The sequence below is a fragment of the Streptomyces sp. CA-249302 genome (genome assembly GCF_050936785.1).
Lineage (GTDB): Bacteria > Actinomycetota > Actinomycetes > Streptomycetales > Streptomycetaceae > Streptomyces.
Genome location: NZ_JBNJMG010000001.1, coordinates 10582222 through 10639749, shown reverse-complemented (window position 1 = coordinate 10639749; position 57528 = coordinate 10582222). Strand labels below are relative to the sequence as shown.

General features: G+C 71.1%; 43 protein-coding genes and 4 pseudogenes (2 of these 47 cut by a window edge). 25 read left to right on the top strand and 22 right to left on the bottom strand.

Going from position 1 to position 57528, the window contains the following annotated elements:
* Window positions 1-210, top strand: the 3' portion of a protein-coding gene (locus ACQEWB_RS48130) for an MFS transporter (RefSeq protein WP_432844387.1). The gene continues 1461 nt to the left of window position 1, outside the view; 210 of the gene's 1671 nt are visible here — the last part of the coding sequence; the start codon falls outside the window, past its left edge; the stop codon is at window positions 208-210.
* Here ACQEWB_RS48130 and ACQEWB_RS48125 read toward each other — a convergent pair.
* Window positions 171-716 (bottom strand): HAD domain-containing protein, encoded by a 546-nt coding sequence (locus ACQEWB_RS48125; protein WP_432843021.1) that lies wholly within the window; start codon window positions 714-716, stop codon window positions 171-173. The genes ACQEWB_RS48130 and ACQEWB_RS48125 overlap by 40 nt on opposite strands.
* A gap of 139 nt (window positions 717-855) precedes the next feature.
* Here ACQEWB_RS48125 and ACQEWB_RS48120 point away from each other — a divergent pair, with 139 nt between their 5' ends.
* On the top strand, window positions 856-1611 hold the full coding sequence (locus ACQEWB_RS48120; protein ID WP_432843019.1) for a hypothetical protein: 756 nt from the start codon (window positions 856-858) through the stop codon (window positions 1609-1611).
* 7 nt (window positions 1612-1618) lie between these two features.
* On the opposite strand, the gene ACQEWB_RS48115 is transcribed toward ACQEWB_RS48120, so the two are convergent.
* The 3 genes and pseudogenes from ACQEWB_RS48115 to tnpA form a co-directional block, all read right to left on the bottom strand.
* Window positions 1619-2008, bottom strand: a complete 390-nt coding sequence (locus tag ACQEWB_RS48115) for a VOC family protein (protein WP_432843017.1) — start codon at window positions 2006-2008, stop codon at window positions 1619-1621.
* Window positions 2009-2219: 211 nt separating this feature from the next.
* Window positions 2220-3428, bottom strand: coding sequence for an RNA-guided endonuclease InsQ/TnpB family protein (locus ACQEWB_RS48110; RefSeq protein ID WP_432843015.1), 1209 nt, complete (start codon window positions 3426-3428; stop codon window positions 2220-2222).
* Window positions 3425-3853, bottom strand: a pseudogene (gene tnpA, locus ACQEWB_RS48105) (IS200/IS605 family transposase). The gene ACQEWB_RS48110 and the pseudogene tnpA overlap by 4 nt, the downstream one beginning before the upstream one ends.
* A gap of 149 nt (window positions 3854-4002) precedes the next feature.
* On the opposite strand from tnpA, the gene pepN reads away from it, so the two are divergent.
* The 3 genes and pseudogenes from pepN to ACQEWB_RS48090 all read left to right on the top strand — a co-directional run bounded on the left by pepN (window position 4003) and on the right by ACQEWB_RS48090 (window position 9013).
* Window positions 4003-6435, top strand: a complete 2433-nt coding sequence (pepN, locus tag ACQEWB_RS48100) for an aminopeptidase N (RefSeq protein ID WP_432843013.1) — start codon at window positions 4003-4005, stop codon at window positions 6433-6435.
* Window positions 6436-6561: 126 nt separating this feature from the next.
* Window positions 6562-8462, top strand: a pseudogene (gene nhaA / locus ACQEWB_RS48095) (Na+/H+ antiporter NhaA).
* Window positions 8463-8530: 68 nt separating this feature from the next.
* Entirely contained in the window at window positions 8531-9013 is a 483-nt protein-coding gene (locus tag ACQEWB_RS48090; protein WP_432843011.1) for a MarR family winged helix-turn-helix transcriptional regulator, read from the top strand.
* Window positions 9014-9070: 57 nt separating this feature from the next.
* On the opposite strand, the pseudogene ACQEWB_RS48085 reads toward ACQEWB_RS48090, so the two are convergent.
* A pseudogene (locus ACQEWB_RS48085) lies at window positions 9071-9720 on the bottom strand (FMN-dependent NADH-azoreductase).
* A gap of 124 nt (window positions 9721-9844) precedes the next feature.
* Here ACQEWB_RS48085 and ACQEWB_RS48080 point away from each other — a divergent pair.
* On the top strand, window positions 9845-10513 hold the full coding sequence (locus tag ACQEWB_RS48080) for a nitroreductase (RefSeq protein WP_432843009.1): 669 nt from the start codon (window positions 9845-9847) through the stop codon (window positions 10511-10513).
* 41 nt (window positions 10514-10554) lie between these two features.
* On the opposite strand, the gene ACQEWB_RS48075 is transcribed toward ACQEWB_RS48080, so the two are convergent.
* Complete coding sequence (locus tag ACQEWB_RS48075) at window positions 10555-11700, bottom strand: RNA polymerase sigma factor (RefSeq protein WP_432844385.1); 1146 nt, start codon at window positions 11698-11700, stop codon at window positions 10555-10557.
* Between the two features lie 5 nt (window positions 11701-11705).
* Window positions 11706-12125: a YciI family protein gene (locus ACQEWB_RS48070; protein WP_432843007.1), complete on the bottom strand. Its 420-nt coding sequence runs from the start codon at window positions 12123-12125 to the stop codon at window positions 11706-11708.
* A 198-nt stretch (window positions 12126-12323) separates the two neighbouring features.
* Here ACQEWB_RS48070 and ACQEWB_RS48065 point away from each other — a divergent pair, with 198 nt between their 5' ends.
* The 3 genes from ACQEWB_RS48065 (at window position 12324) to ACQEWB_RS48055 (ending at window position 18064) form a co-directional block, all read left to right on the top strand.
* Complete coding sequence (locus ACQEWB_RS48065) at window positions 12324-14507, top strand: RICIN domain-containing protein (protein WP_432843005.1); 2184 nt, start codon at window positions 12324-12326, stop codon at window positions 14505-14507.
* 235 nt (window positions 14508-14742) lie between these two features.
* Window positions 14743-15729: a phosphotransferase family protein gene (locus ACQEWB_RS48060; protein ID WP_432843003.1), complete on the top strand. Its 987-nt coding sequence runs from the start codon at window positions 14743-14745 to the stop codon at window positions 15727-15729.
* Between the two features lie 163 nt (window positions 15730-15892).
* Complete coding sequence (locus tag ACQEWB_RS48055) at window positions 15893-18064, top strand: MMPL family transporter (RefSeq protein ID WP_432843001.1); 2172 nt, start codon at window positions 15893-15895, stop codon at window positions 18062-18064.
* A 29-nt stretch (window positions 18065-18093) separates the two neighbouring features.
* Here ACQEWB_RS48055 and ACQEWB_RS48050 read toward each other — a convergent pair.
* Window positions 18094-18366: pseudogene (locus tag ACQEWB_RS48050) on the bottom strand (transposase); the annotation flags it as partial.
* A 76-nt stretch (window positions 18367-18442) separates the two neighbouring features.
* On the opposite strand from ACQEWB_RS48050, the gene ACQEWB_RS48045 reads away from it, so the two are divergent.
* On the top strand, window positions 18443-19798 hold the full coding sequence (locus ACQEWB_RS48045) for a cytochrome P450 (RefSeq protein WP_432842999.1): 1356 nt from the start codon (window positions 18443-18445) through the stop codon (window positions 19796-19798).
* Between the two features lie 98 nt (window positions 19799-19896).
* Here the strand turns inward: ACQEWB_RS48045 and ACQEWB_RS48040 are convergent, their stop codons facing one another.
* Entirely contained in the window at window positions 19897-22368 is a 2472-nt protein-coding gene (locus ACQEWB_RS48040; RefSeq protein WP_432842997.1) for a SpoIIE family protein phosphatase, read from the bottom strand.
* A 190-nt stretch (window positions 22369-22558) separates the two neighbouring features.
* On the opposite strand from ACQEWB_RS48040, the gene ACQEWB_RS48035 reads away from it, so the two are divergent.
* The gene (locus ACQEWB_RS48035; protein ID WP_432842995.1) at window positions 22559-24628 is read left to right on the top strand and encodes a SpoIIE family protein phosphatase; all 2070 of its coding nucleotides are present in this window, start codon (window positions 22559-22561) and stop codon (window positions 24626-24628) included.
* Between the two features lie 53 nt (window positions 24629-24681).
* Window positions 24682-24936 carry an EF-hand domain-containing protein gene (locus tag ACQEWB_RS48030; RefSeq protein WP_432842993.1) on the top strand — a complete coding sequence of 85 codons (255 nt, stop codon included), beginning with the start codon at window positions 24682-24684 and terminating at the stop codon, window positions 24934-24936.
* A gap of 14 nt (window positions 24937-24950) precedes the next feature.
* Here ACQEWB_RS48030 and ACQEWB_RS48025 read toward each other — a convergent pair whose 3' ends face one another.
* The 6 genes from ACQEWB_RS48025 to ACQEWB_RS48000 form a co-directional block, all read right to left on the bottom strand.
* Window positions 24951-25091 carry a hypothetical protein gene (locus tag ACQEWB_RS48025; RefSeq protein ID WP_432842991.1) on the bottom strand — a complete coding sequence of 47 codons (141 nt, stop codon included), beginning with the start codon at window positions 25089-25091 and terminating at the stop codon, window positions 24951-24953.
* A 130-nt stretch (window positions 25092-25221) separates the two neighbouring features.
* Entirely contained in the window at window positions 25222-27993 is a 2772-nt protein-coding gene (locus ACQEWB_RS48020; RefSeq protein WP_432842990.1) for a helix-turn-helix transcriptional regulator, read from the bottom strand.
* 134 nt (window positions 27994-28127) lie between these two features.
* On the bottom strand, window positions 28128-30932 hold the full coding sequence (locus ACQEWB_RS48015; RefSeq protein WP_432842989.1) for an ATP-binding protein: 2805 nt from the start codon (window positions 30930-30932) through the stop codon (window positions 28128-28130).
* Between the two features lie 65 nt (window positions 30933-30997).
* Entirely contained in the window at window positions 30998-31285 is a 288-nt protein-coding gene (locus ACQEWB_RS48010; RefSeq protein ID WP_432842988.1) for a WhiB family transcriptional regulator, read from the bottom strand.
* Complete coding sequence (locus ACQEWB_RS48005) at window positions 31282-32715, bottom strand: sugar porter family MFS transporter (RefSeq protein ID WP_432842986.1); 1434 nt, start codon at window positions 32713-32715, stop codon at window positions 31282-31284. The genes ACQEWB_RS48010 and ACQEWB_RS48005 overlap by 4 nt, the downstream gene beginning before the upstream one ends.
* Window positions 32716-32820: 105 nt before the next feature.
* Window positions 32821-33828 carry an ROK family glucokinase gene (locus ACQEWB_RS48000; protein ID WP_432842984.1) on the bottom strand — a complete coding sequence of 336 codons (1008 nt, stop codon included), beginning with the start codon at window positions 33826-33828 and terminating at the stop codon, window positions 32821-32823.
* Window positions 33829-34042: 214 nt separating this feature from the next.
* Here ACQEWB_RS48000 and ACQEWB_RS47995 point away from each other — a divergent pair, with 214 nt between their 5' ends.
* Complete coding sequence (locus ACQEWB_RS47995) at window positions 34043-34465, top strand: cupin domain-containing protein (protein ID WP_432842982.1); 423 nt, start codon at window positions 34043-34045, stop codon at window positions 34463-34465.
* 53 nt (window positions 34466-34518) lie between these two features.
* Entirely contained in the window at window positions 34519-37320 is a 2802-nt protein-coding gene (locus ACQEWB_RS47990; RefSeq protein WP_432842980.1) for an AAA family ATPase, read from the top strand.
* Here ACQEWB_RS47990 and ACQEWB_RS47985 read toward each other — a convergent pair.
* Entirely contained in the window at window positions 37268-39919 is a 2652-nt protein-coding gene (locus tag ACQEWB_RS47985) for an AAA family ATPase (RefSeq protein ID WP_432842978.1), read from the bottom strand. The two genes, ACQEWB_RS47990 and ACQEWB_RS47985, sit on opposite strands and share 53 nt — an antisense overlap.
* A gap of 256 nt (window positions 39920-40175) precedes the next feature.
* Here ACQEWB_RS47985 and ACQEWB_RS47980 point away from each other — a divergent pair, with 256 nt between their 5' ends.
* The 3 genes from ACQEWB_RS47980 to ACQEWB_RS47970 all read left to right on the top strand — a co-directional run bounded on the left by ACQEWB_RS47980 (window position 40176) and on the right by ACQEWB_RS47970 (window position 42428).
* On the top strand, window positions 40176-40625 hold the full coding sequence (locus ACQEWB_RS47980) for an SsgA family sporulation/cell division regulator (protein ID WP_432842976.1): 450 nt from the start codon (window positions 40176-40178) through the stop codon (window positions 40623-40625).
* A gap of 70 nt (window positions 40626-40695) precedes the next feature.
* Window positions 40696-42051: an NAD(P)/FAD-dependent oxidoreductase gene (locus tag ACQEWB_RS47975; protein ID WP_432842974.1), complete on the top strand. Its 1356-nt coding sequence runs from the start codon at window positions 40696-40698 to the stop codon at window positions 42049-42051.
* Window positions 42048-42428, top strand: coding sequence for a hypothetical protein (locus ACQEWB_RS47970; protein ID WP_432842972.1), 381 nt, complete (start codon window positions 42048-42050; stop codon window positions 42426-42428). Before ACQEWB_RS47975 ends, ACQEWB_RS47970 begins: the two co-directional genes overlap by 4 nt.
* Before the next feature lie 11 nt (window positions 42429-42439).
* On the opposite strand, the gene ACQEWB_RS47965 is transcribed toward ACQEWB_RS47970, so the two are convergent.
* Window positions 42440-42901 (bottom strand): hypothetical protein, encoded by a 462-nt coding sequence (locus tag ACQEWB_RS47965; RefSeq protein ID WP_432842970.1) that lies wholly within the window; start codon window positions 42899-42901, stop codon window positions 42440-42442.
* Window positions 42902-43086: 185 nt separating this feature from the next.
* On the opposite strand from ACQEWB_RS47965, the gene ACQEWB_RS47960 reads away from it, so the two are divergent.
* A complete protein-coding gene (locus ACQEWB_RS47960; RefSeq protein WP_432842968.1) occupies window positions 43087-44010 on the top strand; it encodes a sigma-70 family RNA polymerase sigma factor in 924 nt (307 codons plus the stop codon).
* Here ACQEWB_RS47960 and ACQEWB_RS47955 read toward each other — a convergent pair.
* Complete coding sequence (locus ACQEWB_RS47955; protein WP_432842966.1) at window positions 44003-44782, bottom strand: sigma factor; 780 nt, start codon at window positions 44780-44782, stop codon at window positions 44003-44005. The genes ACQEWB_RS47960 and ACQEWB_RS47955 overlap by 8 nt on opposite strands.
* Window positions 44783-44968: 186 nt before the next feature.
* On the opposite strand from ACQEWB_RS47955, the gene ACQEWB_RS47950 reads away from it, so the two are divergent.
* Entirely contained in the window at window positions 44969-45214 is a 246-nt protein-coding gene (locus ACQEWB_RS47950) for a WhiB family transcriptional regulator (RefSeq protein WP_432842964.1), read from the top strand.
* A complete protein-coding gene (gene qcrB, locus ACQEWB_RS47945; protein WP_432842962.1) occupies window positions 45211-46776 on the top strand; it encodes a cytochrome bc1 complex cytochrome b subunit in 1566 nt (521 codons plus the stop codon). The genes ACQEWB_RS47950 and qcrB overlap by 4 nt, the downstream gene beginning before the upstream one ends.
* A 259-nt stretch (window positions 46777-47035) precedes the next feature.
* On the opposite strand, the gene ACQEWB_RS47940 is transcribed toward qcrB, so the two are convergent.
* Window positions 47036-49807: a helix-turn-helix transcriptional regulator gene (locus tag ACQEWB_RS47940; RefSeq protein ID WP_432842960.1), complete on the bottom strand. Its 2772-nt coding sequence runs from the start codon at window positions 49805-49807 to the stop codon at window positions 47036-47038.
* A gap of 317 nt (window positions 49808-50124) precedes the next feature.
* Between ACQEWB_RS47940 and ACQEWB_RS47935 the strand changes: the two genes are divergently transcribed.
* Window positions 50125-50793: a sigma-70 family RNA polymerase sigma factor gene (locus tag ACQEWB_RS47935; RefSeq protein ID WP_432842958.1), complete on the top strand. Its 669-nt coding sequence runs from the start codon at window positions 50125-50127 to the stop codon at window positions 50791-50793.
* 20 nt (window positions 50794-50813) lie between these two features.
* Here the strand turns inward: ACQEWB_RS47935 and ACQEWB_RS47930 are convergent, their stop codons facing one another.
* The 3 genes from ACQEWB_RS47930 to aceE form a co-directional block, all read right to left on the bottom strand.
* A complete protein-coding gene (locus ACQEWB_RS47930; RefSeq protein WP_432842956.1) occupies window positions 50814-50993 on the bottom strand; it encodes a hypothetical protein in 180 nt (59 codons plus the stop codon).
* A gap of 205 nt (window positions 50994-51198) precedes the next feature.
* A complete protein-coding gene (locus ACQEWB_RS47925) occupies window positions 51199-52116 on the bottom strand; it encodes a methyltransferase (RefSeq protein ID WP_432842954.1) in 918 nt (305 codons plus the stop codon).
* Window positions 52113-54767 (bottom strand): pyruvate dehydrogenase (acetyl-transferring), homodimeric type, encoded by a 2655-nt coding sequence (gene aceE / locus ACQEWB_RS47920; RefSeq protein WP_432842952.1) that lies wholly within the window; start codon window positions 54765-54767, stop codon window positions 52113-52115. The genes ACQEWB_RS47925 and aceE overlap by 4 nt, the downstream gene beginning before the upstream one ends.
* Window positions 54768-54967: 200 nt before the next feature.
* On the opposite strand from aceE, the gene ACQEWB_RS47915 reads away from it, so the two are divergent.
* The 4 genes from ACQEWB_RS47915 to ACQEWB_RS47900 all read left to right on the top strand — a co-directional run.
* Window positions 54968-55411, top strand: coding sequence for a cupin domain-containing protein (locus ACQEWB_RS47915; RefSeq protein ID WP_432842950.1), 444 nt, complete (start codon window positions 54968-54970; stop codon window positions 55409-55411).
* A 49-nt stretch (window positions 55412-55460) separates the two neighbouring features.
* Entirely contained in the window at window positions 55461-55994 is a 534-nt protein-coding gene (locus tag ACQEWB_RS47910; protein ID WP_432842948.1) for a DUF5134 domain-containing protein, read from the top strand.
* Between the two features lie 114 nt (window positions 55995-56108).
* On the top strand, window positions 56109-57335 hold the full coding sequence (locus ACQEWB_RS47905) for a macrolide family glycosyltransferase (protein WP_432842946.1): 1227 nt from the start codon (window positions 56109-56111) through the stop codon (window positions 57333-57335).
* Window positions 57335-57528: the 5' end (the start) of a hypothetical protein gene (locus tag ACQEWB_RS47900; RefSeq protein ID WP_432842944.1), read on the top strand. 295 nt of this gene lie beyond the right edge of the window; the window shows 194 of its 489 coding nt (coding positions 1-194); the start codon lies at window positions 57335-57337; its stop codon lies beyond the right edge, outside the window. Before ACQEWB_RS47905 ends, ACQEWB_RS47900 begins: the two co-directional genes overlap by 1 nt.

The following is a 57528-nucleotide window of genomic DNA, read 5'->3' as shown; positions in this document are numbered from 1 at the left end:
ACCTTCTTCCCGCAACTGGTCTCCGGCCCGTTCCACCACGGCCTGACCATCGTCTTCAGCGTGGCCGCGGGCATGGCCGTGGTCTCCGCCGTCGCCTCCGCACTGCGTGGCGGCCATCGAGCGGCCCACGACAACGCCGGTCCCCAGCGCCCCTCCGCGGCCACCGAAGATCACGACACGTCGGAGTCCTCGCACAACACGCCGTCGTAGTCCCCGACTTGGCGCAGCCAGCCGGCCACGACCGCGAGATCGGAGCCGGTGAGACCGGTCCCGGAATCCACGGCCAGGAGGAGCGCCTGCCCCGGATGGTGCGCCGCCACCCAGGCGCGGTCGACGTCGGCGATCGCATCGTCGACCCACACGAACGTGCGTCCCGCCGCGGCCCGGACGAGCGCCCGGGTCTTCCAGTTCAGCTCCCCCACCGCGTCCACCATCGGCGCCTCGGGCAGATCCGCGACCGGAAGCACGGGCAGTCCGAGCAGCGGACCGATCACCTCGTTGGCCTGGTGCATCCACGCGGTCGCCCACACCAGCGCACAGGGCAGCGCAAGCAACCGCGGACCGTGCCCGGGATCGATCTTCGCCAGCTGGGGATTCGACGCCAACTGCCAGTCGTCCCACCCTTCGAGGGTGGTGGGGAGCCGCGCCCCGGCATACGGCAGCAGCGTTCCGTCGACGTCCAGGAAGAGCAGCGGGAGTTCGGCCGGATCGGTCATGGCCGCACGCTATCGGCCCGCCCCGGGTCGAACCTCCGCAACCGCCCAACACCCCTTGATCGTCCCCGACTTCGGGAACCGCGACGGAAGGGGATCACATGGGGCCGGTCCGGTTCACGGACGAGCGCGCACGGAGGCCATGAGCATGCTGGCCTTCTTCGGCCTGCCTCTGATCAGTGTCATGGCGTGCGGCCTCGGAGTCGTTCCGTACCTGATGTGGCGGGCGCGCTGCCGTCCGACGAGGGCGGCCCGCTGGGCAGCGACCGGCGCGTTCCTGACCGTCGTCGGATACGCGGGAACCGTCCTGTACGGCCTGGCCTTCACCGCTCCCGCCGACGTGTGCGGACAGCAGACGCTCGACGACGACTTCCCCCTCGTCCATGTGACGGTGGACGCCTTCCCGCCCGACGTCGCCTGCTACTGGACCAATTCGGGGACCTACGGCCCGACCCACCCCACCGCCCTGGGAAGCTGGATCTTCTGGGCGGGCGCCGGAGTTCTGACCATCTCCCTCTCCTACCTCCTGATCACACGCGAGTCGCGGACCTCACGGTGGGTGCGAGCCGGTGTGATCGGGGCCCTGACGGTGGCCGCCGCGATCTGGGTGACCGGCATCGACCCCGCACTCGACCTCTCCCCCACCGACCTCAACGACCAGTGCCTGTACCGGAAGACGGTCCCCCCGGACACCAAGCTCACGAGAATCGAGATCCTCGACATCAGGAGGACCGCCTTTCCGCCGTCCATCACCTGCACCTACCCCGACGGCGAGGCCGACCTGGTCGCGGACCAGTGGACTGCCGTGCTGGTGTGCCTCACCGTGTCCGGTGCGCTGACGGCCGTCGCCCTCACCGAGGTGGTACGGGCGAGACGCCATACCGGACTTGCGGGGTGATGTTCCGTCAGCTCTTGCGCTGGCGCAGTGCGATCCGGTTGCCGTCCGGGTCCACCGCCTCGATGCGGATCCCGTACCCGTAGTCCTCCGGCTCGGGCTGGTCGAAGGTGACGCCCCGGCCGCGGAGCAGCTCGAAGTCCTTCCTCAGGTCCTCCGATTCCAGGAAGACCGGACCGGGCGCGAGACCCGACTCCGCCTCGGCCGGCAGCCCCGCCGACGGAGCGTGGGACCACAGGAGCAGTTCGACCGGACTACCGGGAACGCCCACCGTGAGAAAACGCTGCTCGAGGCCGGGGGCGTCCACGCGCTTCTCCAGGCCCAGTTGCTCGGTGTAGAACCTCAGCGCGCGGTCCTGGTCGGTGACGTAAACCGTGACGTACATGATGTTGCTCAGCATCGGGTGGTCCTTTCGGTTTCGGTCCGATGCCTCGCTGACGGATGCCGACGCGCGTTTGTGACGGCGGCCGCAAACGGGCCTGTGCGCGGCCCGGTTGAAATTCCCTGTGATCTCAGGCGACCCCCGTCGTACGCTGACGCCCGCTGGATCTGCCGAGGGAGGACACGTGACTCCGCCCACGCGCAAACGCGCGGGCTTCCTGTGTCGGTGGCTAGGCCACGTCGCAGAGGGCCAGCCCGGCCCTGTTGAGGACGTTCGTCGCGCCGACGTGGTCGGCGTTCGCCGTGAACCTGCAGGCCGTGCACTGGAACTTCGCTTGGGTGAGGCGGTTTTCCTTCGCGATGTGCCCGCATTCGGGGCACGTGCGGGAGGTGTTGCGCGCGTCCACCGGGATCGTAAGGCGACCAGCACTCTCAGCCTTGTTCGCCAGGATTCCGAGGAACTGCGCCCAACCCGCGTCGAGGACACTGCGGTTGAGCCCGGCCTTCGCGGCAGCGCCGTTCGGCAGGAATTTACCGGGGGCGTCCGGGTCGGCCTTGGGTGCAGGGCTCTTGGTCAAGTCCGCCGTGTTCAGTTGCTCGTGCGCGATCACGTCGTACTCTGCGACGAGCGCGCGCGCTGTCTTGTGGTGGAAATCGGTTCGCTGCCGCCGGATTTTGGCGTACAGCTTGGCTACCTTCCGGGCGGCGGCGCGATGGCGCTTGGTGCGCTGCCCGGTCCGCTTGGGGAATGTCGCGAGGTGCCGCTGCGCTTGTGCGAGTTCGTCGGCCATCGTCTGGTGGAAGCGCGGGTTGGCGATGTGTTCGCCGTCCGAGGTGGTCAGGAAGTGGGCGACGCCCATGTCCACACCGATGATGGCCCCAGTGGGCGGCAGTTGCTCGACGGGAACCTCGTCGCAGGAGAGGACGACGTACCAGCGGTGGCCTTCGCGTTTCACCGGGACCGTCTTGACGCGGCCCCGGACGGGGCGGTGCTGGTGCACGCGGACATGTCCAACGCCTTGGAGGCGTACGCGGGTTGCACGGTCGTGGGAGATGGCGTCCCAGCGGCAGCCGTCGCCGTCTTTCGGGAAGGTGACGGTGTCGAAGTGCCCGACGCCTTTGAAGCGCGGGTAGCCCGGCGTCTGCCCGGCCTTGAGACGGTGGAAAAACGCGGCGAACGCCTTGTCCAGGCGCCGCAAGGTGACTTGCTGGGAGGAGAACGACCAGCGGCCCTGACGGTCTGGGTCGAACCTGCGGATCTCTTTGAGCTGGGCGGATTGGTCGCCGTAACGGACGGTGGTCTTCGAGACGTGCCGGTATGCGTCCCGCCGTTCCTGCAACGCACCGTTATAGAGGGAGCAGTGGTCCCGCAGCATCTCACCCAGCGCGGCCGCCTGACGGGCTGTTGGGCGAAGGAGGAATTTGTACCCGCGGATCACGAGCCGTCCCCCTTCTTCCCGGGGCGTTCCCACTGGGTGTTGATGTACTTCTCGATCGTCGCCGCCGACACGGCACCGACCGATGCCGCGCGGTACGACGATGACCGCAAGGTGGGCATTCGCGGCTTCAAGTGGCAGAACTCCTCGCGCAGGACGCAGGAGGTGAAGCCCTTGAGCTGGTTGGCCACGTACAAGGCGGACGGGTTCGGGGCGCGCTTCACGAAGAGGTGGACGTGGTCGGGCGTCGCCTCAAGGGCAATGACCTCCCAGCCACGTTCGTCAGCCTTCTGCCGGATCAGTTCCTCCAGTCGTTACCCGCCTCCGCCTCCGAGGACCGGGCGGCGGTACTGCGGGCACCACACGATGTGGATTCCCAGGTCAGGCACGCCGCCAAAGAATCGGCGAACTGTCCTGGTCACGGCCACGCGACCAATTTACAAGCGCCGCAGTTCTCATGCGGCAGAAAGGCGGCACAGGTGAACAGTGCAGATCCATGCACCCGCTTCAAGCCCGAGCAGCCCAAAACAGCCAATCTCCTCCCCGCTGAAGCGGGGCGCTCCCTGGGTAGGTCCTGATGGGGATCCGCAGCCTGACCCGTACCGAAGCCGAGCGCAGGGCTTCGTTGTTGAGCGTCGAGCGGTACGACGTCGACATCGACCTCACCGCGCTGCCCGACGGCCCGGAGGTCCGGTGCGTGTCCACCGTGACGTTCAGCTGCCGCGAACCCGGCGCGGAGAGCTTCGTGGACTGTGCGGCGGAGGTACGCAGCGCCACGCTGAACGGCACCGCGCTCTCCCCCGCCGCCGACGGCCGTATCCCGCTCCCCGCCCTGGCCGGGCACAACGTGCTGCGGGTGGAGAGCGTCCAGGCCGACACGGCCACCGGGGAGGGCGTGCACAGGTCGGTCGATCCCGCGGACGGCGAGGTCTACGTGTGGATGTCCTTCGAGCCGGACGAGGCCCGGTACGTCTGGGCCTGCTTCGACCAGCCCGACCTCAAGGCGCCGCACGCCTTCACCGTCACGGCCCCGGCCGGGTGGACCGTCACGAGCAACTCCGGTGACGCACGCGTCGAGGACGTGGGTACGGCGCGCCGCTGGAGCTTCCCGGACACTCCGCCGCTGTCCACGTACAACACCGTCGTCAACGCGGGTCCCTTCCACGAGATCCGCCGCGAGTCCGACGGGCACGACCTGGGCCTGTACGCCCGCCGCTCGCTGGCCGAGGTCCTGGAACGCGACGCCGACGAGATGTTCACCCTCACCCGCCAGGGCCTCGCCTTCTACGCCGAGGTCTTCGCGATGCCGTTCCCGCAGCGGAAGTACGACCAGGTGTTCGTGCCCGAGTTCGGCGGCGCGATGGAGAACTACGGGTGTGTGACCTGGTCCGACGCTTTCCTGCGGCGGGCCGTGCCGACGCCCGCGGAGAGCGAGTTGCTGGCCAAGGTGCTGCTGCACGAGATGGCGCACATGTGGTTCGGCAACATCGTCACCATGCGCTGGTGGGACGACCTCTGGCTGAACGAGGCCTTCGCCGAGTTCGCCTGCCACTGGGCCGCCGAGCGCGCCACCCGCTTCACCGACGCCTGGGCCGGCCATCTCGCGGACGACAAGCTGAGGGCGTACCTGTCCGACCAGGGCCCGGCCTCGCACCCGATCCACCAGCCCATCCACGATGTCGCCCAGGCCGCGTCGATCTTCGACAGCATCACCTACCCCAAGGGCGCGTCCGTCCTCCAGCAGCTGATGACGTACGTCGGTGAGGAGCGCTTCCGGGCCGGTATGGCGGCCTACTTCGCGCGTCACGCCTGGGGGAACACCACGCTGCAGGATCTGATCGACGCGCTCTCCGAGGCGAGCGGGCGGGATCTGGCCGGCTGGCGCAAGGCCTGGCTGGAGACGGCGGGCACGGACCGCTTCTCACTGGAGCGTGACGGCGAGTCGGTCACGCTGGTGGCCGCCGACACCGCGCGCCCGCAGGTGCTGGCGGTGGGCGCGTACGCCAGGAACGGGGAGGCGTACGAACGTACCGGGCTGGTGCGGGTCGAGGTGACGGAGCCGCGCACCGCTGTCGCCGGTCTCCCGCCCGCCGTCGACGTGCTGCTGGTCAACGACGAGGACCTGACCTTCGCCACGACCCGCCCGGACCCTGTCACCCGGGACCTCCTCTTCGGTACGGCGGCGCAGCTGCCCACCGCCATCTCGCGGGGCGTCGCCGTCGGCACGGTGTGGGACATGCTGACGACCGGCGAGGCGACGGCGGTCGAGGCCGGACGGTGCATCACGGCCGTGCTGGCGGCGGAGACCTCGGACGCGGTGATCGAGCCGTATCTCGCGCTCGCGACGAACATCGCCGAACTGTGGGCGCCGCCCTCCGTACGCGCCGAGTTGACGCAGGCCGTGGCCGCGACGTGCCGGAGCCTCGCGGCGGACGCGGGACGCCGGCAGGTCGCGCTGCGCGGGCTGGCCCGCACCGCGACCGACGCGGACGACCTGGCCTGGGTGCGCGAACAGGCGGGCGACGACGTGGACTTGCAGTGGCACGTGCTGGTCCGCCGGGCGGAACTCGGCGGGGACGTGGCGTCCGAGGCCGAGCGGCTGCTCGGACGCGACCCGGACCCCGACGGCTGGGTGCGTGCGCTCACCGTGCGCGCCGCGCAGCCCGACGCGGAGGCGAAGGCGGAGGTCTGGCAGCGGCTGGCCGTCGACCGGAAGGTGCCGGTCAGTTCGGTCCGGGAGGTGGCGACGGTCTTCTGGCGGCCCGGGCAGGACGTCCTGCTGGCCCCCTACGCCCAGCGCTATCTGGACGCGATCCCCCAGCTGCACCAGGGCGGGATGATCCCGGCGATGGGCTTCACGAGGAATCTCTTCCCGCCGCACGCGATCGACGAGGCGTACATCGACACGGCTCGACGGGCGTCGGCGGAGGCTGCACCGGTGGTCCGCAAGACGCTGCTGGAACGCTCGGACGCGATCGGCCGGATGCTGCGGTCCCGTACGGAAGCCTGACGGGGCCGGGTCCCGGTTGCCCGGCGTCCCCGAAGTCCGCGGAGCCCCAGTGGACGTCGCTCACTACACTGGCGTACGCACGGCCGTCGACTGATGGGGACGCGGGTGCACGACGAGTCGCCGAGGATGGCAGAGTCCGCCGCCAACGGGGCCATGACGGGGCAGACGGACTGCGGCAGGCAGGCGCACAGTCCGTTGCGGGCGTTTCTGCGGACCGAGACGGGCAGCGCCGCGGTCCTGCTGGGTGCCGTGGTGGTCGCGCTCGTCTGGGCCAATGTGTCGCCCGGGACGTACGAGTCGTGGTGGCGGACGGTGATGTCGTTCCGCGTGGGCTCGGTGGGTGTGTCGCTGGAGCTGCGGGAGTGGGTCAACAGCGGGCTGATGGCGCTGTTCTTCTTCATCGTCGGGCTGGAGGCGCGGCGCGAGTTCGACATGGGTGAGCTGCGCGAGCGGCGTCGGCTCGCGCTCTCGGTGGTCGCCGGGGTCAGCGGGATGGTCGTTCCGGTGGCGATCTACCTGGGGATCAACGCGGGGCACGACTCGCTGCACGGCTGGGGCGCGGCCATGTCGACCGACACGGCCTTCGCGCTCGGCATGCTCGCCGTGTTCGGGGCGCGGCTGCCGGGCGGGCTGCGGGTCTTCCTGCTCACGGTGGCGGTCACCGACGACCTGCTGGCGCTGGCCGTCATCGCTTTCGCCTACAGCGGTGCGGTCTATCTGCCCGCGCTGCTCGCGGCGTTCGGCATCTTCGCCGTACTCCTGGTGCTGCGCGCGGCCGGGGTGCCGATCTCGGGTGTGCACGCGGTGATCGGCGTCGCGTTGTGGGGTGCGCTGCTGCGGTCGGGGTGGATCCCGTGGTGAGTGGGCTGGCCATGGGTCTGCTCACGTACGCGCATCCGGCGGAGCGGCATGCCCTGGAGCGGGTCAGCCGGCTGTTCCGGGGCTTCCGGGAGCAGCCGACGCCGGAACTCGAACGTGACCTGCGCCGCGGCCTGGCCTCCGCGCTCTCGCCCAACGAGCGGCTCCAGCGGATGATCCACCCGTGGACGAGCTATGTCATCGTGCCGCTGTTCGCGCTGGCCAACGCGGGGCTCACCATCGATGCCGACGGGCTGGCGGCGGCCTTCACCTCGCCGATCACGCTGGGCATCCTGTTCGGGTACGTCGTCGGCAAACCGGTGGGCATCGTGGGCTCCACCTGGGCGGCGATCCGCTTCAGCCGGGGCCGGCTGCGGCCGCCGATCGGCTGGGGTGCCGTCACGGCGGGTGGGAGCCTGGCCGGGGTCGGCTTCACGGTGTCGCTGCTGATCGCCACGCTCGCCTTCGAGGGGCCGCGGCTGGAGCAGGCGAAGATCGGGATTCTGGCGGCGGTGCTGGCCTCCTTCGCGATCACCTGGGTGGTGACGCTGATCATCGGCCGGCTGCCGGCGCAGGCACGCACCCGAGCGCTGCTCGGCGAGGGGCACACCATCGTCGACCTCAGCGAGCCCGTCGACGTCGAGCGTGACCATGTGCGCGGTCCGCTCGCCGCGCCGGTGACCCTGGTCGAGTACGGGGACTACGAATGCCCGTACTGCGGCCTGGCGGAGCCGGTCGTCCGTGAGCTGCTCGCCGACTTCGGTGACGACCTGCGCTACGTGTGGCGCCATCTGCCCCTGCCGGACGTGCATCCCAACGCCCAGCTCGCCGCCGAGGCCGCGGAGGTGGCGGCGTCGCAGGGCCGCTACTGGCAGATGCACGACGTCCTGATCAGCCACCAGGGAGACCTGCGGCTCAAGGACCTCCTGCGCTACGCCGAGCAGGTCGGCCTCGACCTCGACGGCTTCCGCCGGGATCTGCGGGCGCGCGCCGGGGCGCAGCGGGTGGCGGAGGACGTCGAGTCGGCGGACCTGAGCAGTGTTTCGGGCACACCGACGTTCTTCGTCAACGGCCGCCGGCACTTCGGCGCGTACGACGTGGCGTCGCTGTCGGCGGCCGTGCGGGCGGCGCGGGACCGGGCGGCGCTGGCGCAGGCGGATGCGCGGTGACGGCGGTCCCCTCGACTTGGTTTCACATGAGACGGTATCGAACGAATGAAGAGCTGTACCGTGGCTCCATGACCGCCGACGCCCCTCGCACCGCGCCCTCCCGAGTGACCGACCGGCCCGGCGACGCGTCGCCGTTCGCGCTCGGCCTCCTGCTGCGGCGGGCGCACTGGCGCGCGGCCGCGGTGATGGAGGGGGCGCTTCGGCCCCTCGGTATCGAGTTGCGGCACTTCGCCGTGCTGATCACGCTGGTCGACCGCGGGCCCACGGTGCAGAAAGATCTGGTCGCGGCGACGGGGTCGGACAAGGCGGGCATCATGCGGGTCGTGGACGACCTGGAGTGCAAGGGGCTGGCCGTACGCAGGAGCGTTCCCGGGGACCGGCGGGCGCGGGCGGTGGAGATCACCCCTGCGGGCGTCGCGCTCTTCGACGCGGCCCATGTGGCGGCGGAGCCGCTGTCCGAGCGCCTGGTCGCCGAACTGGGGCCCGGCGAAGCGGAGCAACTGACGGATCTGCTGACCCGGCTCGCCCACCCCGCGGGCGACGAGGGGTGAGCGAGGACGCCGTGTGATGCCCGGGGGCGGCGTCACACGGCGTCCGCAGCCCGGGAGTCAGGAGGCGAGGCGTTCCGCGAGCGCCTTGGCCTTGATCGCCGCATCCTCGAAGGCGCGCTTGCGGGAGGCCTCGTAGAGGGGCACCAGTTCGCACATGGCCGGGTTGCGGGGGCCAGGGTGAGTTCCGGGACGATGAAGTCGAGGTCCAGGCCGAGCGTGCGCCCGAGTACCGCCTCCAGGTAGTTCTGTACGAACTCGAAGCCCTCGCGCGGGGTGCCCGGCGCGTAGGAGCCGCCGCGACTGGCGACGACCGTGACCGGGGTGCCCTGGGCCGAAGGGCTCTCACCCGCGGTACGACCCAGCAGAAGCACGTTGTCCAGCCACGCCTTGAGCGTCGACGGGATCGAGAAGTTGTGCATGGGGGCGCCGATCAGCACGGCGTCCGCCTGCTCCAGTTCCTCGATGAGCTTCTCGCGCGCCTCGAACGCGGCGGACTGCTCCGGTGTGCGCTCGGCCGGGGCGACGGAACCGGCGGACCAGGCGTCGGCGGTGATGTGCGGAACGGGGTCGGCGGCGAGATCGCGGTAGATGACCACGCCCTCCGGATGCTGCTCCTCCCAGGCCTTGCGGAAGGCGGTCGCGACCGACCGGGATGCGGACGCCTCGCCGGGCAGTACGGACGAGTCGATGTGCAGCAGCGTGGCCATGGGCTTTCTCCAAAGGGGCGGTGGATTCGCGTTCAGCGATAGTCAAACACGAGATGGTATTGATTGATACTATCGCGAGTGAAACGAACATACGTCACGTGGAACAGACGGGAGTCAGGCGATCTTGGACGTCTATGAAGCGGTCACGAGCCGACGGGCCGTACGCGGATTCACCGACCGGCAGGTCCCGAGGGAGATGCTGGAGCGCGTGATGTCCTACGCGGCCTGGACGCCGTCCGGCTCGAACATCCAGCCCTGGCACGCGTACGTGGTGGCCGGCGGACCGCTGGCAGAACTCAAGAAGCGCGCGGGCGAACGCCTGGCCGCGGGCGAGACCTGGGACGAGCCCGAGTACGAGCAGTACCCGACCTCACTCAAACACCCGTACCACGCGCGCCGATCGGCTTTCGGCGAGCAGCGTTACGGCGCACTCGGCATCCCGCGTGAGGATCTGGAGGCCCGCCAGCGCGCCGCGTCCGCGAACTGGGACTGCTTCGGCGCGCCCGCCGCCCTGTTCTGCTACATCGACCGCGACCTGGGCCGGCCCCAGTGGTCCGACGTCGGTATGTACCTGCAGACCGTCATGCTGCTGCTGCGAGCCGAAGGGCTGCACAGCTGCCCGCAGATGGCTTGGGCGAAGTTCCACAGGACCGTCGCGGAGGTCCTGTCACCCCCGGACGACCTCATCCTCTTCTGCGGTATGTCGATCGGCTTCGAGGACGACACGGTGGATCACCCACGGACCGGCCGGGCACCACGCGACGAGACGGTCACCTTCGTCGACGGCCACTGACACCGACCACCGACCCACGGCTGTCCTCGCGAGACGGCCCGTCAGTGCCTGCGGCGGGTGTTGAGCCGGGCGGCCTGGCGGGTCAGGTGGTCGCGTTCGGCGAAGTTGGGGGCCTGGTGGGCGGCCTCGGCGTACAGGCGTGCCGCGGTGGTCAGGTCGCCGTCGCGTTCGTGCAGGTAGGCCGCGACCGCGGTGCGGCGGGGTACGGAGTCGTCGATCGCGGCGAGGGCGGCGAGGCCCGCGCGCGGTCCGTCGGCCTCGCCCACGGCGACGGCCCGGTTGAGGCGGACGACGGGGCTGTCGGTCAGGCGGGCGAGTTCGTCGTACCACTCGACGATCTGCACCCAGTCGGTCTCCTCTGCGGTGGGCGCGTCCGCGTGCAGGGCGGCGATGGCGGCCTGGGCCTGGAACTCGCCCAACCGGTCGCGGGCGAGGGCCTTCTGGAGGATCGCCACGCCTTCGGCGATCGCGGTCGTGTCCCAGCGGGCGCGGTCCTGTTCCGCCAGCGGCACCAGGCCGCCGTCGGGTGCCGTACGGGAGGCGCGGCGGGCGTGGTGGAGGAGCATGAGGGCGAGCAGGCCCGCGACTTCGGGGTGGTCGATGGTGGTGGCGAGCTGTCGGGTGAGGCGGATCGCCTCGGCGGCGAGGTCCACGTCGCCGGAGTAGCCCTCGTTGAAGACCAGGTAGAGGACGCGCAGGACGGTGGCGACATCGCCGGGCTGGTCGAAGCGGACGCCGGAGACCGTGCGTTTGGCGCGGCTGATGCGCTGCGCCATCGTCGCTTCCGGCACCAGGTAGGCCTGGGCGATCTGGCGGGTGGTCAGGCCGCCGACCGCGCGCAGGGTGAGGGCCACGGCGGACGACGGCGTCAGGGACGGGTGGGCGCAGAGGAAGTAGAGCCGGAGCGTGTCGTCGACGGCGGGGGTGGGGCCGGGCGGCGGCTGTTCCTCGACGACGTCCTCACGGCGGCGGCGAGCCGTGTCCGCGCGGGTCGCGTCGAGGAACTTGCGCCAGGCCGCGGTGACGAGCCAGCCCTTCGCGTCCCGCGGCGGGTCGTCCGGCCAGACGCGGATCGCCTCGACGAGTGCGTCCTGTACGGCGTCCTCGGCCGCCGCGAAGTCTGCTCCGCGGCGGACGAGGATTCCGAGGACGCCCGGGGTGAGGCTTCTGAGCAGGGCCTCGTCGATCCGGGTCACTTGAAGGTGCACTCCGTGGTGGTGGAGTGCGCGCCCAGGAACGGGCGCAGCTCCAGCCACTCGTGGATCGGCTTCCCGCCTGCGCCGGGGGCGGCCGACAGTTCCCCGGCCAGCTCGACGGCGCGCTCGTAGCTGTCCACGTCGATCACCATCCAGCCGGCGATGACGTCCTTGGTCTCGGCGAACGGGCCGTCGGTGACCGGCGGGCGCCCCTCGCCGTCAAAGCGGACGAAGGTCCCCTCGGGGGACAGCGCCTGGCTGTCGACGAACTCGCCGGTCTTCTCGAGCCGGGCCGCGAAGTCGTTCATGTACTGCACGTGCGCCGAGATCTCCTCGGGCGTCCACTGGTCCATCGGCACGTCGTTGAAGGCAGCCGGGGCGCCGCGGTAGTGCTTCAGCAGCAGGTACTTGGCCATGGTGATACTCCTCGGTGCTGGTGCGACCCATTGTGGTCGCGTTCACCCCGGGAACGGAGCCGGGCACGGGTTCTCGACATCCCTGTCGGAAGTTTTTTCCGGGACCCTTCCCTCAACTCTTACTTCACACCTTGACGTAAGTGGTCCGTACCTTTAGCTTCACCGGGCAACGCCACCCCACGAAAGGCCACTCAACCCATGGCCAGACCCGGGCCTCGCTCCGCATCCGCCGTCCTCGCGGTCACTGCCCTCACCCTTTCCACCGGCCTGCTCACCGGCTCCCCGGCGCAGGCCGCGACCACCGCCCTGCCGAGCGGCTTCGCCACCGTCATGAACGCGGCAAGCGGCCGCTGCCTCGACGCCAAGTCGGCCGCGACGGCCAACGGCACCGTCGTGCAGCAGTACTCCTGCAACGGCACGACCGCCCAGCGCTGGAGCTTCACCGCCACCAGCGACGGGTACGTCCGGATCAACAACGCAGGCGACACGAACCAGGTCGTGGACGTCGCCGACGTCTCCACCGCCGACAACGCCCAGGTGCACCTGTGGAGTTACGGCGGCGGCGCCAACCAGCAGTGGCTGCCGGTGGACGACGGAGGCGGTGCCTACCACTTCGTCAACCGCAACAGCGGCAAGTGCCTGGACGATCCCGGCGCTTCGACCGCCGACAGCGTGCAGTTCGTGCAGTACACCTGCAACGGGACCGCCGCGCAGCGCTTCCAGGTGGTGCCCGTGAGCCAGTCGGCCACCGATCCCGACCTCGGCTCGAACGTCGTCGTCTTCGATCCCTCGATGTCCTCCTCGACGATCCAGAGCAGGCTCGACTCCGTCTTCCGGCAGCAGGAGACCAACCAGTTCGGCTCCCAGCGCTACGCCGTGCTGTTCAAGCCGGGCGCCTACAGCGCGGACGTCAACGTCGGCTTCTACACACAGGTGTCGGGCCTCGGTCTGTCGCCGGACGCGGTGACGATCAACGGCGCCGTGCACGCCGAGGCGGACTGGTTCCAGGGCAACGCCACGCAGAACTTCTGGCGCGGCGCGGAGAATCTCTCCGTCAACCCGGCTTCCGGCAGCGACCGTTGGGCGGTCTCGCAGGCGGCGCCGTACCGCCGTATGCATCTGCGCGGCAACCTAGCGCTGGACGACGGCGGTTGGTCCAGCGGCGGTCTCCTCGCCGACAGCAGGATCGACGGGCAGGTCAACTCGGGCAGCCAGCAGCAGTGGCTGACCCGCAACTCACAGCTGGGCAGTTGGACCGGGTCCAACTGGAACATGGTCTTCACCGGCAGCACGGGCGTCCCCGCGACCAGTTTCCCCAACCCGCCGTACACGACGGTCGCGCAGAGTCCGGTCAGTCGGGAGAAGCCGTTCCTGTACGTCGACGGAGCGGGCGCCTACCAGGTGTTCGTGCCGTCCGTGCGCTCCAACTCCTCCGGCACCAGCTGGGCGGGCGGCGCCTCGGGCAGCTCGCTCTCCCTGGACAGCTTCTACGTCGTGAAGCCGGGCGCCACCGCGACGCAGATCAACTCCGCGCTCGCCGCGGGCAAGAACCTGCTGGTCACTCCGGGTGTCTACCACCTCGACCAGACCCTCCAGATCAACCGTGCGGACACGGTCGTCCTCGGCCTCGGCCTGGCCACCTTCGTCCCCGACAACGGCGTCACCGCGATGAAGGTCGCCGACGTCGACGGCGTGAAGATAGCGGGCCTGCTGTTCGACGCGGGCACGACCAACTCGCCCTCCCTGCTGGAGGTCGGGCCGGCCGGCTCCACCGCCTCCCACGCGGCCGACCCGACCTCCCTGCACGACGTCTACTTCCGCGTCGGCGGCGCGGGCGTCGGCAAGGCGACCACGAGTCTGGTCGTCAACAGCGACAACGTCATCGGCGACCACATGTGGATCTGGCGCGCGGACCACGGCAGCGGCGTCGGCTGGACCAGCAACACCGCGGACACCGGCCTGATCGTCAACGGCGACAACGTCACCATGTACGGCCTGTTCGTGGAGCACTTCCAGAAGTACCAGACCGTCTGGAACGGCAACGGCGGCCGCACGTACTTCTTCCAGAACGAGATGCCGTACGACCCGCCGAACCAGGGCGCCTGGATGAACGGCTCCACACAGGGCTACGCGGCCTACAAGGTCGCCGACTCGGTCACCAGCCACCAGGCGTACGGCCTCGGCAGCTACTGCTACTTCAACGTCAACCCCGGCGTCGTCGCCGCGCGGGCCATCGAGGCGCCGAACACCCCGGGCGTCCGCTTCACCAGCATGGTGACGGTCTCCCTCGGCGGCACCGGCACGATCAGCCATGTCGTCAACAACACGGGAGGCCCGTCCAACTCCGGTACGAACGTGGCCAACCTGAGCAACTATCCCTGACGTCCTGTCCCCTGCGGGGTTTCCGCCTACCGCGCCGTTGAAGGCCACGGTGTCGGGTGGTCCCTGCTGCGCGGTGCGTCCTGTGCGCGCGGTCCTGCCAGGCCCGCGCGCACGTCGGCGGCGCAAACGGTGCCCTACTACGACCGCGCGGCTTCGCACTAGGCTGTGCAGCGCCGGAAAAGGGCAGGTCGGGGGCGGTCTCGTTGCCGGGATGCCGTGATCGAAGGAGCCTTGCGTGGAAGCCGTGACGGAGAGCATCACGAAGAACCGGCAGTCGGCGCGCACGCTACGCGCGATGGTCGAGCGCGCCTACGGCAGCGGGCAGGTGCCCCAGGTCGACGGCTTCGCCGAGGAGATCACCCACGGCTGGTTCAACGTCGCCTACCGGATCCGGCTGCGCGACGGGCGGCAGGTGGTACTGAAGATCGCTCCCCCTGCGGATGTCGCGGTGCTGACCCGCGAGCGGGGAATGATGCGCACGGAGCTGGCCGCGATGGCGCTGGTGAGCGAGCGCACGACGGTCCCGGTGCCGCGGGTCGACCACGCCGATCTGTCCGGGGAACTGGTCGCGGCCGACTACTTCTTCATGGAGTACGTGGACGCGGACAACTTCGGCATCGCCGTCGAGGAAGGGCGGCTGCCGGCCGACGTGGTCACCGCGGGCGGGCGGCAGCTGGGCGCGCTCAACCGGGAGCTCAACTCGATCACCGGCCCGCACTTCGGACCGCTGGTGGGCACGGGCTCGGCGACCTGGCGCGAGGCGTTCACCCGGCTGTTCGAGGACACCCTCGCCGACGGGCGGCGGGCGGGCGTCGACATCGGCCGGGACTACGACGAGATCCGCGCGGTCCTGGCGGAGAACGCGAGTGCTCTGGACGAGGTGGGCGAGCCACGGTTCATCGAGGTCGACCTGTGGACGAAGAACTCGATGATCAGGAACGGCCGGATCGTCTCGATCCTCGACCACGAACGCGCGATGTGGGGCGACCCGCTGATGGAGGCGGGTTTCACCGGCATCGACCTCCCCGCGTTCGGCGACCCCGCCGACTTCATGGGCGGATACGGCCTGGGCGGGCTGACCCCCTCGCAGCGCAAGCGCCGTCACCTGTACTCGCTGCATCTGGCCGTCATCATGATCGTCGAAACCGTGTTCCGGGGCCACACGGATCCGACCACCTACGACTTCGCCCGCACCCAACTCGATCTGCTCATGGCCCGCTGAACCCGCAACGAAAAACCCGGCGGCCCCACCCCCTCTGATCACTACGATGGGAGCCGAAGACAACCATTCGACCGGCCCGACGGTGGATGCCGGTCGAGGTCGCCGGTGCCAGGGAACCGCTCCCCGGGCTGCGGTGATCTTCCTACCCAGGAGGACACCCCGCATGTTCCGACGTATTGGCAACACGGTCGTCCGACATCCCGTCTGGACGATCGTGGCCTGGCTGATCGCCGCGGTGGCGATCGTCGCCACGGCTCCGAGCCTGCCCTCCAACAGTGACGAGAGCAGCTTCCTCCCCAAGAGTTACGAGTCCATCAAAGCCGCGGATCTCCAGGAGAAGGCGTTCCCCAGCGCCTTCACCCCGTCCGCCATCGCCCTCTACCAGCGCACCGACGGCGGCAAGTTGACCGCCGCCGACAAGCAGGACGTCGCCCGAATCACCTCCGAGCTCGCCGACAAGCACATCGACCAGGTGCAGAAGGTCGTCCCCGGCCGGCCGTCCCAGGACGGCAGGTACACCATGACCCTGGTGCAGATGGACAGCAAGAACGCCGGCCAGCCCAAACAGGCCGACGCGGCCAAGATCCTGCGCGACGACGTCAAGCAGCTCGCCAAGGGCACGGACCTCCGGGTCAAGCTCGGCGGCTCGGCCGCCCAGGCGCTGGACCAACAGGATTCGTCCAAGCGCGGTCAGGCGCTGATCGGCATCGGCACATTCGTGATCATCCTGGTGACCCTGCTGATCATCTTCCGGGCGCCAATTCTGGCCGTACTGCCCCTGTTCCTGATCGGTATCGTCGCGGCCATCGCCAACGGGCTCATCGCGTACGCCACCAAGCTCTTCGGCCTGCAGGCCAACAGCTCGATCTCGTCGATCCTGATCGTCGTGCTGTTCGGCGTGGGGACGGACTACTTCCTGTTCCTGATGTTCCGTTACCGAGAACGTCTGCGGGCCGGCGACGAACCCAAGCAGGCCATGGTCAACGCGGTCGGCCGGGTCGGCGAGGCCATCGCCTCCGCCGCCGGAGCGGTCATCATCGCCTTCCTCGCGCTGGCGTTGTCCACGCTCGGCTTCCTCAAACAGATGGGCCCGGCGCTGGCCATCGCGGTCACCGTCACCCTCATCGCGGGCCTGACCCTGATCCCGGCGGTCGTCTCGCTCATCGGCCCGAAGGTCTTCTGGCCCTCCAAGTCCTGGCGGACGGAGCCGGAGAACGCCCGGTTCGCCGCCCTGGGCCGAGGGGTGCAGCGCCGCCCGGCGCTCACCGCCGCGCTGTCCGGCCTGGTCCTGGTCGCGCTGTCGCTCGGGATCCTCGGCTACCACGCCACGTTCGACCTGGCCTCGGGCTCCATGCCCAGGACCAAGGAGTCCATGGTCGTCCAGGACGAGATGCAGAAGGCGTACTCGGCGGGCGCCGCCGCCCCCACCGACGTCTACCTGTCCAGCACCGACGGCAAGCCGCTGGACCAGGCCGGCTTCGACGCGTACGCGCAGAAGCTCGGAGCCGTGGACGGGGTGGCGAGCGCCCGGATGGCCCAGGTGAACAAGGCGGGCACCACCGCGGACTTCACCGTCACGCTCAAGTACGAGGCGTCGACGGACAAGGCGATCGACGCGGTCGGCAGGGTGCGCGACGTGGCGCACGCCGACGCCCCCGACGGCACCGAAGCCCTGGTCGGCGGCATGTCGTCGATCTACAAGGACATCGACGCCGCGGTCAACCACGACTACCGGACGGTGTTCCCCGTCGCCGCCGCGCTGATCATGCTGATCCTGGGTCTGCTGCTGCGCAGCGTGGTCGCACCCTGGTACCTGATCGCCTCGGTGGGTCTGGGCTTCGGCGCGACCCTCGGCGCCACGGTGTGGATCTTCCAGGAGGCACAGGGCAAACCGGGTCTGATGTTCATGCTCCCGGTGATCATGTATCTCTTCGTGGTCGCCATCGGCACGGACTACAACATCCTCATGATCGCCCGGCTCCGCGAGGAGGCCCGCGAGGGCCGTGAGCCCCGCGAGGCGGCCGGCATGGCGCTGCGGCACGCGGGGCCGACCGTGGCCGCGGCGGGCTTCATCCTGGCGGCGACCTTCGCCACGATGATGCTGGCGGGCAACTCCCTCCTCACGGAGATGGGTTTCGCGGTCTCCTTCGGTATCGCCGTCGCGGCCTTCGTGATGGCGATGTTCTTCACGCCGAGCCTCACGGCGCTGATCGGCCACGCTGCCTGGTGGCCGGGCCATGCCGACCGGGCGGAGGAACCGGCGGGTACCGAGGGCATCGGGTCCCCGGCGGACGACCGGGACGCCGTGCACGATCCGGCGGGGCGCCGGGGCTAGGTTCTGTCCGTCGGCTCGGGGATGATCGGTCCGCCCCGGAACCGTCCAAGTCCCTCGTCGGGGCGATGGTTTCGGGGCGTCGTCCTCTTCTCCGTCTTCCAGCTACCGAAACGCTCGGGCAGGTCGCGCCATGGTGTGCCGGTGCGAACCCGGAACAGGATCCCGTTGATCCCGCCCCACACCGAGGACACTGTCCGGCGGGCCGGTGAGGAGTGTGGAACCGGAGCAGTTCGCCGGGGTGGCCGCACTGATACCCGGCGCCGCAGGTGGCCAACCGGTCTGTCCCACGTGGCGCAGGACACGTTCATGACAGGATTGCACTGGGGAAGGTCCAGGGCAGTCATAGGGGCGCCCATGACTGCCGTGAAGGGATGACCCGTGACGTCCACTGCGCCTCCCCCCATACCCCGAGCCGCAGGATCGTTTCCGCTCATCGGCCACGCGCTGAAGATGCGCGACAACCTCGGCTTCATCGACTCGCTGCGCGACACACGGGAACCACTCGTCGAGATCGTCCTGCAACCCGGGACGCGCACGATCGTGGTCCAGGACCCGGCCCTCATCAACCAGATGCTCAAGTCCCTGGGATCCAGCCTCGACAAGGGCCGGCTCTACGAGAAGCTGGGCCAGCTGCTGGGCGACAGCGTCGTCACCGCCACCGGCCGCGACCACGTACGCAGACGCCGCCAGCTGCAACCCGCGTTCGCCCACACCGAGATCAGCCGCTACGTCGACCTCATGCGCGCCGAGGTGACCTCCACCGTCGCCGCCTGGGAGCGCGGGCGGCCCCTCGACGTACACGACGCGATGGTCGGGCTCAGCCTCGACATGCTGGCCAAGACGGTGCTCGCCGGCAGCCTCGACGACGCCGTCTTCCGCCAGCTGCGCAACGACGTGGGCGTGGTGATGAGCGGCGTCGGTCTGCACATGATGCTGCCCGACTGGGCCGAGCGCCTTCCGCTGCCCTTCAACCGCCGCTTCGACCAGGCCCGGGCCAGGGTGCGCGCCACCATCAGCACCGCCGTCGACGAACTGCATGCGTCCGGGCACGACACCGGAGACATGCTCTCCATGCTGCTGCGCGCCATCGACGAGGAGACCGGCGAGCCGCTGACCGGGTATCAGATCTGCTCCGAGATCTTCCTCCTGGCCGTGGCGGGCACCGAGACGACCGCGTCCCTGCTGTCCTGGACCCTGTACGAACTCGCCCGCAACCCCGACATCGAGGCCCGGGTCCTCGCCGAGCTGGACGAGGTCCTCGGCGAACGGCCGGTCACCTTCGACGACGTGATGCGGCTGCCGTACCTGAACCGGGTGATCACCGAGACCCTGCGGCTGCACCACCCCGGCTGGCTGGTCACCCGCCGCACCACAGAGGAGACCCGGCTCGGCGAGTGGACGCTGCCCGCCGGCACCGAGCTGGCGTACTGCCAACACGCCCTGCACCGCGACCCCGAGCGCTTCCCCGACCCGCTCACCTTCGACCCGGACCGGTGGACCGACGCCGCTCAGGAGCCTCCGCCGGGCGCGTTCGTGCCCTTCGGGGACGGCAAGCACAAGTGCATGGGGGACCGTTTCTCCCTCACCGAGATGGTCACGGCGCTCGCGACGATGCTGCGTTCGGTACGGCTGGAACTCCCCGAGGGCCAGGTCATCCGCCAGGTCGCCCGGCTCACCGTACGGCCGCGCAACCTGCGGATGACCGTCCGCCCCCGAGCCGGGGCCGACCTCTAGCGCGTGTCTCTTGCGGCACCTGACGCAAGCACCCGTCTGCCGGGTCGTGCAGCCCGGCAGACCCGCGTTGTGGCCCAAGGCCACCTGCCGGACGATGGTCACGGTATCTCCTGCTCCGCCCAGATGATCTTCCCGTCCGCCGTGTACCTCGCCCCCCAGCGGTCCGTCAGCTGGGCCACCAGGAAGAGTCCGCGGCCTCCCTCGTCCATGCTGCGGGCGTGCCTCAGGCGCGGCGCCGTGCTGCTGGCGTCGGCGACCTCGCAGGTCAGGCTGGCGTCGCGGAGCAGTCGTAGTCGGATGGGTGGTTCGGCGTAGCGGATGGCGTTGGTGACCAGTTCGCTCACCACCAGTTCCGTCGTCATGGCCAGGTCGGCGAGGCCCCAGGCCTCCACCTGGCGGGTGGCGCGGGCGCGGAGGTCGGCGACGGCGGACGGGTCCACGGGGACGTCCCAGGAGACGACCTGGTCGGCGCCGAGGGTGTGGGTGCGGGCCAGCAGGAGGGCGATGTCGTCGGGCTGCGGTACGGGGACCAGCTGCCGTACGGCCGAGGTGCACAGGGCGGAGAGGTCGGTGTCGGAGCGGGCCAGGATCTCGCCGAGCCGGTTCATGCCCCGTTCCATGTCGCCGTCGGCGCCCTCGATGAGACCGTCGGTGTAGAGGCCGAGCACGCTGTTCTCGGCGAGTTCGATCTCGCGGGCCTCGAAGGCCATCGCGCCCAGCCCGAGCGGCGGGCCGGCCGGGGGTTCGGGGAAGGACACCTGGCCGTCGGGGGCGATGAGGACGGGCGGCGGGTGTCCGGCCCGGGCCATCGTGCAGCGGCCGGTGACGGGGTCGTAGACGGCGTAGAGGCAGGTCGCGCCGAGGAAGGCGGAGTCGCCCCGCTGGGTGTCATCGTCGTCGGACTTCTCGGCGCTCAGCCGCAGCACGAGGTCGTCGAGGTGGGCGAGGAGCTCGTCCGGCGGCAGCTCCATGTCGGCGAGGGTCTGCACCGCGGTGCGCAGCCGGCCCATGGCCGCCGCGGCGGTGATGCCGTGGCCGACCACGTCGCCGACGACGAGCCCGACGCGCGCCCCGGAGAGCGGGATGACGTCGAACCAGTCGCCGCCCACCCCGTCCGTCGGGTCGGCCGGCAGGTAGGCGGAGGCCACTTCCAGCGCGGTCCCGCCGGTCAGGGCCTGCGGCAGCAGGCTGCGCTGGAGGGTGATCGCGGCGGTGTGCTCACGGGTGTAGCGGCGGGCGTTGTCGACGCAGAGCGCCGCCCGCGCGACCAGCTCGCGGGCGAGGAGGACGTCGTCGGGCTGGAAGGAGACGGGGTTGAGGGACCGTACGAACGTGGTCAGACCCAGGACCGTGTTGCGGGCCCGCATGGGGACGGAGATCAGGGAGTGCATGCCGAACTCCCGGATCCGCTCGGCCCGTTCGGGCTGTTCGGCGACCCAGCGCTCGTCGGTGGGGTCGAGGACGGGGATGAGGATCGGCTCGCCGTCGATGAGCAGGTTCACGTCGTGCGAGGGAGGCAGGAAGCCGGCTCGGTCCCCGACGCGTGCCACGGCCTCCGGGCAGCCTTCGCGCACCGAGCTCATGCCGGCGCGGCGCATCACCGGACCGACGGACGCGGGCCCGGCGTCCGTGAGCCAGGCGCCGTGTCCTTCGGTGCTCAGGACGGGTTCCAGAAGGTCCACGACGACGAAGTCCGCGAAGCGCGGCACGGCGAAGTCGGCGAGTTCCTGGGCCGTGCGCAGCACGTCCAGGGTGGTGCCGACGCAGGCCCCCGCCTCGTTGACCAGCGTGATCAGGCGGCGGGCGTTCCACCGCTCGGTGACGTCCTGGACCATGTAGCAGACCCCGGTGGCGGAGTCGTCGGCGTCCACCAGCGGGAAGAAGGACGTGGAGTAGGCGTGCTGGCGGTGCGGGTCGGCCCAGCTCCAGCCCAGGTACTCGTAGTCGGTGACCGGGAGCCGGGTCTCCAGGACCTTGCGCATGAGTCCCTCGATGGTGACCGCCTGCAAGCCCGGCAGCAGTTCGCTCAGCCGGCGCCCCAGCCGCTGCTCCCGGGGCACCCCGCCGAACTGTTCGAGGGTGTCGTTCAGCCAGACGTAGCGCAGCTCGCGGTCCATCACCGCCATGCCGACCGGGGAGCGGGTGAGGAAGCCGTCGAGGACGGACTGGCCGACGGTCCACTCCCGGCGCTGCTCCCGCGCCGAGATCAGGAAGCACTCGTCCGCGCCCATCCGGAAGGACGCGGAGACCCGCAGGCCGACGTCGACGGGCCGGCCGTCCCGGTGCCGTACGGAGATCACGCCGCTCCAGCCCATCCCGGCGCGGCAGCGGTCCGCCACACCGGCCACCCGGGCCGGATCCCCGGGCATCGCCACCAGTCGGGCGGCCGGGCCGCCGACCACCTCGGACGCCGAGTGGCCCAGCAGGGCCTCGGCGGCGCGGGTCCAGGCGAGCACGACACCCTGCGCGGACACGACCGCCGCCGCGTCGCTGGACGCGTCGAGCAGGTCGCGCGGTGCGGCGGGCCGCGGCCCGTCGGACGATTCTGGCGCAGGATCCATGGGTGCCATCCGGGTGCCGTTCTGTACAGGACCATGTTCCTGCTTGTGCGGCCGATGTGCACGGCCCTGGTGGGGCCCGTTGCGCTTCCGCCGCCGCCGTGACGGAGGGAGCATGGAAGGACCGCTGGTCGGAACCCGGGTGTACGGCGACGCACGGAATTGGTCGTCGGCTCCGGTGGCAGGTGGAGGTGGTTCCGGGATGACAGCCGAATCCTTCCAGCCCGAAGCCGGTGCGCCCGGCCCCGCCGAGCCACCCCCACCGACCGGCCTGCTGGACGTGCTGAGCGTCGCCGCCGTGGTCGTGGACGCCGAGGGGCGCATCGTGTTCTGGACCCCGCAGGCCGAGGAGCTGTTCGGGTATACGGCGCAGGAGGCGCTCGGCAAGTACGCGGCCCGGCTGTTCATCCACCCCGAGCACCTCCAGGCGGTGGTCAGGCTGTTCTCGGAGGTGCTGGAGACGGGGCGGAGCTGGGCGGGCGCCTTCCCGATCCGGCACAAGGACGGCAGCAGCCGGGTCATGGAGTTCCGCAACATGCGGCTCCAGGACGACGTCGGGGGCGTCTACGCCCTGGGCATCGCGGCCGACCACACCCTCCTCCAGCGCGTGGAGACCGATCTGGCGTTGTGCGAGCGGCTGATCAACCAGTCCCCGATCGGCCTGGCGCTCCTCGATCCCGACCTGCACTACCTCCTCGTGAACCCGGCGCTGGAGCGCATCGACGGCATCCCCGCCGAGGACCATGTGGGCCGCGGCCTCCGCGAGACCCTGCCCCTGCCCGACGTCGACACCATCGAGTCCGCGCTACGGCAGGTGCTCACCACCGGCACGCCGCTGCTCGACCAGTACCACGTGGGCCGCCCGCCGACCGACCCCGAGCACGAACACGCCTGGTCGCTGTCCTTCTACCGTCTGGAGGATCCCGGCGGTCGGGTCCTGGGCGCGGCCGCCTCGGTCGTGGACGTCACCGAGCGGCATCGCGCGGCTTCGGAGGCGGACCGGGCCCGGCGCCGGCTCGCGCTCATCGCCGACGCGTCCGTGCGGGTCGGCACCACGCTGGAGGTCGAGGAGACCGCCCGTGAGCTGGCCGAGATCGCCGTCCCCGCGCTCGCCGACGTGGTAGCCGTGGACGTACTCGACTCCGCCCTGGCCTGCCGTCGCTCCCGCAGACCGGACGACGGCCCCGAGCTCTTCCGCGCCCTCGCCCTCAAGGCGGCCCACCCGACCGTGGCGCTGCGCGCCGCCGACCCGCCCGGCGGGCTCGCGGCCTACGACGGGGACCGCCTGGTCACGCTGTGCGTCCACACCGGCAGGCCGGTGCTGGTACGGCATGTCGGCGACGAGGATCTGCCGCGGATCGCCCGGGACGCGGAGGCCGGCTCGCTGCTGGCACGGGCGGGGGTGCACTCGTATCTCGCGGTGCCGCTGATCGCGCACGGCGAGGTGCTCGGCGCGCTCGATCTGAAGCGCACCCGCAATCCGCTGCCGTTCGACGAGGACGACGTGGTGCTCGCCGCCGAGCTGGCCGGCCGTGCGGCGGTGGCCATCGACAACGCCCGCTGGTTCCAGAGCGTGCGCAACACCGCGCTCACCCTCCAGCGCAGCCTGCTCCCCGACCACCCGCCCGAGCACGCGGGCCTCGAACTCGCCTCCCGCTACCAGCCCGCGCAGGCCACCAGCGAGGTCGGCGGCGACTGGTACGACGTGATCCCGCTGACCGACGAGAAGACCGCCCTGGTCGTCGGCGACGTGATGGGCAACGGCATCGACGCGGCCGCCACCATGGGCCGGCTGCGCACCGCCACCTGCGCCTACGCGGACCTCGACCTCGCGCCGGAAGCCGTGCTCCAGCACCTCGACAAGATCACCTGCGATCTGGAGCACTACATCGTGACCTGCCTGTACGCGGTGTACGACCCGCGTACGGGCCTGTGCACCATCGCCAATGCCGGACACATGCCGCCCGCGCTGGCGGGCCCGGACCACGCCCCCGAGCTGCTCGACCTGCCGACCGGCGCGCCGCTGGGCGTCGGCGGCATCGCCTTCGAGACAACGACGGCCCGGCTCGCCCCCGGTGACCTGCTGGTCCTGTACACCGACGGCCTCGTCGAGACCCGCCACCACCCCATCGACGACCGCCTGAACCTCCTGCTCAGCTTCCTCGACGAACCCCACCGCCCGCTCGAGGAGACCTGCGACCTCCTGCTCTACGGGCTGCGCCACCCCGACGACCACGACGACGTCGCGCTCCTGGTCGCCCGGGCCCTGTAGGGAACCGGAGTGACGGAAGAGTCGTTCTTGTTCATGATGACTAGGGGGACACGATGAGTGACAAGGCACGCAAGCTGTTCGAGGCGCTCGACCTCGACCACAACGGCACCCTGACCCGCGACGAAGTGATCATCGCCCTGCGGACGAAGGGCCCGACGCTCGCCGCGGCGGGGGACCTGCCGTTCTGGGCCCTCGGAGACGCCGACGACTCCTCCGCCCTGTTCGACGCCGCCGACCAGAACGGGGACTCCGTGCTGACGCTGGAGGAGTTCGCGGCCGTGGTGGACCGGCGGTTCGGCTGGCGGTGACGCGGGGCCGGTGGTCAGCCTGCTCGGTCCGGGGCCGGGTCCGGGTCCGTCGCGGCGGCGGCGTCGTTGCCGGTGGAGTCGTCCGTGCCGTCGGCCTCCTTCCGCCGTCTCTTCAAGGCGAGTTCTTTGGCGATCTTCTCGGAGTACAGCCTCATCTCGGCCTCTGTCCGGTGCTCGAACACTGTTGCCTCCGTGTCCCTTCGTGGGGTGCGGTGCGTCCACGCGGAACGCACAGCCCTTCGGAAGGGATGACCGGATACCCGACGCTTCTGTGACAGCCGTCGATCAGGCCGACGTCGGCTCGTCCTCGAACTGGACGGCCCGGATCTCCCGCCGGGAGGAGATGCTGAGCTTCGAGAACACCTTGCGCAGGTGCCACTCGACCGTGTGCCGGCTGATGAACAGCTGGGCGCCGATCTCGGGGTTCGTGAGCCCTTTCCCGGCGAGCCGGGCGATCTGCGCCTCCTGCGGGGTCAGCGCCGTGGGCGTCGCGACCGTGTGGTTGCGGACCTTGGCTCCCGTGGCCTGCAACTCGCCTCGCGCGCGTTCGGCGAAGGCCTGCGCCCCGAACCGGCTGAACATCTCGTGTGCGACGTCCAGTTGGGCACGAGCGTCACCGCTGCGGTTCTCGCGGCGCAGCCACTCTCCGTACAGCAGATGCGCACGGGCGAGATCCATGCGGACCCGGGTCCGTTCGAGCCGCTCGATCGCCTCACGGTGGAGCCGCTCCGCGGTGTCGCCCTCGCTGAGCAGCGCCCGCGAGCGCGCTTCCACGCCGAGCGCCCAGTCGGTGCCGCTGGCCCGCGTCGCCTCCGAGAGCCGCTCCAGCGCCTCGGCGCCCGGCTCGGGTGAGCCGTTCCGTACGGCGGCCTCGATCAGCTCGACCAGGGCCCACCGAGGCGACGAGAACTCCCGCGGCTCGACGGCCGCTTCCCGTGCCGCTGTCAGCGCCTGCGCGTACTGGCCGAGACCGTTGCAGAGCACCGCCTCGTACCAGCGTGTGACGGTGACGGTGGCCCCTTGACCACGTGGCACCGCCTCGCCCAGGTTCGCGTCGATCAACGTCCGGGCCTCGCCCTCGCGACCGCGCCAGACGGCCAGGCCCAGCGGGCCGACACGTCCCGGGTTGGTGTTTCCGGTGGCCGCGCACACCGCTGCCGTCTCCTCGACAAGCGACTCGGCCGCCGTCAGCTCCCCCGCGATGAGGTGGACGAACACCCGGGAGTCAAGCGCGTCGGGAAGGGCGCTGAGCGCTCCGGCCTGGCGGGTGATCGTCACATGACGTGTCGCGGCCAAGTGCCAGTGCTCGTCGTCCCACAGATCGGAGGCGATGACCGACGCCAGCCAGAGTCGGCGCAGCTGTTCCGATACGGGGAGCCGCTCGTCGCAGAGCGCTTCGAGCACCCGCTCCATCGCCGGCACGGCGGCCGCGTAGCCGTCGGTGAGTCGTACGGCGAGGGCATCCAGCACTGTGTCGGACAGCTGTGGCTGCCGTGCCGGCGGCGCCTCACGGGCCGCCTCGCCCACCTCTCGCAGTCCCGGGCCGAGTGCCAGGCGACCGGCGAATATCGCCGCCGCGATGGCGTCCAGGTGAATCTCACGGGCGAGCGCGACATCGAGCCGTCCGAAGCGGCGGGCGGCGGCGAGCAGCAGCTGCGGAGCCTCGCCGCCGCGGTTCTCGGCGAACGCCATCCCGGCGTGCAGCACCTCGATCCGCGCTCTGCCCAATTCGTCCAGGGGGCCCGCCTCAGCGGTGGCCAGGAGGGTGGCCGCCGACTCGAAGGCCCCCGCGTGAAGCTTCGCCTGCGCGGCATCCACCGCCCGCTGCGCGCGTCGCGCGGGGTCCTCGGTCAGCACGGTCGCACGCTGGAGGAACGCGGCGGCCGCGGCGATGCCACCACGTGCCTGGGCCCGGCCCGCGGAGCGCTCCAGTTCGGCGGCCACGGTCTCGTCGGGCTCCGAGGTGGCGTCGGCCAGGTGCCAGGCCCGACGGTCGGGGTCGAGCCGGGCATCGGTGGCCTCGGCCAGCGCCTTGTGCACCTCTCGGCGTTCGCTCGGGCCTGCCGCACGATAGGCCGCCGAGCGCACCAGCGGGTGCCGGAACCGCACCCGGGTGCCGAGGGTGATCAGGTCAGCCGCGCCCTCGTACGCCACGGCGGCGTCGGCGTCGATCCCGAGGCGCCCGGCCGCGCGCCTCAGCAGGGTCACGTCGCCCAGGGGTTCGGCGGCGGCGATGCACAGCAGGCGTCGCGTCTGGGAGGGAAGCGCCTGGACACGACGGAGGAACCCCTCCTCGATCCGGCTCGACAAGGGCCATGCGTCCGGACGCTCGAACCCGCCGACCGTCTCCGCCGCGGTCAGGCCGCGCGGCAGCTCGAGCAGGGCCAGCGGGTTGCCGCGTGACTCGGCGACTATGCGCTCGCGCACCCGTTCGTCGAGCGGACCGGTGACGACCGAGTCGAGCAGTGTCCGGGAGTCCCGCTCGGTCAGTCCTGTGACGGACAGTTCGGGAAGGCTGCCGAGCGTATGGCCGACGCTGGGTTCACGGACGGCGAGGACGAGCACAACCGATTCCGCAAGCAGTCGGCGGGCCACGAACTCCAAGGTCAGCGCAGACGCCTTGTCCAGCCACTGCGCGTCGTCGACGAGGCAGACCAGAGGCTGGTCGCCTCCTGCGTCCGCGATGAGACTCAGCGTGGCCAGCCCCACCAGGAACCGGTCGGGTGCGGCTCCGGCGCGCAGGCCGAAGGCAGTGCCGAGCGCGTCGCGCTGCGGCTCGGGCAGCTGGTCGAGACCGGAGAGCAGAGGGGCGCAGAGCTGGTGCAGGCCGGCGTAGGAGAGTTCCATCTCGGACTGGACGCCGGCCGCCCTGATGGTGCGGCATCCGGTGGCGCGACCGAGGAGGTGTCCCAGCAGTTCGGTCTTGCCGATTCCGGGCTCACCGCGCAGGACCAGGACACCGCTGCGTCCGGCTCTGGCACCTGCCAGGAGATCGTCGAGGGCCTTGCACTCGCTCTCCCTGCCGAGAAGCCCGGCCCGTGAACCGCGCCTCGCCATGGCAGCTCCCTTGTCAGGAATCTTCGCCGAGTATCGTAATCCGTCTGCTGATCACGGCGCCTTTCCGCGCGCCCGGGCAGCCAGGAGTCGGGCAGGCGGGTGCCTCCGTGTCGTCAACAGGCGTCGGCGCCTGCTCAGTCACTCACCGGGCGGCCGTCCTGGAGTGCGGCGAGCGCGGCGGCGAGCTTGCCCCGGCTGGTGATCCCCAGGCGGGGATAGATGCGGTACAGGTGGGCTCCGACGGTGCGGTGCGAGATGAACAGGCGCTGGCCGATCTCCCGGTTGCTCAGCCCCTGCGACGCGAGCACCGCGATCTGCATCTCCTGAGCCGACAGTCCCTCACTGGTGTTCGCATGCCGTCGGCCGCTCGACTCGCCGGCGGCGCGCAGCTGTTCGCGAGCCATCTCGGCCCAGGGCCGAGCGCCGGCCCGCTCGAACTCGTCGCGGGCGTTGCGCAGCGGATTCCGGGCGTCGACGTAGTGCCGTTGCCGCCGCAGCCGGCGGCCGTGGTGGAGGTGCAGCCGGGCCCGCGCCAGGGCCCAGCCGGCCGGCAACCCGGCCAGTGCCGCGGCGTAGTGCTCCTCAGCCGTGTCGTCCGGCGCCAGCACCGCCTCGGTGTAGAGGCGGGCCACCACCATCATTTCCGAGGGCAGTCGGGCGGCCAGCTCGGGGAGTCCGTCGAGTAGTTCCCGGGCCTGCCGCACCGTGCCCGCGGCCACCGCGGCGTCGGCCAGGTCGGGTGCGAGCAGCCAGCGGCTGACCGAGTGGTAGTGCGGGTCGGCGGGATCGAACGCGCGCGTGAGAAGGTCGTAGGCCTCGGTCGGGCGGCCGTCGAAGAGCGCCAGCAGGCCCTCGACCTGCTGGGCCATGACGGCGGCGAACGGCATCCCGGGGAACAACCGGTGGGCGCGCAGTTCACCGAGCATCCGTGCCGCGGCCTCGGTCTCCCCGCGCAGCGCCGCGACCAGGCTCCCTGTCGCCTTCACCCCCAGCCAGACGATCCATTCCCCGGTCTCCTCGGCCAGGGCGAGTCCCTCGCCGGACTCCTCGCGGGCTCGGTCGAGCTGACCGAGGTACACCCGCGGCCAACTGCCCGCGAGTGACCGGGCGAGCAGTCCGAGCCTGCCCTGCGACCGCCACGCCGCCCCCGCCAGTGACAGGTAGCGGGCGGCGCGGGTGACATCGCCCAGGACCATCGCGCCGCTGCCCAGGAAATGCATGGTCCGGCCGTCCAGGCGGTCCGGCCGGAGGCTGCCGAGCCGTGCGATCACCTCGGCGCCGTACCGGAAGGGTTCGGTGTACGCCCGTACGGTCAGGACGACGGGAGCGTCCGGATCGGGGTTCCGTCGGTCCAGCTCGGCCGCGGCCAGCGCGCGCACCCGGGTGTCGCCGTCCTGGAAGAAGCATCGGGCGGCGGCCCGCCACAGCAGGTTCTCGGCGACCTGCACGCCGCCTGCGTCGAACGCGCCGGCCGCCGTGGTCACCATGTCCTCGATCCGGCGGTGCGGCTCGTCGGGTTCGAACGCCGCCTTGTCGGACACGACCATGAGGCGGGCCCGCTCCAGCGGGCCGAGTTCGCTCATGTCGGCCCGGTCCAGCAGCAGTTGGGTGTGGACCCGGTCGTTGATCTCGCTGGCCGACTCGACCGCCCGGACCAGGATCTCGGTCCTGCGGCGCGGGTCCTGGACGAGGTCCGCCGCCTGGCGCAGGGCCGGCACCGCGGAGGCCACCTTGCCCCGGGCCAGCGCCGTGTCGGCGAAACGTTCCAGCCGGGCGGCGAGATGCTCGTCGGGGCCGAGCGTCGCGGCGGCCAGGTGGAGGAGCCGGCGCTCGGGGGTGTCGGCCATGGCCGCGGCGATGGCGCGGTGGGTGGCCAGCCGGTCGGCGACCGTGGCGCGGGTGTAGATCGCCGAGCGCATCAGCGGATGCCGGAACTCGAGGGCACGGCCGACCAGACCGACGAGGCCCGCGTCGACCGCCTCCTGCACCGCGTCCACGGAAACCGTCGTGCCCGTCAGACTGCTCGCCACCTCCAGCAGCCGGTTGAGCGGTGCGGTGGGCTCCGCGGCCAGGCCCAGCAGGAGTGTTCGGCACTCCGGGCTCACCGAGTCCGTGCGCGCGGCGAACGCGTCCTCCAACCGCTGGGTCAACGGCAGATCGTCCAGCTGCGGCGGGATGTCCTGCACCGTCTTGGGCAGTTCGACCAGGGCCAGCGGGTTGCCCGCGGCGCGCTCCAGGACGAGGGCCCGCAGCGGCGCCGACAGGTCCGGTGCACCCGCGTCGAGCAGTTCGGCGGCGGCGGACCGGCCGAGCGGTCGCAGATGGAGGTCCGGCTGTGTGCTGGGGGCGTAGGCGTCGGGAAAGTGCACCCGGGACGCCGCCACGATCAGTACGGGGAGATCGCGGGTACGCCGGGCGACGAACCTGAGGACGTCCCGGCTCGGCGAATCGATCCACTGCAGGTCGTCGACGAGCAGCAGGAGCGGTTGCCGGTCGGCCTCGTCGGCGAGGAGTTCGAGCACGGCGAGCGCGACCCGGAAGATATGGGGCTCGGTCTGGGTGGCGCTGAAGGCGTCGACGAGCGTGGTCCGGTGTGCGGACGGCAGTTTCCCGATGCCGTCGGCTGCCGGTTGCAGCAGCAGTTGCAGTGCCGCGAACGGCAGCCACAGCTCGGTCTCCACGCCGGCTGCGCCCAACACATTGAAGCCGCTCTCGGTGCCCGCGGCGCCGGCCTCGCGGAGCAGAGCCGACTTGCCGACGCCGGCGGTGCCGTGGATCAACAGCGCACCGCCGCGTCCGTCCGCCGCGTCCGCCAGCAGTCGGCGCAGGGTCTGCAGTTCCTCGTCCCGGCCGATCATCGCGCGGGGGCCCGGTTCGGCCTCGGGAGGGCCCCGGCTGCTGGGCTGAGCATGTGCGGCTTCCTCCGTGCGGGGAGTCACGTCGCACCGCATCCTAGCCGCGGCCCTTTACACCCTGGGGACGATCGCACCATCGGTAGAACGACTTAAGCAGTGTCTGCGGCGCAGCGCGCAGGTCCGGATCCGGAGGCCGTCGTTCCCCGTAGGGCCGGCGGTGGCCCGATACGGAGGAGCGTCTCGCGGGTCTCCTCGGTCAGGCCACCCCAGATCCCGTGGCGCTCCCGGTGGTCGAGGGCGTAGCGGCGGCACGGGGTCCTGACCGGGCATCGACCGCAGATGGTCAGCGCCCGCCGGATGGTGGCGAGGTCGCCCGGAGCGGGGAAGAAGGTCTCGATGTCGGCGCCTCGACAGGAGGCCGTACGTGGCGCTGTCATCCCATCTCCTCCAGTTTCCTGCCGTTGGTCTCGCGCACCCGGACCGCGACGAAGACGAAGGAGAGGACGGCGAAGCCCGCGTAGAGGGCGTAGGTGGAGGACAGGTTCCAGTCGGACATGCGGGGGAAGCTCTCAGTGACGGCCCAGTTGGCGATCCAGTTCGCGGCGGTCGCCACCGACATCGCGGCGGCGCGGATCCGCAGCGGGAACATCTCGCCGACCATCACCCACAGCACCACGCCCCAGGAGACGGCGAAGAAGAACACGAAGGCGTGGGCGGCGACCAGCGCCACCGTGCCCTGGGCGTCCGGGATGGACAGGTTGCCGCCGCTGCCCGTCTTGTAGGAGAAGGCCCAGGACGCGCAGGCCAGCGACACGGCCATGCCGGCCGAACCGGTCAGCGCGAGCGGCTTGCGGCCGACCCGGTCGATCAGGAGCATCGCCACCACGGTGCCGACGATGTTCACGATCGAGGTGGAGAGGCTGATCAGCAGGGAGTCGGCCTGGTCGATGCCCACCGACTGCCACAGCAGCGACGAGTAGTAGAAGATGACGTTGATGCCGACGAGTTGCTGGAAGACGGCCAGTCCGATGCCGACCCACACGATCGGCAGCAGCCCGAAGCGGCCGTCGAGCAGATCCCGTACCCGCGGCTTGTGATCGGTCTTGAGAGCGTGCCGGATCTCGGTGATCCGGTCCTCGGCGCCCTTGTAGGTGCCCTGGAGGTCGCGCAGCACGGCGAGGGCCTCGATCTCGCGGCCCCTGGCGACGAGGAAGTGCGGCGACTCCGGGATGCGCAGGGTCAGCAGCAGATAGGCGAGCGCCGGGACGACCGCGGCCATCAGCATCCACTGCCAGGCGTGCAGCGCGCCCAGGGAGTTCTGGCTTCTGCCGCCGGCGCCTTGGGCGAGGCCCCAGTTGACGAGCTGGGAGGCGGTGATGCCGAGCACGATGGCCGCCTGCTGGAAGGAGGCCAGCCGTCCTCGGTGGTCGGGCGGCGCGACCTCGGCGATGTAGGTGGGTCCGATCAGCGAGGCGAGGCCGATCGCCATACCGCCGACGACGCGCCAGGCGCCCAGGTCCCAGACGGAGAAGGGCATGGACGAGCCGAGCGCGCTGATCGCGAAGAGGACCGCGGCGAGGTGCATCACGCGCCGGCGGCCGATGCGGTCGGCGAGGCGTCCGGCGACGGCCGCTCCGAAGGCGGAACCGAGCAGCGCGGAGGCGACGATGGTGCCGGTCTGGCTGGAGGTGACGTCGAACCGGTGCTGGATCCCGGTGACGGCGCCGTTGATGACGGCGCTGTCGTAGCCGAACAGGAAACCGCCGAGGGAGGCGGCCGCCGAAATACAGGTGACGCGGCGGAGGTCGGGCGGGCGGAGCACGGCCCGTGCGTGGGCCCGCCCCGCGGAAGAGGCGTTCGCGGTCATGGACAAGGACTCCTTCACGGGACCGGGCCCCGGCAGCGCAGGCGGGTGCACCGGTCGTAGAGGACGTGGATCGGGATGACGACTGCGTTGCCGACCTGGCACGGCTCAGACGTGGGCCACGGGGGGCACGAGCAGTTCGTGGAGGCGGGCGAGGTGCGCGGCACCGACGAGGCCGGCGTCCGATCCGACGGTTGCGGTGCGGACCTCGGCGTAGACACGGTGCTCACCGCCGCCCAGGGCCCGCCGGTAGGAGACCTCGGCCGGGCGCCTGATCAGCTCGCCGGTGTCACCGAGGCCGCCGCCGATGACGAGGACGGACGGGTCGAGGATGGAGGCGAGGTCGGCGAGGGCCTGGCCCAGCCAGCGGCCCGATCGCGTGAACACCTCCAGGGAGAAGGCGTCGCCGGTGAGGGCGGCCTCGGTCACATGGTGTCCGTCGAGGCCGGCGGGGGTGCCGTCGCCCAGCGCGAGCACCGCCGCGGCCCGTACCGGATCGGCGGCAGCCATCTCGCGGGCGCGGCGGGTGTGGGCCGCTCCGCTGGCGTACTGCTCCATGCAGCCGTACTGGCCGCAGGGGCAGGGCCGTCCGTCGGGGACTGCCCGGTAGTGGCCGATCTCGCCGGCCATGCCGAATCGGCCGCGGAAGAGCCGGCCCCGGCTGATGATGCCGCCGCCCAGGCCGGTGCCCGCCATGACCATCAGCATGTCCTCGTGCCCGGCACCGGCACCGTGGATGAACTCGCCCCACGCGGCGGCGTTCGCGTCGTTCTCGACGACGACCGGAAGCCCCGTCGCCCCCTGGACGATGTCCCGGATCTCCTTGTCGTGCCAGCCCAGGTTGGGCGCGAAGCGCACCGTCGAGCGGTCCGCGTCCACGTATCCGGCGGCTCCGACGCCGACCGCCCGGACGTCGTTGCGGCCCTCGCGGACCCGCTGGACCGCCTCGGCGATTGCCCCTGCGATCCGGTCCGGGTCGTGCGGTGTCGGAACGCGCACCCGGGCGACGACCTCCCCGCCGGGGTCGACAGCCCCGGCGGCGATCTTCGTGCCGCCGAGATCGACACCGACGGTCAGACCGCCGTTCCGCTCGTGCACAAGGGGACCATGCGACATGGTGTGTTCCTAACGTTGTGACTTCGTGTGAGGGAGCGGCGCTCGACCTCTGGCTCAGCTTCCTTGGTCCGGTGGCGAGTTGCATGAGTCATTCGACTGCGGCCGGGTCGGCTGTGGTTTCTCGTTGTGTCACACATCCGGGACTCGCCTTGTCTTCCTGGGCGAGCAAGTTCGATCGAGCCGGAGGCGTGAGTCGATGTTGGACAACCGATCAATGAGCGGGACGGACGAGCACGGTGGCCGGGACGGGACCGGGCCCCGGATGCTGGCGGACGTCAAGCCGCCCTTCGTGCCGGAGGGCGCTTCGGCGATGACCGTGGTGGTCGAGTGGCCTCCGGGACACCCGGGGACGCCACCGCACCGGCACTCGGGCCCCTGTTTCGGCTACGTCACCGAAGGCGCCGTGCGGTGGGAGCTCGAGGGCGAGCCCGAGCGGGTGATCAGGGCGGGCGAGACGTTCTGGGAGCCGGGCGGTGAGGTGATCCATTACCAGAACGGCAACGCCCTGTCGGACACGCCGGCCAAGTACGTCGTGATCATGCTGTGCGCGCCCGGACAGCCGATGCTCACGCTGGTCGACGAGGAGGAGCTGGAGCAGCGGGCCCACCTGCGCGCCCCGCGGCCTTCCGCCGACTGAACCACGGCCCGGGGACGGGAGTCCCGCCACGTCAGTTCTCGAAGGGGGCCACTGTGGCCGGTCAGGGGTCGGCGCCGCGCGGCACGGGCGAGGGGCTGGTAGGACGCGACCGGGAGCTGGAGCTGCTCCGGTCGTACGTCGACCAGGTGCTCGGGCACGGTGGAGTCCTGGTGCTGTCCGGGGAGCCGGGGGTCGGCAAGTCCGCGCTGCTGGATGCCGCGGCCACGGCGGCCTCGGCGGCCGGTGCGCTGGTCCTGCGCTCCGGCGGGGTCGAGTTCCTCGCGGATCTGAGCTTCGCCGGCCTGAACCACGTACTCGAACCGTTGCTGCACGAGTACGACGGGCTCGACCCGGCGCACCGCGAGGCGCTGACCGTGGCGCTGGGCGCGGGTGACGGTGCCCCGGTGGATCGGCTGGTCCTCTACGGGGCCGTGCTGGCGCTGCTCCGCCGGGCGGCGGGCAGCCGTCCCGTGCTGCTGGTCATCGACGACCTGCAGTGGGTGGACCGGGCGAGCGCCGCGGCGCTCGCGTTCGTCGCCCGGCGGCTGGCCGGGAGCCGCGTGGGCCTGCTCGCCGCCTGGCGGCCGGGGTTCGAGAGCTTCTTCGAACGCGCGGGACTTCCCGAGTTCACGGTGTCCGCGCTGGACGACACGGCGGCGGCCGACCTGGTCGGCGAGCGCTTCCCGCTGCTCGCCGGGCAGGACCTGCGGCGGGTCCTCGCGCAGGCCGGGGGCAACCCGCTGGCGCTGCTGGAACTGCCGGCCGCGCTCGACGACTCGCGGGGCAGCGCGGGCGTGCTGCCCTCCGAGGCGCTCCCGCTCAGCCGTCGGCTGCGGGACCTGTACGGCTCCCGGGTCGCGGAGATGCCGGCCCCCACCCGCCGGCTGCTGCTCCTGGCCGCACTGGAGGGCGGCGGCGACCTGTCGGTGCTGCGGGCCGCCGCCCCGGGCGAGGACGTGCCGGCCCTGCTCGCCCCGGCGGAGCGGGCGCAGCTGCTGAGGATCGAACATCGGGGGCTGGGGCGGCTGTCCTTCCACCATCCGCTGATCCGCGCGACCGTCGTGTCGGGCTCGACCGGCGGTCAGCGCCTGGCCGCCCACCGCGCTCTGGCCGAGGCGCTGACCGGTCAGCCCGATCGCCGGGCCTGGCACCTGGCCGAGGCCACGCCGGATCCCGACGAGGAGGTCGCCGCGCTCCTGGAGGACACCGCGCACCGGGCCCGGCGGCGCGGCGACGCGGTCGGCGCCTTCAATGCGCTGGTACGGTCCGCGGACCTCACTCCCGGCCCCGCGGGCCGCGGCAGACGGCTCGCCGAGGCCGCCTTCGTGGGCGCGGACGTCGCCGGAGAGCTGCGTACCTCGGCCGAACTGCTGGTGGAGGCCCGGCGCGCCGACCCCGAACTCCGCGGATCGCTGCGAGCGGCCGCCGCGGCCTCCCAGGTGCTGCTGAACCGCGACGGTGATGTCAACACCGCGCACCGGCTCCTGGTCGGTGCGATCACGACCCGGGACGGCCGGTCCGACGGTGACGACGAGGCGCTCTTCGAGGCGCTCTGCACCCTGCGCAGGGTGTGCCTGTGCGCGGGCAGGGCGGAGCTCTGGGACGCTTACCAGGCCGCCCTGGCGCAGCTGACCGTGCCGATGCCTCCCCTCCAGGAACTGCTCGGCGATGTGTACGCCGATCCGGCACGCTCCTCCGCGACAGCTCTCGGGCTGCTCGACGCGGTCGTCCAGGACCTGCACCGGGAGACGGATCCGAGCCGGATCGAACGGGTCGCGATGGCGGCACTGTTCGTGGACCGGGCGACGGGGTGCCGTGCGGCGCTCTGGCCCGTCGTCGAGAACGGGCGAGAAGGCGGCGCGGTCACGTCGGCGCTCATCGCGCTGGTGGTGCTGTGCCTGGACGACTTCATGACGGGTCGGTGGGACGAATGCGGCCGTCTCGCGGTGGAGGGGCTGGCGCTGTGCGAGGCGCACGGCTATCAGATGCTGGCCCAGCAGTTCCACCGGGCCCGGGGCCTGCTGGCCGCGGCGCGGGGCGACGACGGCACGGTGCGGGAGCTGGCACGGGGGATCACGGACTGGGCGGTGCCCCGCGGCGCCCGGACCGTCGAGCACTTCGCGCGGCACATGACGGCGCTGGCCGCCCTCGGACGCGGTGACCACGAGGAGGCCTACCTCGACGCCTGGGCGATCAGCCCGCCAGGCGTGCTGGCCCCCCATGCGCCGCTGGCTCTCTGGGTTCCCATGGACCTGGTGGAAGCCGCCGTGCGCAGTGGTCGCCGCGCCGAGGCACTCGCCCATGTCGCCGCGATGCGGCGGACGGGCCTGCCCGGCATCTCCGGCCGCCTGGCCCTGGTCACCGCCGGTTCGGCCGCGCTCGCCGCGCCCGAGGACCGGGCCGCCGCCTTCGAGGAGGCGCTCGCCGTTCCCGGCACCGAACGCTGGCCCTTCGATCTGGCCCGGGTGCGGCTGGCCTACGGGCAGCACCTGCGTCGCGCACGGGCCGTCGCGGACGCCCGGACGCACCTCGCCGCCGCCCTCAAGACCTTCCGTCGGCTCGGGGCCGCCCCCTGGGCGGCGCGAGCGGCCGAGGAACTGCGGGCCGCCGGCCGCAACGCCACCTGGACGGTCCACCAGGATCTGGGGGCCGACCCGCTCACGGAGCAGGAACAGGAGATCGCCGTACTCGCCGCTTCCGGACTGACCAACAAGCAGATCGGGGAACGTCTGTTCCTCTCCCACCGAACCGTGGCGGCCCACCTGCACCGGATCTTCCCGAAGCTGGGCATCACCTCGCGTGTCACGCTCGGCGAGGCCCTCGCCGCACAGGAAGAGGCGCGAGCGCGTCCCTGAGCGCCGCGCGTGAGGCGATTCCGAGTTTCGGGAACAGCTGGTAGAGGTGCGTGCCCACGGTCCGGGGCGAAAGGTGGAGGCGTTCGCCGATCTGCTTGTTGGTCAGTCCGGAGGCGGCGAGTACGGCGATCTCCTGTTCCTGCGCGGTCAGGGTCACGGAACCGTGCTTCGCTGCGGTGCGGGACCGGCGGGTGGCACGGAGTTCGCCCGCGGCCCGGTCCGCCCAGGGCCGGGCGCCCAGCTGCTCGAACACCGTGGCCGCCGCGTCCAGTTGGGCTCGGGCCTCCGTGACGAAGCGCATGCGCCGCAGACGCTCCCCGTAGGCCAGCCGGATCCGGGCCAGATCGAACGGCCGGTCCCCCGCTCCCGGGACCGCCAGCGCCTGCTCGAAACGGTCGACCGCGTCGTCATCGGGTGCGACCAGCGCGGCCGAGCCCGCCACCAGCAGCGCCGACCGCGGGCAGAGCGCCGCGACACCGGCCTCCCGCATCGCCCGCACGTGTGCCTCCGCCTCAGCGGCGCGCCGGGTGTGGACCGCCGCTTCCACCAGGTCCATGCCGCCCCACAGCGCGTACGGAGCGTGGAACGCCGCTCCGTCCACAGGTCTGATCGCCACGGCGTGGCGGTACGCGCTTTCGTAGTCGCCGGCACCGAGTTCGGCGAGGACCCGCGCATGGTCGGCGAAGGCCGCCGCCGTCAGGACCCCACGAGGCACGGCCCACTGCGTGATCCGGTCGGCCGCACTCCGGCTCTCCTCGAAGCGCCCGTGGACGGCCGCGAGCAGCGCCTGGTGGTACTCGAAACACCAGGAGAAGAACGGGTATCGGCGCTCCTCGCAGATCCGCCGGCCCTCGGCGGCCAGCGTTGCGGCCTCCTCCCACCGGCCGGCCGGAAAATCCTCCAGGCACAGGCGCATGAGTGCGTCGATGTGCCGGCGTACGTGGCCGCCCCGGCGTCCCCGACGGACCGCCTCCCAGGAGGCTTCCCGTGACTCCATGAGCCGCTCGGGGGCCGTGTTCAGCCGGTCGAGGGCCGCGTGGAAGGGTTTCCACAAGGTGTCCCGGCCACCGGACCAGCACACCAACCGCAGGGTGCGCAGTGCCTCGACGAGGGCGTCGTCCTCGGCCTCGTCTCCATGGCCGACGCTCTCGACGGCCTCCACCAGGAGGCGGTGGGCCATGTCGATGTCGCCGTCACCGCCGTTCAGCAGGAGGAGAGCCGCCGTGGCGGCGGTCAGCGGAGACCCCGTCAGGTCCGGGTCCGCGCGCCGGGCGCGGTCGAGGAGCTCCGCCGCCGCGCGCGGCTCACCGGTCGCGTCGGCGCGCAGATGGGCGGCCCGGGTCAGCCGGCGTGCGCGGTCCGCGGGGCGGGGGCTCAGTTCGGCGGCCCGGGTGAAGGTGGCGACCGCTGCCGTGGCGTCACCTCGCCGGGCGGAACGATGCCCTGCCTCCTCCAGCAGGGCGGCGACGCGCTCGTCGGGAACGAGGGTCGCCCGGCCCAGGTGCCAGGCCCGCCGCTCGGGTGCCTCCGCGCGGATCCCGGCCAGCGTGCGATGGGCCTGGCAGCGCTCGGTCAGGGTGCTGGTCTCGACGACCGCGGCCCTCATCAGCGGATGCCGGAAGACGACCCGGCGGTTCGTGCGGTCGAAGGTGATCAGACGGTCCGATTCCGCCGCTGACAGCGCCGCTCGGACCTCCGGGTCGTCCGGTCCGGCACGGAGGACACCCGGATCTCCGGTGCCGTCGAGGGCGAGGAGCAGCAGGAGCCGGCGCGATTCGGCCGGCAGGCGGGCCACGCGCGAAGCGTGGCGACTCCGAAGACGTGGGGAGAGGGGCAGTACGTCGGGCAGATCGGCCGGCGCGTCACGTTCCGGTCCGCTCAGTGCGGCGGACAGCTCCACGAGCGCCAGCGGGTTGCCCTGCGCCTGTGCCAGGACGCGGTCCCGCGCCGCTGCGGCCAGCGCCGGAAAGCGGACTGCGAGCAGTTCCGCGGCCGCGTCGCGATCCAGCGGCGCCAGCTCGTACTCGGTGAGCCCGGCCCGCTCGAAGGAGGTCTCGGCTCCCGATCGGCAGGCGGCGAGGAATCCGATACGGCTGCCCGCCGACCGCCGGGCGACGGAGCCCAGCACCGCCGAAGTGGCCCGGTCGAAACTGGCGAGATCGTCCACGGCGATGAACACGGGGCGTTCGACGGCCACTTGACGCAGCAGGAAGATCACCGAGTCGCCCACCTGACGACCGTCGGGCAGCGGACCGCCCCCGTAGCCCAGCGCGCTGCGCAGAACCCTTCGATGAGTGTCTTCCAAGCGGTCGATCCGGTCGTTGAGCGGCAACAGCAACTGGTGGAGTCCGGCGTGGGCGAGCTCGGCCTCGAACCGGACGCCGACGGCCGTCAGCACCTGGGCGCCTGCCCCGGACATGACCCTGGCGACCTCCCCGAGCAGCACGCTCTTGCCGACGCCCGGCTCCCCGGAGAGGAGCAGGGCACGGCCGCCGGCCGGGTCCTGCCCGAGCAGCGCCGTGATTTCCCGGAGCTGCCGCGCACGCCCGACCACCTCATGTGTCCGGGGCAACCGTTCGACGCGCGAGCCGAGTGACATGGGTACTCCGTACGTTTGCGCCGTCCTTCCCACCGCACGGTGGGAAGGCTTGCCCTCACCGTGCACCGGCCCACGAGGACAAACATCAGTCACGTGACTGCGCGGCGACTTGCAGGTCATTTGACTGATGGTGCGGGCCCGCGGGAGCCGCGCAGAATCGTGCTGTCCCTGGATCACACGAGCGGGCACATGACGTAGCACACCGTGTGCGCGCCGATCCTCTCCTGATCCCACCGATTTACCGAGCGGTGATGTGATGAGTGAACCCGACAGTCCCACTCCGGTGGTGTGCCGGATGGTTGTCCGCCTGGTCGTGGCCGAAGGCACCGACCGGCCCGTGATGCTCGATCTGTTCTACGACAGAGCCGATCCCTACGCGGTGTCCCTGACGTTCCACATGTGCACGGAGACGACCGTGTGCTGGGTGGTCGGCCGCGATCTCCTCCTGGACGGGCTGGAGAAGCTCACCGGTGTCGGCGACGTCCAGGTCTGGCCCTGCCGGGATCCGGGGGCGGACAGGGTGCACATCGCGCTGTGCCCGTGTCCGAAGCAGGAGGCGGTCGTCGTGACCGTCTCGACACGAGTCCTGGGGGCCTTCCTCCGACGGACCCTCGCGATGGTGCCCACCGGCACCGAGGAGTGCCACCTGGACATGGACGGAGCCGTCCACCAACTCCTGAGCGGCCCCGGTGAGTCGCTTCGCTAGGGCCCGTCGCGTGTCACACCGGCCCGGCATACGCGGTCTACATGGTGACGGACAACAAGCAGAGGCAGTCATGCGAGAGATTCTGATCGTCGGCGGCGGCTACGCGGGCTTCTACACCGCCTGGGGCCTGGAGAAGAAGCTGCGTCCGGGCGAGGCCCGGGTCACGGTCGTCGACCCGCGCCCGTACATGACCTATCAGCCCTTCCTGCCCGAGGTGGCGGCCGGTTCGGTGGAGGCACGTCACGCCGTCGTGTCCCTGCGGCGGCACCTGCGCGGCACCCGGCTGGTCTCGGGCACCGTGACCGGTATCCGCAACGCGGACCGTACGGTGACCGTCCGTCCGGTGCGCGGCGACGCCTACGAGCTTCGCTACGACATCCTCGTGGTCACGGCCGGCGCCGTGACCCGCACCTTCCCCATTCCCGGACTCGCGCAGCGGGCCATCGGTCTCAAGCACGTGGAGGAGGCGGTGGCGATCCGCGACCGGCTGATGACCGCGTTCGACCAGGCCGCGTCGCTGCCGGCCGGCCCCGAGCGGCAGAAGCTGCTCACCGTCACGTTCGTCGGAGGCGGGTTCTCCGGCGTCGAGGGCTTCGGTGAACTGCTGTCACTGGCGACCGCGATGCTCAGGTCCTATCCGGAACTCACCGCCGACGACGTCTCCTTCCACCTGGTCGAGGCCCGGGGCCGCATCCTGCCCGAGGTGGGCGACAGGCCGGGCGCCTGGGTGGTGCGCCACCTGGAGGGCCGCGGCGCGCATGTCCATCTGAACACGCACCTGCTGTCCGCCGAGGACGGCCACGTGGTCCTCTCCGACGGAACCGAGTACGACTCGGAACTGATCGTCTGGGCCGCCGGCAACGCCGCGAACCCGGTCGTGCACAACCACACGGACCTGCCGCTCGACGAGCGCGGCCTGCTGCTGGCCCGCGCCGACCTGCGCGTGGGCACCGACGCCGAACCCGTGCCGGACGTGTGGGCCGCCGGCGACGACGCGTCCGTCCCCGACCTGGCCTCGCCGGTCCCGGGCACGCGCACGGTGCCCAACGCCCAGCACGCCGTGCGCCAGGGCAGGCGTCTGGCCAGGAACCTCGTGGCCGACCTGCGCGGGCGGCGCGTCCGCGACTACCGCCACGGCAGCCTGGGTGTGGTGGCGACGCTGGGGCTGGGGCGAGGCGTCTTCCAGTACAAGGGCATCGTCATCAAGGGGTTCCCGGCATGGCTGATGCACCGGGGTTACCACGTACTGGCGGTGCCCAGCTGGGAGCGGAAGATCCGCGTTCTGGCGGTCTGGCTCACCGCGGCCCTGACCGGCCGGGACCTCGTGTCCCTCGCCTCCGTCCAGCACCCGCGGGAGGCCTTCGTGGCGGACGGGCGGACGCAGGACCCGGGCGCCGGCCGTGCCAAGGAGGGCAGTGCAGCATGACCATGTGGGGTTCTCGTTTCCATCGGGGGTACGCCGTGGCCGCACGCGAGGAGGCCGCCCGCGGCCTGACCGACATCGAGGGCTTCCTGTACCGGGAGGCCCATGCGGGAGCGACGCACCGCCGTGTGGCGGACTTCACCGCGCGCGTGGAGGGACTCACCCCCGAGCAGAAGCGGGACATCGAGCGGTGGTACGTCGACGAGCAGAAGCACGTCGCCCGCATGGTGACCGATCACATCGCCGAGCGCACCGACGCGATGGAGGCGCAGCACCACGTCAGGATCCGGCACTGGCTGCGCCGAACACTCGGCGGGATGGCGCTGATCACCCTGGCGATGGTCGTGTGCGTCGTGGTGGTCCTGGGGTCGTCGCGGTGACCGTGCGCCGGCTAGGAACGCCAGGTGCGGTACAGGCCCCTGCCGGCGCGCTGGATGCGGGAGGAGGCGACGAGGCGATCGAGTGTGCTGCGGACCGCGTTGATGCTTCCGCTGTCGGTGTCACGGCCGAGTGCCGCCGCGACCTCACGGGCCCGTACGTCGACGTCACCGGCCTCGGCGAAGTACGCCAGGATCTGCTCGGTGAGTTTTCCGTACTGTCTGTCCGCGTCCCCGCCGGAGTCCGTCCGTGAGGCACCGGGCGCGGTGTGCTCGTCCACCCGGGGAGCGGCTGCCGGAGTGACCAGCGCGCTCTCGAGAGCGCCGAGGGCCCGCTGTACCGAGCCGAGGTGCGCCACGACCGCCGCCAACTCCCGTTCCAGCGCCTGCTTCTGGAACTGCAGGCGGGCCAGTTCCGCCTGAAGTCCCTCGGCGGTGACCTCGATGCTGTGCGCCGTACGGCTCGCGGAGACCATCGGTTCTCCCCTCCTCAACCCTTGCCCACATCATATGCAGCGCTCCGCGTGTCAGACAGAGCATCTCAGTGTCTCGAACAGTGGCATTTCGCATGTCCGTGAAAACATCGTCCATTTCTGTCACAAGCGCAGGTCGATCACGGTCCATGCAGCGGATGAACCGTAGCAACGGAGGCCAGTGGATCATGTATGTCGAACCGTCCCTCAGCACACCCGACGACCTTGACGACGCTGTCGCCGTCTTCGTGCACCACCGTCGACGGCTCTTCGGGATCGCCTACCGCATACTCGGCAGCACGGTCGAGGCCGAGGACGTGGTCCAGGAGGTGTGGCTGCGCTGGCAGAAGACCGACCGCTCAGTGGTGCTGAGCCCTGCGGCCTTCCTGTCGAGTGCCACGACCCGGTTGGCCATCAACGTCGCGCAGTCGGCGCGTGTGCGTCGGGAGACGTACATCGGACCGTGGCTGCCGGAACCCGTCGACACAGGCGCGGATCCCGAGGTCGGTGCCGAGCGCGCGGAGGCGGTGGAGATGGCGCTGCTGCTGGTGATGGAGAAGCTGACTCCCCTCGAGCGCGCCGCCTACGTACTGCGCGAGGCGTTCGACTACGCCTACGCGGAGATCGCCGACATGCTCGAAGTCAGCCTCGTCAATGTGCGGAAGATCGTCAGCCGTGCTCGCCGGCATCTGCTGGACGAGCGGCGGGAGACCGTGGACGCGGCTGAACATCGTCGCCTTCTGAACGCCTTCGTCGCGGCGGCCAGGACGGGGGACGTGGCGTCACTGGAAGCCCTGCTCGCGCCCGATGCCGTCAGCCTCTCCGACGGCAACGGCATGCGCGGTTGCGCCCGGGTTCCCGTACTGGGCCGGACCCGGGTGGCCAGGCTCTCGGCCTATCGGCGGCTGTGGCAGGAGGCGGTGCCCGAGCTGGTAGACGCCAACGGCGCCACGGGCGTGCTGGTCCACCGGGACGGCGGGACTCTCGCCTTCATGACCGCGGCCGCTTCGAAACACGGTATCCACCAGGTGCTGTGGGTGTTCACACCGAGCAAGATCGCCTCATTCCTGGACTCGCGTTCCCGTCTCGCGGGCGCCCCTGGTCTCACGTAGGGCGGCGGTTCCAGGACCTCAATTTGTCGGGGTTGAGCATGACCCAGACCTGGACGACCCGGTCGTCCGAGACGTCGAGGCTGATGACTGCGGCGACCCGGTGGCCGTAGCGGGCCACGAGACCGGTCCGGCCGTTGACGGAATGGGTGGTCAGGGTGGTGTGCGGGCTTCGCGCCAGGAGCGTCAGGAGGCTGTCGGCGACCGGCCGGCAGCCGTGGACCGGTCCGGTCAGCGCCCGTACCTTGCCACCGCCGTCGAAGAACGCTGCCGCGTCCGAGGACAACAACGACGTGAGCAGCTCGCCGTCCGCGGTGGCGCAGGCCCGGCGCACGGCGTGGGCGACGGCGTCCTGCTGCTGCGGTGTCGTGGGACGGGTGCGCCGCAGCCGCAGCCACTGCCTGGCCCGTTCGCCGAGTTCGGCGAGCTCCGGCTCCGTGCGGCCGACGATGTCGGCGACCGCGCCCGGGGCCATCCCGAAGACCCGGAACACTAACGCGGCGCGCTCGGCGGTCGGCAGCGACTCCAGGGCGTTGACCCGGCCGGGCCGTTCGAGGCGGTCCAGGCAGATCCCTCCCACGGTCCTCGCCAGCCAGGCCCGGGGGACGGTGACCGGCCGGCGTGCCGTGTCGGACAGCTCGTACAACCGGTGATACGCCTCGTCGACGACGCTGTCCGCCGCGCCCGGGTCGCCCAGCATCCAGTGGGCGACATCGAGCAGGAACCGCCGCTCCTCCCACAGCTCGTCGATCGGTACCGCATCGCTCTGGTCCATAGGGCGTCCTCGCTCTCGCTGCCCCGTACGCGGCAGGCGCGTCGGCTCAACCGGTAAGACCGGGAAGTCGCAGATCGTGTGACACCGGCCCCGCTCGACGGCATGTCACACATGTGGCGGCTGCCTGGTCTTACAGGACGACGCCGCACTTCTTTTCCCTTGACTGCTGAACGAGGTGACCATGCCATGCAATGGCGTGAACGGGCCGCTTGCCTGCGCGTAGATCCCGAGCTTTTCTTCCCCATTTCCAACAGCGGTCCCACCCTTCGGCAGATCGACGAGGCGAAGGCCGTCTGCGGCCGTTGTCCCGTCGCCGAGCCGTGCCTCGACTGGGCGGTGCGGATGGGACGCGTGGACGGCATCTGGGGCGGAACGACGGAAAGCGAACGCCGGGCGATGCGCGGAACCGAGACCCGGGCGGCAGCGCGATGAAGAAGGGCGAAAGGATCGCCGACTGGGCCGACGGACGCCTGGGCCTGCGCCGGCTGGTCAGAGGAAGAGCACGACGGGCGTTTCCGGACCACTGGTCCTTCATGCTGGGGGAGATCTGTCTCTACAGCTTCGTCGTTCTCGTCGTCACGGGCGTATATCTGACCTTCTACTTCCATCCGTCGATGAAGGAGGTGCAGTACGCCGGGAGTTACGCGCCCCTCCGCGGCCAGACGGTGTCGGAGGCCTTCGACTCGACCATGCACATCTCCTTCGACGTCCGTGGCGGTCTGCTGATCCGGCAGGCCCACCACTGGGCGGCGTTGGTCTTCGTCGCCGCCGTACTCGCCCACATGATGCGGGTGTTCTTCACGGGCGCCTTCCGTAAACCGCGCGAGTTCACCTGGCTGATGGGATTTCTGCTGTTGATCCTCGCCATGTTCGCCGGGCTGACGGGATACGACCTCCCGGACGACCTGCTTTCCGGGACCGGCCTCGCCGTGGTGAACGGAACGATCCTTTCGATTCCCGTCGTCGGAACGTACCTGTCCATGTTCCTCTTCGGCGGCGAGTTCCCCGGCGACGACCTGGTGGCACGCTTCAACACCATCCATGTGCTGGTCATCCCCGGCCTCATGGTGGGACTGCTGACCGCCCATCTGGCCCTGATGCTCTACCACGGGCACACCCAGTACCCGGGCCGTGGACGTACCAACGGCAATGTCGTGGGCGTCCCGGCCAAGGTGCGCGTCGTCAAGTCCTCCGGTTATTTCCTGCTGGTGACCGGTGCCGTCTTCGTCATGGCCTCCGTCGCGCAGATCAACCCCGTCTGGCAGTACGGGCCTTACCGCGCCGATCAAGTTTCGGCCGGGTCACAGCCCGACTGGTACATGGGCGTGGCGGACGGACTGCTCCGGGTGATGCCGGGCTGGGAAATCGACTTCTGGGGGCACACCCTCGCGCTCGACAACCTGATTCCGCTGACCGTGGGTGTCGGTCTCTTCCTGGCCCTGGGCGCATATCCGTTCATCGAATCCTGGGCGACCGGCGACAGCCGTGAGCAGAACCTTCTGGACCGACCACGTAACCGTCCCGTACGAACGGCATTTGGCGTCGCATGGCTCAGTTTCTACCTGGCGTCCTTGATCGGCGCCGGGAACGACATCATCGCCGTCCGTTTCCATGTGTCGGTCGAGTCGGTGACGTGGGCGGTCCGCATCGGGCTCTTCGTCGTTCCCGTCACGGCCTTTGCCCTGACCAAACGACTGGCACTCGGCCTTCAGCGCGGCGACCGCGACAAAGTACTGCACGGACGCGAGACCGGCATCGTCAAGCGCCTGCCCGCCGGCGAATTCGTCGAGGTGCACGAGCCGTTGTGTCAGGAACAACTCCATGTCCTCACCCAGCACGAGCAGTACGAACCGATCGGTCCCGGTGACCGCCTCTCCCAGCAGCTGCGTTCCCGGATCAGCGGGATCCTCTACGGTGCAGGTGCGCAGATCGCCAAGCCGACCGCGCGGGAATACCAGGCCCTGCACAAGGGACACACCGACGACCACGCCTAGGGCCTGTCCGGCGGATCATGCCGGCGTCGCGGGGGCTCACACGCGCTCCCCCAGAGGGGGACCCCAGCCGCGTTGTCGTCACTCGCCGACGTCCCCCAGCCTTCGGCCGGGAGGTGCCCCCACCGCGTCGACTCCCTCCTCCGCCTTGCAACTTGGGGGTACCTCCCACGCCCTCAAGGCAGTGGGGGAGCACCAGCCCCCGCTCGACTTGGCCGGTCAGCGCCGTTTCTCACAGCCGGCCTGATCCGTCGGACAGGCCCTAGGCCGACGCCGCCTCGCCCGCCAGCCGTATCGTGCGGATCTCCTTGCGGGAGGTGATGCCGAGCTTCGAGAACACCTTCCGCAGATGCCATTCCACGGTGTGGGGGCTGATGAACAGCTGGGCGCCGATCTCGGGATTCGTCAGGCCGTCCCGGACCAGGCGGGCGATCTGCTCCTCCTGGGGGGTGAGGGCCACCTGCGTCGCGGCGGAATGCGTGCGGATCCTCGCTCCGGTCGCCTGGAGTTCGCGGCGCGCCCGTTCGGCGAACGCCGCGGCTCCGATGCCGCTGAGCATGTCGTGTGCGACGCCCAGTTGAGCGCGGGCGTCGGCCCGGCGTCGCTCGCGGCGCAGCCATTCCCCGTACAGCAGGTGGGTCCGGGCGAGGTCCATTCGCACCCCCGCGCCACCGAGGCGGTCGATCGCCTCGCGGTACAGGGCGTCGGCGGCCTGCCCCTCGCTCAGCAGAGCGCGGACGCCGGCCGAGGTGCCGAGTGCCCACTCGGTACCGGCGGCCTGCGCCATGTCGCTGATCCTGCGCACCGCCGCGCCTGCGTCCGCGGGCCTGCCCAGTCGTACGGCGGCCTCGACCAGCTCGACCGTGGACTGGAGGGAGAGACCGAGTTCCTGCGGGTTCTCGCAGCCCCGCAGTGCGGCCGTATACGCCTCCGCGTATCTGCCGAGGCCGTTGTAGAGCACCGCCGCGGCCCATTGCGTGGCGGTCTCCACCTTGCCCTCCCCACGCAGCAGGAGGTCCTGGGTGACCGCGTCGATCGCCTGCCGGGTGGTGGCCTCCCTGCCCTTCCAGGGCTCTACGACCAGCGCGCTGTAGTGCGCGAAGAAGCTGCTGCCGGTCGCCTCACCGATCGCCGTCGCCTCCGCGACCAGGGAGCCGGCACCGGCGAGATCACCGGCGAAGACCCGGTTCGACAGACGGAGCAGCAGTGCCGACGGCAGCACCGACAGGGCTCCCGTCTCGCGTGCGAGGTCGACCAGCCGTGCCGAGAGCACGGACCAGCTCTCGAAGTCCCAGGTGCTGTGGGCCAGGCGGCAGGCGAGCGGCAGCCAGCCGAGGCCTTCCTTCGGCGAGATCCCGCCCGCACGGAACGCGGTCAGCGCCTGGAGCAGCATCGGCGTCCCCGCGGCGTAGCCCTGGACGGTCAGTCGCGCCTGACCGTCCAGGAGGAGATCGTCACGTGTCGGTTCGGCGGGCGTGGGCGTCGCGAGAATGGCCTGGGCCACTTCGTGGATCCCCTCGCCCTGCGGCAGCCGTCCGGCGGTGAGGGCCGCGTAGATCGCGTCCCGGTACGTCTCACGGGCGAGTCCGGCGTCGAGCGGCCCCAGTCGTCTGGCCGCTTCGAGCAGCAGCGGCAGGCCGGCTCCGGCGCTGTCGGAGGCGCTCGTGATCCGGCCGCGCAGCAGGATCGACCGTGCGGCGCCGAGGTCGTCGAGGGGGCCCAGCTCGGCCGCGCCCGCCAGTTCCCGGGCGGCGTCGAAAGCGCCGGCCTGGTATTTGGCGTGTGCCGCCGCCAGCGCCCGGATTCCGCGGGTCGTGGCGTCGGGCGTCAGCTGGGCGGCCCGGTCGAGGAAGGCGGCCGCCGCGGCGACCCCGCCGCGTGCCTGCGCCCGGTCCGCCGAACGCTCCAGCTCGGCGGCCACCGCTTCGTCGGGTCGCACCGTCGCTCGCGCCAGATGCCACGCCCGACGGTCCGGATCGAGCTGGGCGTCGGTCACGTCCGCCAGGGCTCTGTGCACCTCGCGCAGGTCGTCCGGTCCCGCCGCGCGATAGGCCGCCGAACGCACCAGCGGGTGTCGGAAACGCGCCCAGGCGCCGAGGGTGATCAGTCCCGAGGCCTCGGCGTCCGCGGCGGCCGAGTCCACGGCGATGCCCAGCCGGTCGGCGGCACGCAGGAGCAGTGCCGTGTCGCCGACGGGTTCCGCCGCGGCGACGAACAGCAGGCGTTGCGTGTCGGCCGGCAGCGCCCGGACACGGTGCAGGAAGTCCTGCTCCAGCCGGTTCGCCACCGGCCCCGCGCTGCTGCGCCCGACGCCGCCGGCCGAGTCCGGCACGGTGAGCGCGCGCGGCAGTTCGAGCAGGGCCAGCGGGTTGCCGCGGGTCTCCGCGACGATGCGGTCGCGCACCCTGTGGTCGAGCGGGCCGGTGACCACCGACGCGAGAAGCTTCCGGGAGTCGTCCTCGATCAGCCCGGTCACGGGCAGTTCGGGGAGGCCGGTGAACATCTCACCGGTGGTCGGCTCACGCACGGCGACGGCGAGCACCACCGACTCGGCGAGCAGCCTGCGGGCGACGAACTCCAGGGTCTGCGCCGAGACCCGGTCCAGCCACTGCGCGTCGTCGACGACGCAGACCAGCGGCTCGCTTCCGCCGGCGTCCGAGAGGAGGCTCAGCGTGGCCAGACCGACCAGGAACCGGTCGGGCGCGGCCCCGCCGTGCAGCCCGAACGCGGTGCGCAGTGCGTCGCGCTGAGGCTCGGGAAGGCTGTCGAGTCCCGACAGCAGCGGCGCGCACAGCTGGTGCAGACCGGCGTAGGAGAGCTCCATCTCGGACTGGACGCCGACAGCGCTGACGGTACGGCATCCGGTGGCGCGCCCCAGCAGGTACTTCAGCAGCTCGGTCTTCCCGATCCCCGCCTCACCCCGCAGGACCAGGACTCCGCTGCGCCCGTCCCTGGCGCCCACCAGCAGGTCGTCGAGGGCCCGGCGCTCGGTCCGCCTACCGAGGAGTCCGGCTCCGGAACCGCGGCTCGTCATTGCAGCCTCCCACGTCAGACCCTCCCGGCGGCGCGTCGGCCGACGCGTTTCCCGGATCACTGCGGCCGTGGTGCGACCGAGGCGAGCCTGATCCATCGTAAGCGGCTGAGAAAGCGGAGAACTTGCGGATTCAAGCGAACGCGGTGGGCCGAGCGCCTCCCGGAGCGACGGTCCGGACGGGGCCCCGGCCACGGACCGCCCACGCACGACCACGCACTCCCCTACGGCCTTCCAAGGGCGCGCCGGGCTGCCCTCCGGCGTGACATTGGTGCCGGCTGCCCTTCGAGCTGCTGACCCACGGAGCAGAGGAGCCGGACATGGACACACATCTCACCGGGAACGGGCAGGGCAGGGAGACGGCGGGCACGTCCGTCATCGCGCTGGAGGACGCGACCTCGGTGTTCGTGCAGGCCAGGCCCGGACTGCTCACCCTCGCCAGGCAGATCGTCGGGAACGCGCACGAGGCCGAGGACGTCATCCAGGAGACGTGGCTGCGGTGGCAGGTCGCCGACCGTACGGCTGTGTCCAATCCGTCGGCTCTGCTCAGGACGACCGCCGTCCGGCTGGCGATCAACGTGGTCCGGTCCGCCTGGAAGCGCCGGGAGTCCTGTGCCGACCCCTCGCTGCCGGAGCCGATGGACCACCACGCGGGCCCCGAAGCGGTGGCCGAGCGTCAGGACGCCGTCGAGCGGGCGGTTCTCCTGCTGATGGAGACCCTCACTCCCAGGCAACGGGCCGCGTACGTCCTGAGGGAGGGGTTCGGATACCCGTACGACCGGATCGCCGAGATCCTGCACCTCAGCGCCGTCAACACGAGGCAGCAGGTCGCCCGCGCCCAGCGGCGTCTCACCGGGGACCGCGAGAGGCAGCCGGTCGACGCCGTCGCGCACCGCCGCCTCGTCCAGGCGTTCTTCTCGGCGGCCCAGACCGGTGACCTCAGGCACCTGGAAAGGGTGCTGTCGACCGATGCGGGCGGCCGGCCGTGACCGGACCGCTGCGGCGGGTGTCAGCGCGTCCGGCCGGGCTCACGCAGGTTCAGTGCGGACGAGATGACGTTCATGCGCTCGCCGAGGTCCGCGAGTTCCTGGCGCAGCTCCGTGGCCCGGGTACGAAGCTCGGCCGCTTCGGCGGTCAGCGATTCGAACCTGGCGGCGAGGTGGACGCGGTCCTCATCGATCAGGGACATCGTGTCTCCAGGCTGGGCATGGGTGGCCCGCTCCTTTCGGCGAGGGCCACCTCCATCGGGTCGTCACCCACTACGACCGGACAGCCCCGCCGTCTGTGACACCGAGGGGTGGCGATCTCGGGGGTGATGCCGGGCCGGCGGACCACCAGGTCGATGTGCCGGCAGGTGCAGGCCGAGGTCGAGGACTCCGTCGTCCGAGCGTGCCCTACCGGAGGCCCTCCCGTGGGCCGCCGTCCCGCCGGTCACGGTCACCGTGGTGGGGTGGAGGGGAGCCGTGCAGTCCCCGTCGAAGCCCTTGTCGACCGAAGAGTGCCCGGTGACGTGACGACCGGCGGGTCGCGGCCGGGCGGAGCGTGTCATGGCGTTCCAGTCGTACTGCAAGAACCGACAGGTCCGGCCGCTCCGGCAGCGCGATGAAACCGGCTTCCGCCAGCTCCGCGATCATCTCCGCACGGGAGGCCGGCCACATCCAGAACGTCTCCTCGTGCCGGCGCAGCACCCGCCCGTCCCCGCGCACCCAGTAGTCGAAGCGCGCCCGGATGCGGTCCACGTCGGGCGACATCACCATGCGGCCGCCGTACTCGTGCAGGCCGACCGTCCGGGTCGGCAGCACGTGGGTGGTCCTGTGACGCGGCAGGTGAGCCGGCGGGAGCTGGACGAGCAGCAGCCCTGTCGGCACGAGCGCCTCGGCGACGGCCCGCCAGAGCGCCCGGCGCGATCCCGGGTGCAGACAGGCAACGGTGTTGTGGCACACGGCCACGTCCGCGACCCCGTGCAGCCCCGCCCGGTCGAGCGTCTGCGGGTGTACGGTCACCCGCGCCGTGAGCTCCGTGCCCAGGGACGTCAGACGCGTCATCAGCGGAGTGCGCATGGACCGGGCCGGCTCCACCGCGTGCACGGGGACGCGCGACTCCAGGAGGCTCATCAGCGTGACCCGCCCGGTGCCCGCGCCGACGTCCAGTACTCCGACGCGGGCCCGGCGGACGTCGTCTCGGTAGAACGAGCGCACCCGGGCCTCGTCCCGCTCCGCCTGCAGGACGTCGTAGAACTCCGCGCTGATCGCATAGGCGTCCTGATCCTGTCGCCCGGGAGCGTCGACCGGCGGCGGGTACACGACGGTCACCCACGCCATCCGTACCACTCGCGTGCCTGCCCGGCCGCCTCCGAACTGACCGCGCCCGCGCGCGCCAGCCGGTCCAGGGCGGCCACGACGATCGACTCGGCGTCCACGCGGAAGTAGCGCCGTACGGCGTCCCGGGTGTCCGACAGCCCGAAGCCGTCCGTGCCCAGTGACGAGTAGTCGTGACCGACCCACTGGCTGATCTGGTCGGGTACCTGCCGCATCCAGTCGCTGACCGCCAGCACCGGTCCGGGCGCGCCGGCGAGCGCCGCCGTCACGTAGGGGACGCGTTCCTCGCCGCGCAGCAGCGCCCGGTCGGCGTCGAGCGCGTCGCGGCGCAGCTCCGTCCAGGAGGTCACCGACCAGACGTCGGCATGGACGCCCCACTGGGAGAGCAGCAACTCCTGGGCGTACAGCGCCCAGTGGATGGCCGTGCCGGAGGCCAGCAGCTGGATCCGCGGCTCCGTTCCGGCGGGCTCGGCCGCCTGCCGGAATCGGTAGATGCCGCGCAGGATGCCCTCCTCGACGCCGGGTCCGGCGGGCATCGCCGGCTGCTCCTTGGGTTCGTTGTAGACCGTGAGGTAGTAGAAGACGTCCTCGGGCCGGTCGCCGTACATGCGGCGCAGGCCCTCCTTGACGATCACCGCGATCTCGTAGGCGAAGGCCGGGTCGTAGGACACGGCGGCGGGGTTGGTGGAGGCCAGCAAGTGGGAGTGTCCGTCGGCGTGTTGGAGCCCCTCCCCCGTCATCGTCGTACGGCCCGCCGTCGCCCCGACGACGAACCCGCGGCCCATCTGGTCGGCGAGCGCCCAGAACTGGTCGCCCGTGCGCTGGAAACCGAACATGGCGTAGAAGATGTAGAACGGGATCATGGGTTCGCCGTGGGTGGCGTACGAGGTCGCCGCGGCCGTGAACTCGGCCATGGAGCCGGCCTCGGTGATGCCCTCGTCGATCAACTGGCCGTTGCGCGCCTCCCGGTAGTAGAGCAGCTGGTCCGCGTCCACGGGTTCGTAGGTCTGGCCTTCCGGCGAGTAGATCCCGGCCGTCGGGAACAGGGACTCCATGCCGAACGTGCGCGCCTCGTCCGGGATGATCGGCACCCAGCGCGGTCCCGTCTCCTGGTCGCGCATCAGGTCCTTGACAAGGCGGACCAGGGCCATGGTGGTGGCCACCTCCTGGTTGCCGAAGCCCTTCTCCAGGGCTTCGAAGGGGCGGATCGGCGGCTGCTTCAGCTGCTTCGCCGACACCCTGCGGACGGGGACGGGTCCCCCCAGGGCCGCCCGCCGCTCGCGCAGGTACCGCACCTCCTCCGAGTGCTCGCCCGGGTGCCAGTACGGCACCTCGTCGCCACTCAACGCGCTGTCGGGGACGGGGAGTTCGAGCAGGTCACGCATCTCGCGGAACTGCGCCATGGTCAGCTTCTTCATCTGGTGGTTGGCGTTGCGCGACTCGAAGGCCGAGCCGAGCGTGTGACCCTTCACCGTCTGGGCGAGGACGACCGTGGGCGCGCCCCGGTGCTCGACGGCGGCCCGGTAGGCGGCGTGCACCTTGAGCGGTTCGTGCCCGCCGCGCGAGCTGCGGAACAGTTCGGTCAGCCGGCCGTCGCTCAGCCCGGCGGCGATGCCGGAGAGCGCGTCGCCCGTGAAGAAGTGCTCGCGGACGTACGTGGCGTCCCGGGCGGCGTACGTCTGGAGCTGGGCATCGGGCACCTCGCCGAGGCGGTGGACGAGGGCGCCTGTGGTGTCCTGCCTCAGGACCGGGTCCCAGGCCTCGCCCCAGAGGGACTTGACCACGTTCCAGCCCGCGCCGCGGAACCTCGCCTCGAGTTCCTGCACGATCTTGGAGTTCGGCCGTACGGGACCGTCCAGGCGCTGGAGGTTGCAGTTGACGACGAAGGTGAGGTTGTCGAGACGTTCGCGGGCGGCGAGCGCCAGCGCGGCCGTCGATTCCGGCTCGTCGGTCTCGCCGTCCCCGAGGAAGGCCCAGACACGGGACCGTGAGGTGTCCTTGATGCCCCGGGCGTGCAGGTAGCGGTTGAACCGGGCCTGGTAGACGGCGGCGAGCGGGCCGAGGCCCATGGACACGGTCGGGAACTCCCACAGCCACGGCAGCCGCCTGGGATGCGGGTACGACGGCAGTCCATGGCCGTCGGCCTCGCGCCGGAAGCCGTCCAACTGGGCTTCGCTCAGGCGCCCTTCGAGGAAGACACGGGCGTAGATGCCCGGTGAGGCATGTCCCTGGAAGTACAGCTGATCGCCGGAGCCGTCCCCGTCCTTGCCCCGGAAGAAGTGGTTGAAGCCGATCTCGTACAGCCAGGCCGCCGAGGCGTAGGTGGATATGTGCCCGCCGAGCCCGAAGCGGGAGCCGCGGGTCACCATGGCCGCCGCGTTCCACCGGTTCAGGGCGGTGATCCTGGCCTCCAGGGCGGGGTCACCGGGAAAGGCCGGCTGCGCCGACGCCGGGATGGTGTTGATGTAGTCGGAGGTCAGGAGCCCGGGCAGCGACACACCGGACCGGGTCGCGAACTCGTGCACGCGTCGCAGCAGGTAAACGGCCCGGTCCGGACCCGCGTTGCGTACGACGGCGTCGAGCGACGCCTGCCACTCGGCGGTCTCCTCGGTGTCCTGGTCGGGTAGCTGGTCGAGCTCACTCATGGCTGTTTCCCGTCGGAGAAGGTGTCGTGCCCCAGGTGGGCGTCGGAGACCACGTCCGCTCTCACAACAGCTAGGACAGGGCTCGTACCCATGTTGTGACACTGATGTGGTCCCGGGTGTCACAGATCCGTCGGGTGCCCGGTCATCACTGGAGACGGTCATGGCGGCCATGGCCGGGTGAATCCGAGGGAGGCCGGCACATGTCGGACAAGGACTCAGCGCAGGGGACCGCAGTGGAGACCCGGTCGGAGGGGTGGAAGACGGCGGCGAACCTGCTGCAGGACACCGCTCCGCTCACCGTCCCCGAGGGCGCGTCGGGGATGACCATCTTCGTCGAGTGGGAGCCCGGGGACCCGGGAACCCCGCCCCACCGCCACTCGGGACCGGCGTTCGGCTACGTCGTCGAGGGCGCCGTCCGTTTCGAGCTGGAGGGCGAGCCCGAGCGGGTGATCGAGGCGGGCGGGACGTTCTGGGAGCCGGGCGGCGACGCGATCCACTACCAGGACGGCAACGCGCTGTCCGACGCGCGCACCCGGTTCGTCGTGACGATGCTGTGCGCGCCGGGCAAGCCCATGCTGCAACTGGTCGAGGAGGAGGAACTGGCCCAGCGGGCCCACCTCCGCGCCCCGCGGCCCACCGACTGACGGCTCACTGCCCAACCCGTACATGACTCCCCCTGATGTCGTGCACGGCATGCTGACTGCGCTGTTCGCGGCCGCGGCCGTCCAGGCACTCCGGCATGCCGTGCTGCCGGGAGGCTCCGGATGGCTGGGCCGGGGCGACGGTCTCCTGCACACCGTCATGGCGTCGGCCATGGTGGTGATGGCGTGGCACAGGTTCGGCGAAGGGCCGTCGCCGGGGCGGACGAGCTTCTTCTTCGCCGCGGCGGCGCTGTGGTTTCCGTTGACCGCGGTTCTCGGCCTCCGTGGCCCGAGATGGGCCGCCCTGGTGCGCAGGTCGCCGCACGCGGTCGGCATGGCGGCCATGGCGTGGATGCCGCTGCGGCACGGCGGCGTCACGGACCCGCAGACCGGGGGCGCGGTCACCGGGGTACTGACGCTCTGTCTGCTGGCCTACGCCCTCCGGTCGTTGACCCGGGACCTGCCGACGCTACGCGGAGCGCCGGAGAATGTCGGCGTCTCCACCGACCTCGGCGGGCCCTGCTACCGCTTCTGGCAAGGGTCGACGGCCCTGGGCACGGCCATCATGCTGCTCATGCACCACTGACACCGGGCGTCGGACAGTGCGTGAAGTCGATGCCAACGGTGTCACACATCTTGTGGCAGTCCGGTCCTGGTTGGAGAACACGCATCAATTTTCTTCCATGGCGGAGGTCGGCCTGTGAGCACCATCTCTTTCCTCGGCATCGGCATGCACGGGCACGTGAATCCGACCCTGCCGATCGTGGCCGAACTCGTGCGGCGCGGCCACACCGTCACGTACCACACCTCGCCCGCGTTCCGTGCGGAGATCCAGGCGACCGGCGCGACCGTGTACCTCTACCCCGGGGGCGACCAGCCGTTCCCCGATCCGCCGACGCCGGTCGGTTGGCTGGAGTCGCTCGCGAGCAGCGCGGTCCACTTGCTGCCCTCCGTGCTCACCGACCTGCGCCGCGACCGACCGGACCTGATCGTTCACGACAGCGCCTGTCTGTGGGGCGCGGTGGCCGCCCGCGAACTCGGGGTGCCGGCGGCCTCGTCGTTCACCACGTTCGCCCTCGGCCGGCATGTCCCCAGTCCCACCCGAGGTTCCTGGGACCTGCTGAGCGCGGCGACGGCCCAACCCCGCAGCGTCCGGGGCTACCTGCGGTCCCGCTGGGCGCTGCACCGCCGTTTCGACGCCCGCGGCTTGCCCTTGCTCGACCTCGCGAACATCCGTCAGCCGCTCAACCTGGTCTACACCTCACGGGCGTTCCAGCCTGCCGTAGAGGGTTTCGACCGGTCCTACCGGTTCGTCGGCCCGAGCATCGGCGCCCGACCGGCCGACCCGTCGTTCCCGGCCGACCAGCTGCGGGACCCGGTCCTGTTCGCCTCACTGGGCACCGTGTTCAACGCCGCCCCTGGGCTGCTCCGGGGCCTGGCCACCGCGCTCGCCCCGCTGGGCGGCACCGTGATCGTCTCCACCGGGCAGACCGATCCCGAGGCGCTGGGTCCGTTGCCGGCCAACGTGCTCGCCCGCCGCTCCGTGCCGCAACCGGAGGTGCTGGCCCGCGCGGCGCTGTTCGTCACCCACGGTGGGATGAACAGCGTCAACGAGGCCTTGTACGCCGGGGTTCCACTGCTGGTGGTCCCCCAGGGCGCCGATCAGCCGATGGTGGCCCGGCGCGTCGTCGAACTCGGCGCCGGCCTGTCGATGCGTACCCAGGACGTCGCAAGGGGCTCGGCGCACGCCCTCGCCCGGCGGCTGCTCACCGACCCCCGGTTCCGAGCAGCCGCCCGCACCCTGCAGACAGCCCAGCGCGAGGCGGGGGGATTTCAGCGCGCCGCCGACGAACTCGAGCGGTATCTGCACGCGGCCGGCCCGTCCGGTCGGCCGGCTCCGTCGGTCCGGAACAGCGAGGCCCGGTGATGTCCTCCACCGTCGTCGTCCTGCTGCTGATCGCCGGGCTGTCGGAGGCCGCCGGCCGCATCCTGCCTCTGGTGTCGCGTCGGCCCGGCATGCCCCGGGCCCTGGTGGCCGCGTTGCTGCTGCCCGCGGGCCTCGTCGAGAGTGTGGTGTTCGCGTTGTGGCCGCTGACCGCATGGACCGTGGCCGATCTGGT

What these genes read in the sequence shown, in the direction of transcription:
- ACQEWB_RS47980 (WP_432842976.1), top strand. Translation starts at nt 40,176, where the DNA reads ATGAGTGAACCCGACAGTCCCACTCCGGTGGTGTGCCGGATGGTTGTC.
- ACQEWB_RS48115 (WP_432843017.1), bottom strand. Translation starts at nt 2,008, where the DNA reads ATGCTGAGCAACATCATGTACGTCACGGTTTACGTCACCGACCAGGAC.
- ACQEWB_RS47935 (WP_432842958.1), top strand. Translation starts at nt 50,125, where the DNA reads ATGGACACACATCTCACCGGGAACGGGCAGGGCAGGGAGACGGCGGGC.
- pepN (WP_432843013.1), top strand. Translation starts at nt 4,003, where the DNA reads ATGGGGATCCGCAGCCTGACCCGTACCGAAGCCGAGCGCAGGGCTTCG.
- ACQEWB_RS48120 (WP_432843019.1), top strand. Translation starts at nt 856, where the DNA reads ATGAGCATGCTGGCCTTCTTCGGCCTGCCTCTGATCAGTGTCATGGCG.
- qcrB (WP_432842962.1), top strand. Translation starts at nt 45,211, where the DNA reads ATGAAGAAGGGCGAAAGGATCGCCGACTGGGCCGACGGACGCCTGGGC.
- ACQEWB_RS48065 (WP_432843005.1), top strand. Translation starts at nt 12,324, where the DNA reads ATGGCCAGACCCGGGCCTCGCTCCGCATCCGCCGTCCTCGCGGTCACT.
- aceE (WP_432842952.1), bottom strand. Translation starts at nt 54,767, where the DNA reads ATGAGTGAGCTCGACCAGCTACCCGACCAGGACACCGAGGAGACCGCC.
- ACQEWB_RS47965 (WP_432842970.1), bottom strand. Translation starts at nt 42,901, where the DNA reads ATGGTCTCCGCGAGCCGTACGGCGCACAGCATCGAGGTCACCGCCGAG.
- ACQEWB_RS48125 (WP_432843021.1), bottom strand. Translation starts at nt 716, where the DNA reads ATGACCGATCCGGCCGAACTCCCGCTGCTCTTCCTGGACGTCGACGGA.
- ACQEWB_RS48005 (WP_432842986.1), bottom strand. Translation starts at nt 32,715, where the DNA reads ATGACCGCGAACGCCTCTTCCGCGGGGCGGGCCCACGCACGGGCCGTG.
- ACQEWB_RS48030 (WP_432842993.1), top strand. Translation starts at nt 24,682, where the DNA reads ATGAGTGACAAGGCACGCAAGCTGTTCGAGGCGCTCGACCTCGACCAC.
- ACQEWB_RS47950 (WP_432842964.1), top strand. Translation starts at nt 44,969, where the DNA reads ATGCAATGGCGTGAACGGGCCGCTTGCCTGCGCGTAGATCCCGAGCTT.
- ACQEWB_RS48090 (WP_432843011.1), top strand. Translation starts at nt 8,531, where the DNA reads ATGACCGCCGACGCCCCTCGCACCGCGCCCTCCCGAGTGACCGACCGG.
- ACQEWB_RS47955 (WP_432842966.1), bottom strand. Translation starts at nt 44,782, where the DNA reads ATGGACCAGAGCGATGCGGTACCGATCGACGAGCTGTGGGAGGAGCGG.
- ACQEWB_RS47930 (WP_432842956.1), bottom strand. Translation starts at nt 50,993, where the DNA reads ATGTCCCTGATCGATGAGGACCGCGTCCACCTCGCCGCCAGGTTCGAA.
- ACQEWB_RS47985 (WP_432842978.1), bottom strand. Translation starts at nt 39,919, where the DNA reads ATGTCACTCGGCTCGCGCGTCGAACGGTTGCCCCGGACACATGAGGTG.
- ACQEWB_RS48025 (WP_432842991.1), bottom strand. Translation starts at nt 25,091, where the DNA reads ATGAGGCTGTACTCCGAGAAGATCGCCAAAGAACTCGCCTTGAAGAGA.
- ACQEWB_RS48055 (WP_432843001.1), top strand. Translation starts at nt 15,893, where the DNA reads ATGTTCCGACGTATTGGCAACACGGTCGTCCGACATCCCGTCTGGACG.
- ACQEWB_RS47970 (WP_432842972.1), top strand. Translation starts at nt 42,048, where the DNA reads ATGACCATGTGGGGTTCTCGTTTCCATCGGGGGTACGCCGTGGCCGCA.
- ACQEWB_RS47915 (WP_432842950.1), top strand. Translation starts at nt 54,968, where the DNA reads ATGTCGGACAAGGACTCAGCGCAGGGGACCGCAGTGGAGACCCGGTCG.
- ACQEWB_RS47960 (WP_432842968.1), top strand. Translation starts at nt 43,087, where the DNA reads ATGTATGTCGAACCGTCCCTCAGCACACCCGACGACCTTGACGACGCT.
- ACQEWB_RS48000 (WP_432842984.1), bottom strand. Translation starts at nt 33,828, where the DNA reads ATGTCGCATGGTCCCCTTGTGCACGAGCGGAACGGCGGTCTGACCGTC.
- ACQEWB_RS48010 (WP_432842988.1), bottom strand. Translation starts at nt 31,285, where the DNA reads ATGACAGCGCCACGTACGGCCTCCTGTCGAGGCGCCGACATCGAGACC.
- ACQEWB_RS48020 (WP_432842990.1), bottom strand. Translation starts at nt 27,993, where the DNA reads ATGGCGAGGCGCGGTTCACGGGCCGGGCTTCTCGGCAGGGAGAGCGAG.
- ACQEWB_RS47910 (WP_432842948.1), top strand. Translation starts at nt 55,461, where the DNA reads ATGCTGACTGCGCTGTTCGCGGCCGCGGCCGTCCAGGCACTCCGGCAT.
- ACQEWB_RS47995 (WP_432842982.1), top strand. Translation starts at nt 34,043, where the DNA reads ATGAGCGGGACGGACGAGCACGGTGGCCGGGACGGGACCGGGCCCCGG.
- ACQEWB_RS47940 (WP_432842960.1), bottom strand. Translation starts at nt 49,807, where the DNA reads ATGACGAGCCGCGGTTCCGGAGCCGGACTCCTCGGTAGGCGGACCGAG.
- ACQEWB_RS47975 (WP_432842974.1), top strand. Translation starts at nt 40,696, where the DNA reads ATGCGAGAGATTCTGATCGTCGGCGGCGGCTACGCGGGCTTCTACACC.
- ACQEWB_RS48040 (WP_432842997.1), bottom strand. Translation starts at nt 22,368, where the DNA reads ATGGCACCCATGGATCCTGCGCCAGAATCGTCCGACGGGCCGCGGCCC.
- ACQEWB_RS48070 (WP_432843007.1), bottom strand. Translation starts at nt 12,125, where the DNA reads ATGGCCAAGTACCTGCTGCTGAAGCACTACCGCGGCGCCCCGGCTGCC.
- ACQEWB_RS48035 (WP_432842995.1), top strand. Translation starts at nt 22,559, where the DNA reads ATGACAGCCGAATCCTTCCAGCCCGAAGCCGGTGCGCCCGGCCCCGCC.